Here is a 55733-nt window from a genome sequence, read left to right on the forward strand (position 1 = left end):
TACGGCCGAGCCGTACGTCCTCCGCGGCGAAGACCTCCGCCATGCCGCCCCGGCCCAGCCGGTGCGTCAGCCGGTAGCGGCCGTCACCGACGAGTCCGCCGACCCACGACTCGTGGTCCTGCGCATCGGGCATCCCGGCGCCGCTTCCCTCGGGTTCGGGTGCCATCAGTCCTCGCCGTCGTGTCTGGCCGCGTCAGCGGTGGTTCCTCAAGGTCTTACGGTTGTGCAGTAGTGCACGCTACAGCGTTCGTACAGGACGCCGGTTCGGGATGGACCGGCCAGCCAATCGGTTCCGCGTGTACCCATGCAAATTCCATGCGATTCCTGTAACGCTTACGAGACGCTTCTTGCGCGTACGGTCACGGAACGGGCACCCGGCTTGACGTGTCGTACCCCTCGGGCAGACTTGGCTCGAAAATTCGCAGGATCATTCTGGCCACCGCGGCCAAGGGGGATGCACAGTCATGAGCCAGGACGGCGCACAGGGCCGCTATGCGGGCGGCTCCATCGCGGGCGGGCGCTACCAGCTGCGCGACCTCCTCGGCGAAGGCGGCATGGCCTCGGTCTACCTGGCGTACGACGCCGCGCTGGACCGCCAGGTCGCGATCAAAACCCTGCACACCGAACTCGGCCGGGAAGCGTCGTTCCGCGAACGCTTCCGGCGCGAGGCGCAGGCCGTAGCCAAGCTCCAGCACACCAACATCGTGTCGGTCTTCGACACCGGTGAGGACGAGCTGGGCGGCGCGATGATGCCGTACATCGTCATGGAGTACGTGGAGGGCCAGCCGCTCGGCTCGGTGCTGCACACCGACATCCAGCAGTACGGCGCGATGCCCGCCGACAAGGCGCTGAAGATGACCGCCGACGTGCTCGCCGCCCTTGAGGTCAGCCACGAGATGGGGCTGGTCCACCGCGACATCAAGCCCGGCAACGTGATGGTGACCAAGCGCGGCGTGGTCAAGGTCATGGACTTCGGCATCGCGCGCGCCATGCAGTCCGGTGTCACCTCGATGACCCAGACCGGCATGGTCGTCGGCACCCCGCAGTACCTCTCGCCCGAGCAGGCCCTGGGCCGGGGCGTCGACGCCCGCTCCGACCTGTACTCGGTCGGCATCATGCTCTTCCAGCTGATCACCGGCCGGATCCCGTTCGACGCGGACTCCCCGCTGGCGATCGCGTACGCCCACGTCCAGGAGGAGCCGGTCGCGCCCTCCTCGGTCAACCGGTCCATCCCGCCGGCCGTGGACGCGCTGGTGGCCCGCGCGCTGAAGAAGAACCCGAACGAGCGCTTCCCGAACGCCGCCGCGATGCGCGACGAGATCGCCCGGATCTCCGCCAGCGGCCAGACGGGAGCCGCCCCGGTGATCACCGGCGGCGGCCCGGTCTCCAGCGGCCAGGGCGTTGGCGCGACGGTCTTCCCGCCGCTGGACGCCTCCGCGCAGCAGGGCTACCCGGGCAGCGTGCAGACGCCGTACCAGCCGAGCCCGTACGGCCCGCCGACGCCCGCCCCCACGCCGCAGCCCTCGTACGGCTACCCGCAGCAGGCGCCGATGCCGGCGCAGCACACCCCGCCGCCGTACACGATCTCCCCCAGCGCCCCGGCGGGCGGCCCGTCCTCGCCCTCCTCGAAGCGGAACACCCCGGTGATCGTGGGTGCGATCGCGGTGGCGCTCCTCGCGGTCGGCGGCCTGATCACGGCGCTGACGCTGAACACGGGCGACGACTCGAAGGACGGCGGCGACAAGCCCACGGGTGCGGCCGTCGCCGGCCACAAGGGCCCCGAGCGCAGCCGCACGCTGGACACCACCAAGTGCACCAGCCCGCAGAAGTCCGCGCTCGACCCCTCGAAGGTCCAGGCGCCGGACTTCACCTACAAGGACATCCTGTCGGTGAAGCTGTGCATCCAGGCGGCGGGCTGGAAGGTCGACACCAACACGGTGGACAACGGCCAGTGGGGCCAGGACACGGTCGTCACGCAGTTCCCGGCCTCCGGCACCGACGTCGACCCCAAGACGGCCCAGTTCACTCTGACGCTGTCCTCGGGCAACCCGCCGCAGCAGTAGTACGCGTACGGGCGCGGCAGTGCCTCCGTACCGCCCGGGGCACCCGGCTGACGCACCCGGGATGCCCGCCCCGGCGCCCCGTGTGACGCTGACCGCATGGCTTCAGGGCTCCGGACACGGCTCCGGGCGGCGGTCGGGACGCTCGGCGCGGGTGCGGCGCTGGCGGGCCTGCTGCTCGTGACCCCGCCCGCGTACGCCGAGGACCCGGCGCCGCCGTCCGCCCCGCTCGACGAGCGGTTCGCGGGCAACCGGGCCGGGGAGGGCCGGGCCCGGCCGGGCCGCCCGCCGGAAACCCTCCCGTACGTACCGGACGAGTCGGCGCAGCCGATCGCGGACGCGTTCCGGTCGCCCACCCCGCCACCACAGCCGAGCGCGCGTCCGGCGGTGGCGCGCAAGGGCCGGCCGTCGGACCTGTCCACCACGTCGGAGCTGCGGGTCCATGTCCTGTCGATGGGGGCGGGCCTGACTCTGACGGGCCTGGGTCTGGCGTTCCTGGCCCTGCGCCTGCGCCGCCCCTGACCGACGCGTGCTCCCGCTCCCACTCAGCCCCTCCCCGAGGGGTGGATCACACCTCCCCGGGGGCACAACGTGATGTGAGGCACGTGTGCGAGAGAATGGACGGCATGGAGATGCCGAGGAACGAAGAGTCGCCGGACAGCCCCCACATCCTGGTCGTCGGACAGGACGGTATGGCCATCGGCGGCGGTGACGACGAGTCGCGCGAGGTCCCGGTGACGGAGATGGTCGAACAGCCCGCGAAGGTCATGCGGATCGGCAGCATGATCAAGCAACTTCTGGAAGAAGTGCGCGCGGCGCCTCTGGACGAGGCGAGCCGTGTACGCCTGAAGGACATCCACGCCTCCTCGGTGAAGGAACTCGAGGACGGCCTGGCCCCCGAACTGGTCGAGGAGCTGGAACGCCTCTCGCTCCCCTTCACGGACGAGGCGATCCCCTCCGAATCGGAACTCCGGATCGCGCAGGCCCAGTTGGTGGGCTGGCTGGAGGGCCTCTTCCACGGAATCCAGACGGCCCTGTTCGCCCAGCAGATGGCGGCACGGGCCCAACTGGAACAGATGCGCCGAGCCCTCCCCCCGGGAACGTCCCACGACGACGAGGAGGGCCCGGGGGTGCGGACGGGGGGCCCGTACCTGTAGCGGCCGACGGGGAGGGGCCTTTGACCCCTCCCCGGGCCACCCCAGGGCCGGGGCGGGCCGCCTACGGGCCGGCGGCGCCGGGGTGCGGGGGGGTTGGACCCCGGCGAGGCCGAACGGGGCTCTGGAGCCGGTTTCCGGGTGCTGTGGCGGGGTTCAGGGGCGCGGGTCCGCGAGGGACGCAGGAACCGGGACGCCGCCAGGGGCGCAGGGGGCGAGGCCCCCGCCCAGGGGCCCGGGGACGCAGTCCCCGGGGAACCTCCTTGCCCCACCCCCACTCCCCCCCCAGGGCTCGACGGGGAGGCCGTCAGACCACCAGCAGCACCTTCCCCACATGCCCGCTGGCCTCCAGCACCCGGTGTCCCTCGGCCGCGTCGGCCATCCCCACCGTCCGGTCCACCACCGGCCGTACCCGCCCGGCGGGGATCAGCGGCCACACATGCTCCCGGACCGCCGCCACGATCGCCGCCTTCTCCTCCGCCGGCCGCCCCCGCAGCGTCGTCGCCGTCACCGCGGCCCGCTTCGCCATCAGCGCCCCGAGGTTGAGTTCGCCCTTCACCCCGCCCTGCATCCCGATGACGGCCAGCCGCCCGTTGACGGCCAACGCCCGTACGTTCCGGTCGAGATACTTCGCCCCGATGATGTCGAGGATGACGTCCGCCCCCGCCCCGTCCGTCGCCTTGCGGATCTCCTCCACGAAGTCCTGCTCGCGGTAGTCGATGAGGATGTCCGCCCCCAGCTCCGCGCACCGCGCCAGCTTCTCGAGGCCACCCGCCGTGACGGCGACCCGCGCCCCCACCGCCTTGGCGAGCTGGATCGCCATCGTGCCGATCCCGCTCGCCCCGCCGTGCACCAACAGCGTCTCGCCGGGCCGCAGATGGGCCACCATGAACACGTTGGACCACACCGTGGAGACGGCCTCGGGCAGCGACGCGGCCACCGTCAGCTCCACACCCTCCGGCACCGGCAGCAACTGCCCCACCGGCACCGCCACCTTCTCCGCGTACCCGCCACCGCTCAGCAGCGCGCACACCTCGTCGCCGACGGACCACCCGGACACCCCGGGCCCGAGCGCCGCGATCCGCCCGGAGCACTCCAGCCCCGGATACGGGGACGCGCCCGGCGGCGGCTCATAGTGCCCCTGCCGCTGCAACACATCCGCACGGTTGACGGCCGCCGCCGCCACCTCGACGAGGACCTCGCCCTCGCCCGCCACGGCGTCGGGCACCTCGGCCCACACCAGCGCTTCGGGACCACCCGGCTCAGGAATCGTGATCGCATGCATGCGGCCGACGCTACTCCGCCGCGCCCGCCGAGGCCGCCCCGCCCGCCCGTACGATCGTGATCAGCCGGTCCGTCAGCTGGAGCGGGCTGGCCCGGACGTCGTCGTACGCCAGCAGCCGGTGCCCCCGCAGCACGCTCACCGTGAGGTCCTCCGTCTCCCGGACCCCACGCCCCACCTCGCTCTTGCGCACCGGCCGCTCGACGATGTCGAGTCCGCTGCCCTGCTGGATCAGATCCTCCATCACCGCGCCCGCGCTCGGGCTGAGCACGGAGAGCCCGAGCAGCCGCCCCGCCGCGCTCGCGCTCGTGATCACCCCGTCCGCCCCGGACTGCCGCAGCAGCGGGGCGTTCTCCTCCTCCCGCACCGCCGCGACGATCTTCGCCCCCCGGTTGAGCTGGCGTGCCGTCAACGTCACCAGCACCGCCGTGTCGTCGCGCTGGGTGGCGATCACGACCTGCCGGGCCCTCGGCAACTCCGCGCGCACCAGCACATCACTGCGCGTCGCGTCCCCGATGACCCCGACGAACCCCTCGGCGTTGGCGGCCTCGATCACCTTCGCACTGGGGTCGACGACGACGACCTGCTCCTTCTTCAGCCCGGTCGCGCAGAGCGTCTGGATCGCCGAACGGCCCTTCGTCCCGAAGCCGACGACGACGGTGTGGTCTCGCAAGTTCGCCTTCCAGCGGTTGAGCCGCCACTCCTCCCGGGTCCGCTCCGTGAGGACCTCAAGAGTCGTACCGACCAGGATGATCAGAAACAGCACGCGCAGCGGCGTGATCAGCAGGATGTTGGTGAGCCTCGCACTGTCGCCGTACGGGACGATGTCGCCGTACCCCGTCGTGGAGAGCGTGACGGTGGCGTAGTACGCGGCGTCCATCAAATCCAGTGAGCCGTCGGCGTTGTCGTGGTAGCCAGCACGGTCGATCCAGACGATGAAGGTGGTCAGCACCAGCACGCCGAGCGCCATCAGCAGCCGCTTGCCGACCTGCCGCAACGGCCGGTCCACCACCCGGCGCGGCAGTTTCACCCGCCGAGTGACCAGATTCTCGCCCGCCTGCCGGGCCATGACGTCCTGGCCGGGCAGTTTCACGTGAAACACCGCTCGTTGACAGGGGAGTTGGGGTGCGGGCGTGTGAGGTTCGGGCGCGTGAGGTGCAGGCGCGGTGTTTCACGTGAAACACCCGTCCGCCGCAGGCGACTTGAGGCCGGACGCAGCGAACAATGCGTCGGCTGCGCCCTCTCCACGGCGCCCGCACCCCCATGTTTCACGTGAAACACCCTTCTCCCGCTCCCAGTTGTCCCCACGGAAGATCCAGGACCTCGACGTGCTGCCCCGCCTTCGCCCCGCCGGGCGGTACGACCGCCAGCCCGTCCGCCGCCGCGATCCCGCGCAGCATGGCCGGGCCGTTGTAGTGCAGCGGCACGGCCTCATCGCCCCGGTGCACCACGGGCACGAGCCGGGTGTCGTACGGATGCCCGTGCACCTCGTCGCGCAGCGCGGCGGTGTACGGACCGGTGGACGCGGCACCACCCGGGTATCCCGCGAGCTCCCGCAGCAGCGGTTCGGCGAGGGTGAGCAGGGCGGAGACGGCCGCGAGCGGATTGCCGGGCAGCCCCACCAGGTGCTTCCCGGCGGCGATCCGGGCCAGCAGCATGGGATGCCCGGGGCGGACGGCGACCCCGTCCACCAGCAGCTCGGCCCCCATCGTCCGCAGCACGGGATGCACATGGTCGACGGGTCCGGCCGCCGTACCGCCGGTCGTCACCACCAGGTCGGCCGCCGAGCCCTCCACGGCCGCACGGAGTACCTCGGCGTCGTCCTTGAGCCGCCGCGTGGCGACGACCTCGGCGCCGAGCATCCGCAGCCAGGGGCCCAGCATCGGCCCCAGGGCGTCCCGGATCAGCCCCTCGCGCGGCAGCCCCTCGGCCAGCAGTTCGTCACCGAGAACGAAGATCTCCACGCGGGGCCGTGGCACAGTGCTCAGCTCGTCGTACCCGGCCGCCGCCGCCAGCCCCAGCACGGCCGGGGTGACCAGCGCGGACGCCGGCAGCAGCCGGTCCCCGGAACGGCACTCCTGGCCGCGCGGGCGGATGTCCTGCCCGGTGACGACCTCCCGCTGGGCATGGAGTACCGCCTTGGCCTCGTCCGTACGCGCGTGCTCGCTGCGGATGACGGCGGTCGCCTCGGCGGGGATACGCGCACCGGTGGCGATCCGTACGGCTTCCCCGTCCGCCAGCGCGGCGGGCGCGGCGTGTCCGGCGAGGATGCCGTCGGCCGTGTCCCGGATCTGCCAGGGCCCGGGGCCCGCCACGACCCAACCGTCCATGGCGGAGGTGTCGAAGGACGGCAGATCGGTGAGAGCCGTGAGAGGGGCGGCCAGGGTTTCGCCCAGGGCGCGGTCGAGGGGCACCCGGTGGCTGCGGCGGGGCGCCGCCCGGCCGGCCGCGACGGCGGCGTCCCTGGCGTGGTGCCAGGGCGCGGCGCGGTGGCGGTCGCGGCGGCTGCGGCTGGAGTCCGGTGCGGGCACGGGAGCGGGAACGGGAGCACTCACGAGGGCCAGCGCCTCCTCCACCTCGTCGTCGACGGACGACACGGACGGCTCCGCGCCCGTCACGGGTTGAGCTCGTCCTTCTCGGCGGCCCACCGGGTGGCGAGGGCGGCGGCCTTGCGGGCCGCCTCGGCGACGTCGGCGCCCTCCCCGCCCGCCTTGGCCGCCGCGTAGCCGACCAGGAACGTCGTGAGCGGGGCGGCCGGCCGGGCCACTCCATGGGCGGCGTCCCTGGCCAGGTCGAGCAGCACGCCGGTGTCGACGTCCAGTTCGATGCCGAGTTCGTCCTTGACTGCGGTGATCCATTCGTCCAGCACGTTCCCATGCTCCCTGATCCGGGCCCGGGCCGTCGCGATGTCCTCCCAGGTGTCGCAGTCGAAGGAGGCCAGGGGCTGGGGGGCGGCGAGGTGGGCGAGGCCGAGCTTCCGGGTCAGCAGCCGCAGGGGGAGACCTGCCAGGCCTCCGTGCTCGGCCGCGACGAGGGCGAGCGCGCGGCGGAGCGGCTCGGCCCGGTAGGCGGCGACGAGCGGCTGTTCCCGCCCGCTCTCGTCGACGCACAGGACGCCTTCGTGTCCGCCCGTGACGAGCGCGTCGAGCAGGGCCGTGACGGTGGGCGCGCCCAGGAAGGGCAGGTCGGCGGAGAGCGCGAGCACCAGGGGGGCGGTGGTCTGCCGGATCCCCGCGTCGAGGGCGGCGAGGGGCCCGCCGCCGGCCGGCTCCTCCCGCGTCCACCGCACGGACCGCGCCGTGGTGCGGGGCTCCCCGACGACCACGGTGACCCCGGCCCCGGCACAGGCGGCGAGCACCCGGTCGAGCAGCGCCCTGCCGCCCACCCGCACCCCGGGCTTGTCCGCCCCACCGAGCCGCCGCGCGGCCCCTCCGGCGAGCACGATGGCGTCATAGGGCGTCGTCATCCCAGCAGTATGGGTGCACGACGTACGAGGGGCAGCCGGGAGCCGCACAGAGGCCGGGGCACCAGGGGGCGGCCCATGCGCGAAAGGGGAGCGGCGTCCGCACCCGCTTCCCGGCCGCCCCCTTCCCGGCCGTCTCCGTCCGGGTTACAGCGACCGCAGCAGTACCGCCGGCTGCTCCACGCAGTCCGCCACGTACCGCAGGAAGCCGCCCGCCGTGCCGCCGTCACACACCCGGTGGTCGAACGTCAGCGACAGCTGGACCACCTGGCGTACCGCCAGCTCACCCCGGTGCACCCACGGCTTGGGCATGATCCGGCCGACTCCGAGCATCGCCGCCTCGGGGTGGTTGATGATCGGGGTGGAGCCGTCCACCCCGAACACCCCGTAGTTGTTCAGCGTGAAGGTGCCCCCGGTCAGATCGCCGGGCGTCAGCGTGCCCGCCCGGGCCGCCTCGGTCAGCCGCGCGAACTCCTCACTCAGCGACGCCGCGCTGCGCGTCTGCGCGTCCCGGACCACCGGCACGACCAGACCCCGCTCGGTCTGGGCGGCGAAGCCCAGGTGCACGGCAGACAGCCGCACGATCTCCCGGGCCGCCGTGTCCACCGTCGAGTTGAGCTCGGGGTAGCGGTCGAGGGCCGCCGTGCAGATCCTGGCCAGCAGCGCCAGGACGGAGATCTTCGGACCGCCCACCGCGTTCATCGCGGCCCGCGCCGCCATGAGTTCGGTGGCGTCCGCGTCGACCCAGCACGTGGCGTCGGGGATCTCGGAACGGCTGCGGGTCAGCTTGTCGGCGACCGCGCCCCGTATCCCGCGCAGCGGTACCCGCGTCCCGGCTGCCGAGGCCGTGCCCGTGGCGGCCCGCTCCGGCGTCGGCACCGGCCGGTCCGCCTCCCGCAGCGCCGACTCCACGTCGCCGCGCAGGATCAGCCCGTCCGGCCCGGAGCCGGTCAGTGCGCGCAGATCTACGCCGTTCTCCCGCGCCAGCTTCCGTACGAGGGGCGAGATGACGGGTACGGGCCCGTCCCCCGGCGAGACCGGCGCGGCGGATACGGCGGCTACGGCGGGCGCAGGCCCCTTCGAAGGGGCGGAGGACGCCACCCGCGTACCGGAGGGCTCCGCACCCCCCGGCGTCGAGCCGACCGGCGCCGGGCGCACCCGGCGCCGCCGCCGTACGGCCTCACCGGTGCCGTAGCCGACCAGGACATTGCCCGAGTACTCGGAGGACTCCGCGTCGGCCGCGTCGGCCGCCTCGGGCGCTCCGACGGCGACGGTCAGCAGCGGCGCGCCGACCGGCAGCTCCGTGCCCTCCTCGCCGAAGCGGGCCGTCACCACGCCCCCGTAGGGGCACGGCACCTCCACCATCGCCTTGGCGGTCTCGACCTCGACCACCGGCTGATCGATGGCCACGACGTCGCCCACCGCCACCAGCCAGCGCACGATCTCCGCCTCGGTCAGGCCCTCGCCGAGGTCCGGCAGCTTGAATTCCAGGACCTTGGGCATCAGCTCTGCGCCTCCCACTGCAGCCGTGCCACCGCGTCAAGGACCCGGTCCACGCCCGGGAGGTGGTGCTTCTCCAGCATCGGCGGCGGGTACGGGATGTCGAACCCGGCGACGCGCAGCACCGGCGCCTCCAGGTGGTGGAAGCAGCGCTCGGTGACCCGGGCCGCGATCTCGCCGCCGGGGCCGCCGAAGCCGGTCGACTCGTGGACGACGACGGCCCGGCCCGTACGCCGCACCGAGGCGCACACCGTCTCGTCGTCGAAGGGCACCAGGGAGCGCAGGTCGACGACCTCCAGGTCCCAGCCCTCGGCGGTGGCGGCCTCGGCCGCCTCCAGGCAGACCGGGACGGAGGGGCCGTAGGTGATCAGGGTGGCGCTGCGGCCGGGGCGGCGCACGACCGCCTTGCCGATGGGCGCGACCTCGGTGGGCGCGTCCGGCGACCAGGTGGCCTTGGACCAGTAGAGCCGCTTGGGCTCCAGGAAGACGACGGGGTCGTCGGAGGCGATGGCCGCGCGCAGCAGCCCATACGCGTCCTCGACGGTGGCGGGCGTCACCACGTGCAGGCCGGGGGTCGCCATGTAGTAGGCCTCGGACGAGTCGCTGTGGTGCTCGACACCGCCGATCCCGCCCCCGTAGGGCACCCGCACCACCAGGGGCATGCCCATGGAGCCGCCGGTGCGGTTGCGCATCCGGGAGACATGGCTGATCAGCTGCTCGAACGCCGGATAGGCGAAGGCGTCGAACTGCATCTCCACCACGGGCCGCAGCCCGTACATCGCCATGCCGACCGCCGTGCCGAGGATGCCGGCCTCGGCGAGCGGGGTGTCGGTGCAGCGGTCCTCGCCGAACTCCTTGGCGAGCCCGTCGGTGATCCGGAAGACCCCGCCGAGCGTGCCCACGTCCTCTCCCAGGACATGGACCGTGGGGTCCTCGGCCATCGCGTCGCGCATGGCGCGCTGCAGCGCCTGCGCCATGGTGGCGGGCTTCGCCGCGACCGTGGTCATCGCTGCCCCTCTTCCTCGTCCTCGTGCGCCGCCAGCTCGGCCCGCAGCTGGGCCTCCTGTTCGCGCAGCTGGGCGGTCTTCTCCGCGTAGACGTGCGCGAACAGGTCCATGGGGTCGAGTTCCGCGTCCGCGTTCATCCGTTCGCGCAGGGATGCGGCCATGCGCTCCGCCCCCTCGGCCGCGGCCTTCTTCCCGCTCTCGTCGAGGAATCCGCGGCTGGTCAGCTCGGCCTCCAGGAGCTGGATCGGGTCGTGATCCCGCCACGCCGCCACCTCGGCGTCCACCCGGTAGCGGGTGGCGTCGTCGGCGTTGGTGTGCGCCTCGATCCGGTACGTCACGGCCTCGATGAGGGTGGGGCCGCCGCCCCGGCGGGCGCGCGCGACGGCGTCGGCCAGCACCTCGTGGACCGCCGCCGCGTCGTTGCCGTCGACCAGCCGGCCCGGCATCCCGTACCCCACGGCCTTGTGGGCGAGGGAGGGGGCCGCGGTCTGCTTGGCCAGCGGCACGGAGATGGCGAAGCCGTTGTTCTGTACGAGGAAGACGACCGGGGCCTGCCAGACGGCCGCGAAGTTCAGCGCCTCGTGGAAGTCGCCCTCGCTGGTGCCGCCGTCGCCGACCATGGCGAGCGCCACCACGTCGTCGCCCTTGAGGCGGGCCGCGTGCGCCAGGCCCACCGCGTGCGGGAGCTGGGTGGCGAGGGGGGTGCACAGGGGGGCGATGCGGTGCTCGTGCGGGTCGTATCCGGTGTGCCAGTCGCCGCGCAGCAGGGTAAGGGCCTGTACGGGGTCGAGTCCGCGGGCGACGGCGGCCAGGGTGTCCCGGTAGCTGGGGAAGAGCCAGTCCTGCTCCTGGAGCACCAGCGCCGCCGCGACCTCGCAGGCCTCCTGGCCGGTGGAGGACGGGTAGACCGCGAGGCGCCCCTGCTTGGTGAGGGCGGTGGCCTGCGCGTTGTACCGCCGGCCGCGGACCAGTTCCTCGTACAGCCGCAGCATCAGCGTGCGGTCGAGCGGGGCGTCCGTGCCGAGCACGCGGTACGGCTCGGGGTCCGGGAGCAGCGGGGCGGGGTCGGTGCGGGGCCTCCAGGCGGGGGGAGGGGTGGGCCGGTAGGCGGCGGCACCGGCACCGGGCAGCTCTTGGACCGTCATGACGAAGCACCTCCTCGTGAGAGCGGGAAGGAGGCACGGCAGTGTGATGCGCCTCACCTACCGATTGTTCGGTCGAGAGCGCATTTTGGCTACAGGCACCGCGAGCCTGTGGACAAACGGTTCTGCACAGCCTGGGATAGAGACAGGTCGTCCATGCTAGGGAGGCGGGGGGACATGGCAGCTGAACAAATGGCCGACGAGGGCCAGGGCCCGGCGGCACGGCCGCTGGACGCCGTGGACCGCGACATCCTGCGCATGCTCCAGACCGACGGGCGCGCGTCGATACGGTCCGTGGCCGAGCGCGTGCACGTGTCGCGCGCCAACGCCTACGCCCGGATCAACCGTCTGCTGGACGACGGGGTGATCCGCGGCTTCACCGCGCGCGTGGACCACGAGAGGGCGGGGCAGGGCGCTTCCGCCTACATCACGCTCAAGATCGTGCAGAACTCCTGGCGCACGGTCCGCGAGCAGCTCCAGGCCCTGCCGGGGGCCGCGCACATCGCCCTGGTCAGCGGCGACTTCGACGTCCTGCTGCTGGTGCACTCGCCGGACAACCGGGCGCTGCGCGAACTGGTCCTGACCAAGCTCCAGTCGATCCCCGAGGTGCTGTCCACCCGGACGCTGCTGGTCTTCGAGGAGACCGACCTGGACCCGGGCACCGGCACGCCGTAGGCGCCCGGACCCGCCTGCCGTCCGGTGTGCCGGTCAGGTGCGGTGCTTGTTTTCGCCTCGCCGCCGCCACCGTCCTCGCCGCAGCCGTGCAGCGTCGCTCCCGCGAGCAGCGTCACGGCACACAGGGACGGTGACGCGCCGACACACGTGCGCCGGGTGCTCGCGGCCGTACCGGACACGACGGCACCAGGGGAAACGGCGGTGCGCGCGGTTTTCATGACCGTGGATGGTGATCGGGGTCCCGGGCGCGCATCAACGCCACGCGCGCGTCAGGAGTGGGTGCGCAGCCCGTCGAAGGCGAGCTGGACGACGGTTTCGGTGACCTGGGCGCGCTCGGCCTCCGATTCGCGCTGCGGCCGGTACCACTCCACCAGCGAGTTCACCATGCCGAAGAGCAGCCGGGTCGCCAGGCGTATGTCCATGTCGGAACGGAGGTCACCGTCGGCGGCGGCGGCCTTGAGCAGGTCGGAGACCCGCTGGTCGAACTCCCTGCGGCGCTCCATCGCCCAGCGCTCGGTCTTGGTGTTGCCCCGTACGCGCAGCAGCAGCGTGACGTACGGAAGCTCCGCCATCAGCACCTCGACCGTACGCCGAGTGACGTGCTCGACCCGCTCGATCGGCCGGCCGCGGGTTGCGCCGGGCTCCTCCAGCACGGCGAAAAGGCCGTCGATGGCCCGGCTGACGGCCCGCCGCAGCAGCTCCTCCTTGCCTGCCACATGGTGGTAGATGGACGACTTGGAGATGCCGGCCGCCTTGGACAGGTGCTCCATGGAGGTGCCGTCGTAACCGCGCTCGTTGAAGACCCGCACGGCGACCGTGAGCAGGGTCTCCGGGGTGTACGTGTCCCGCTTGGCGGTGGTCATGAGGCGGCCTCCTCGCCGTTGCTGTACGACTGCCGGTAGAGGGCGAGCGAGGGCGCGTACCGTCCGGTGGGGCAGCGCTCGTGCATCGCCGACAGCAGGTCGTACGCCCAGTCCCGGCCGAGCCCGCGGCTCCACTCGACGGGCCCGAGCGGGTAGTTGACGCCCAGGCGCATCGCGGTGTCGACGTCCTCGGCTGTGGCGACGCCCCGGGCGACCGCGTCGGCGGCGAGGTCCGCGAGCATCGCGACGGTACGCGCCACGATCATGCCGGGCACGTCCCCGATGACGCTGACCTTCTTGCCGAGCTTCTGGAAGAGGCCGACGGCCTCGCTCACCGCGCGCGCGGAGGTGTCCTCGCTCGCCGAGAGCGCGACACGGGTCGCGCCGCGGTAGTCGAGGGCGAGGTCGAAGTAGACGACGTCCGCGTACTCCACGGAGGTGCGCCCGTCGGCGGGGACGAGCTGGCCGTCGCCCGGCAGCCCGATGTAGGGGCCGCCCGACTCGACGCTCTTCACCTCGATCCCGGCCTCGCGCATCATCGCGACGAGCTCGGCTGCGGGGCCGAGGTCACCGACGACCGTGACGGCCGCGGGCGCCTCGGCGGGCCCGGCGGTGTGCGGCTCGGGGCGCGCCGCGCCCTCCCCGTAGCCGTACCAGCCGCGTCCGCTCTTGCGGCCGTGCAGGCCCGCCTCGACCAGCCTGCGCTGGGCCAGCGAGGGGGTGAACTTGGGGCTGTGGAAGAAGGCCTCCCACACCGAGCGGGTCACGGCCTCGTTGACGTCCTGGCCGATGAGGTCGGTCAGCTCGAAGGGTCCCATGGCGAAGCCGCCGCTCTCGCGCAGCACGGCGTCGATGGTGGCGGGGTCGGCGCCGCGCTCCTCGTACACGGCGAAGGCCTCGGCGTAGAAGGGCCGGGCGATGCGGTTGACCAGGAAGCCCGGGGTGTCGGCGCACCGCACCGGGGTCTTGCCCCAGGCCCTGACCGTCTCGTACGCGCGCGTGGCGGCGGCCTCCTCGGTCGCGAAGCCGGAGACGACCTCGACGAGGGGGAGCAGCGGCGCCGGGTTGAAGAAGTGCAGTCCGACGAAGCGGCCCGGATGGCGCAGGCCGCCCGCGACGGCGGTGACGGACAGCGAGGAGGTGTTGGTGGCGAGCAGACAGTCCTCGGCGACGATGTCCTCGAGGTCCGCGAAGAGCCGCTGCTTGACGTCGAGTTGCTCCAGGACCGCCTCGATGACCAGCGCGGCGTCCGCGAGCTCGGCCGGCTCCTGGGCCGGGTGCAGCCGGGCAAGCGCGGCGTCGCGGTCGGCCGGCGCGATCCGGCCTTTCTCCACCAGCCGCTCCAGGCGGGCCGCGATGGCCCCGGCGGCCTGGCGCGCGCGGCCGGGGACGGCGTCGTAGAGCCGCACGGCGTGCCCGGCCACCAGGGCCACCTGGGCGATGCCCTGCCCCATGGTCCCGGTGCCGACGACGGCGACGGCCCGGTCCGGTCCGACGGCAGGGCTTGGTTCGATGGCGGTCATGACGCGATCCTCCCCGATGCGTTGTCCACAGGTTCGACGGACCCCCTTGTCCCGACCGATCGTTCGGTTACTCTAACTCTGTCCGCCCGTCCCTGCCCAGCTCGACGAGGAGTTGGTCCGTATGGCCGCCCAGCTCAGCCCCCAGCAGCTCACCGAGTCCCACCGGACCACGCTCGACCAGGCCCTGGAAGCGATCCGCACGCGTGCGTACTGGTCCCCCCACCCCGAGCATCCCAAGGCGTACGAGCACGACGGCAAGGCCGCCTTCGACGCCCTGCTCGGCTCCCGCTTCGACCTGGACCAGCCCGGCACCGACGACTGGACGGGCGCGGAAGTCTCCCCGTACGGGACGGAGTTGGGCATCACCTACCCGCACCCCGACCTGGAGGTGCTGCTGCCGGCGATGAAGGCCGGCATGGGCGCCTGGCGCGAGGCCGGGCCCGAGCTGCGCGCCCTGGTGTGCCTGGAGATCCTCTCCCGCGTCTCCGCCCGCACCCCGGAGCTGGCGCACGCCGTCATGCACACCAGCGGGCAGGCCTTCATGATGGCCTTCCAGGCGGGTGGCCCGCACGCCCAGGACCGCGGCCTGGAGGCGGTGGCGTACGCCTACCGGGAGCAGACCCGCACCCCCTCGGACGCGGCGCACTGGTCCAAGCCGCAGGGCAAGCGCGACCCGCTGGAGCTCAGCAAGACCTTCATTCCGGCCGCCCGCGGCATCGCGCTGATGATCGGCTGCAACACCTTCCCGACGTGGAACGGCTACCCGGGCCTGTTCGCCTCGCTGGCCACCGGCAACCCCGTCCTGGTCAAGCCGCACCCGCGCGCGGTGCTGCCGCTGGCTCTGACCGTCCGGATCGCCCGCGAGGTCCTGGCCGAGGCGGGTTTCGACCCGAACCTGGTGGCCCTGGCCGTCGAGCGGCCCGGCGAGGGCATCGCCAAGACGCTGGCCGTCCGCCCCGAAATCAAGATCATCGACTACACCGGTTCGACCTCGTTCGGTGACTGGCTGGAGGCCAACGCCCGCCAGGCGCAGGTCTACACCGAGAAGGCCGGCGTCAACACGGTCGTGGTGGACTCCACCGACGACTACAAGGGAATGCTCTCCAACCTGGCCTTCTCGCTGTCCCTCTACAGCGGCCAGATGTGCACCACCCCGCAGAACCTGCTGATCCCCCGCGACGGCATCAGCACCGACGCGGGCGAGAAGTCCTACGACGAGGTGGTGGCCGACCTCGCCGCCTCGGTCGGCGGCCTGCTCGGCGACGACGCGCGCGCCAACGCCATCCTGGGCGCCCTGGTCAACCCCGATGTGAAGGCACGACTGGAGGCCGCGTCCGGGCTCGGCGAGGTCGCCCTGCTCTCACGCGAGATCGCCAACCCGGAGTTCCCGGACGCGGTGGTGCGCACCCCCGTGATCGTCAAGCTGGACGGCGCCAAGCCGGACGCGGAGGCGGCCTACCTGTCGGAGTGCTTCGGCCCGGTCTCCTTCGCCGTGGCCGTCGACTCCACGGACGGCGCGCTGGAGCTGCTGCGGCGCACGGTCCGCGACAAGGGCGCCATGACCGTCGGCGCGTACACGACGTCGCAGGAGGTGGAGCGCGCGGTCGAGGCGGTCTGCCTGGAGGAGTCCGCCCAGCTGTCCCTGAACCTGACGGGCGGCGTCTACGTCAACCAGACGGCGGCGTTCTCCGACTTCCACGGCTCCGGCGGCAATCCGGCGGCGAACGCGGCGCTGTGCGACAGCGCGTTCGTGGCCAACCGCTTCCGGGTGGTGGAGGTCCGCCGCCAGGCCTGACGCGCGCGTGGCGGACGCCCGCACCGGACCCGGCCGCCTCGTCTCAGAGCGCCGGGTCCGGGATGGTGGCGTAGCGCTGCACCCAGGCGTGCATCGCGATCGCCGCCGCGGCGCCCGCGTTGATCGACCGGGTCGAGCCGAACTGGGCGATCGAGCACACCGCCGAGGCGTGCTCGCGCGCCTGCTCGGTCAGGCCCGGCCCCTCCTGCCCGAACAGCAGCACACACCGTCGCGGCAGCACCGTGCGCTCCAGCGGCACCGCGCCCGGCAGATTGTCGATCCCGATGATCTCCAGCCCCTCGGCCGCCGCCCACGCCGTCAGCGACTCGGTGTCGGGGTGGTGGCGTACGTGCTGGTAGCGGTCGGTGACCATCGCGCCGCGCCGGTTCCAGCGCCGCCGCCCCACGATGTGGATCTCCTTCGCGAGGAAGGCGTTGGCGGTCCGTACGACAGAACCGATGTTGAAGTCGTGGCCCCAGTTCTCCACCGCCACATGGAAGTCGTGGCGGCGGGTGTCCAGGTCAGCGACGATCGCCTCCCGCGTCCAGTAGCGGTAGGCGTCGACGACGTTGCGCCGGTCGCCGTGCGCGAGCAGCTCCGGGTCGTACCGCTCCCCCTGCGGCCAGGGCAGCGGGTGCGGCCCCACCCCGACCTCGGGCGCGAAGCCGTCGTCGTACTGAAGCGGCTCCGGCGCCGGGATCTCGGCGCCGGAGGAAGGGCTGGGGCTGGTCTCGCTGCTCACGCCACGAGCGTACGGGGCCGCTGCTCCTCGTCCGCACGCCCCCGCGGGGCCACCCGGTGCGCCAGCCGCTCGCGCAACCGCCCGGCACGCCCGCCCAGCCACCGCAGGAACCCGGTCGGCAGGAACACCGCGTCCGCCGCGATCATCGCGAGCGAGAAGAACGGCAGCCCGAGCAGCAGAGCGATACCGGCGTGCTCCATCATCATCGCCACCAGCAGGACGTTCTTGACCCGCCGATTGAAGAGCGTGAACGGGAACGCGACCTGGACGGCGACCGTTCCATAGGTGAGCAGCATGACGATCAGGCCGCTGCCGCCGAGGATGTCCGACAGGGCGGGCCAGGGCGAGAAGTAGTCCAGGTGCAGCGGGTAGTAGAGCGCGGTGCCGTCCTGCCAGCGCGAACCCTGGATCTTGTACCAGCCGGCGGTCGCGTAGATCAGACAGACCTCGGCCATGATCACGACCATGGTGGCGTTGTGCGCGAGGTTGGCGACGACGTCGAGCAGGGCGCGCGGATCGCCCTGCCCGTACCGCCCGGCGGCCCACCACAGCGCCTGCACCGCCCACAGACCCCAGAAGATCAGCAGCCAGCCGCCGCTCGCGTCGCCGAGCAGCGTCACGGTGAGGAGGCAGACACCGACGACGGCCCACAGCACCGGCCCCACCCGGTCCACCACCGGCTCACCGGTCCGAGCGACCCGCGCCGCGGCCCGCTCGCGCCGCCGTGCGTCCAGCGACCAGACCTGGCCGCAGCGGGTCAGCACCAGATAGATCGCCATCAGATGGATGACGTTGTCGCCGCCGTCCCCCATGAAGACGGACCGATTCTGCAGCGACAGGACACCCACCATGAACAGCACGGACATGGTCCGGGTGCGCCAGCCGAGCAGCAGAAGGGCGCTGGAGAGCACGGCGACGGCGTAGACGGTCTCGAACCAGAGCGTGCTGTTGGTCCACAGCAGCGCCGTGAAGGCGTGGTTGCCGTCCACGAGCCGCTGGGCCATGTCCCAGCTCCACGGGCCGTCCGGGCCGTACAGCTCACGGCGGTGCGGCAGCTCGCGCAGCAGGAAGAGCAGCCAGGTCGCGGAGAAGCCGATACGGACGATTGCGCTCTGGTACGGGCCGAGCGCCGCGCCCGTGATCCGGCGCAGGGCCTGGGCGGGCTTGGATTCGCGCTCGGGCTCGGGCTCGCGCTCGGAGGCGGGGGCGGGGGCGTGGACGTGGGAGAGCGGGGCTGCGGGGCCGGGGTGGGTGCCAGGGGTTGTGGAGGGGGCCTGGGGTACTTGGGGTACCTGGGGCGGCAGGGGCGCCTGGGGTGTCTGGTGGGTGGGCGAGGCGTGCCAGTGCCATCCCTGGGACTGAGGGGACGAATGCGGCGTCTGGGGCTGCTCGTCGGCATTCCCGCCCGCCGTATCGTGCACAGGGCCGCGCGCCGGCCCGCTCACCGCTTCACTCATGGTCTCGCCCCGGGGCTCGCTCGTGAAGTCGCTGGTGGACCCACTCGTGGACTCGTTCATCGGCCGGCCTCCGTGCGCGCCTCGGCGGAACCGGCGCCGCCCGGGAGGTCGGCGGGGGTCACGGTCCACCAGGGGACGACCCGGTAGTACGGCCGGGTGTCGATCTTCTCGTCGCTCCACACCGGAGCCTTCACGGACCTCGTCACGGACCTGACCTGTACACGCTCGACGGTTCCGCCGTCATGGTGCGCGCCGAGGCGGAGCATCACGATCCGGTGGATATAGCGGTCGGAGAGCTCGCCGCGCAGCCCGTTGGGCTTGTTGTCGTCGGTGTGGGAGTTGACGAAGAACTCCCAGCCCCGGCGCAGCTCGTTCTGCTGGGCGTGGCTGGGGAGCGGGTTGCCGCGGATGCCGGAGCCGTCCTCGGCCGTCAGGTCGATCCAGTCGGTCGTCTTCCGGTTCCCGTCCGGCATACGGATCTCGGCACGGGCCTGGACCGCGATGTTCTGCTGGAGCGGATTGGGCGCGAAGAGCTTCCAGTTCTGTTCGAACTCGGGGTAGATCCAGTCATCGACGATTTTGCCGTGCTGCTTGGTGACCGTGTTGGACGGCGCGACGTGCAGAAACACCATGGCGATGTGGACGATCCCCACCACCGCGACGACGGCCAGCGCCAGCGCCGCCGCCACCTGGTAGGGCAGCGAGAGCCCGGCGATCCCGCGCCCGGGGACACCGGGGGCGGGGGAGCCGAGGGCTTCGGGAGCCGAGGCGGCGTACGTGGGCGCGCCGGGCGCGGGGGTCGGCGCGCCGGGCGCGTGGGCGGGTCCGGCCGGGGCGGCGGGTACGGGGGCGCCGGGCGCGTGGGCGGGTGCGTCCGAGGCGCTGCCGGGCCGGGCCACGGCGTCACCGCTCGGGGTCTCGGGTTCGCTGCGCGCCGTCACGTCGTCGCCGGTCGGAGCGGGTGCGGCAGCGCCGGCGGCGGTCTGCGGGCCGTCGGCGGCGGCACCGGGCCCGGGCCGCAGGGGCCGGTCCTCCCCGCCCGGTACGTCCTTCTCGTCGTACGAATCCATCCCGCCCCGATCCCGCTCGGCTCCACTGGGTTATCCACAGGGTTGACACCCTACGGGCCGTCGACTCACCATTGAAGTCAATGGACCGAACGATCGGTCGGGCGCGAGTGGCCCGGCGGACGGCCCGGAATCGACAGCTCGGCAGGGGGCTCGGATGACGGCAGTGACCGCGGAGACCGGCACCAACAAGCACGGCTCACCCACGGCGGACGAGAAGGACACGTCGGCTTACCTGGCCGCGTTCGACGCCGCCGTGGCCGCCGACGAGCGCATCGAGCCGCGCGACTGGATGCCCGAGGCCTACCGAGCCTCACTCGTCCGCCAGATAGCGCAACACGCCCACTCCGAAATCATCGGCATGCAGCCCGAGTCCAACTGGATCACCCGCGCGCCCTCGCTGCGCCGCAAGGCGATCCTCATGGCGAAGGTGCAGGACGAGGCGGGCCACGGGCTGTACCTGTACAGCGCCGCCGAAACCCTCGGCGTCAGCCGCGACGAGCTGCTCGACAAGCTCCACTCCGGCCGCCAGAAGTACTCATCGATCTTCAACTACCCCACCCTGACCTGGGCCGACGTCGGCGCCATCGGCTGGCTCGTGGACGGCGCCGCCATCACCAACCAGGTCCCCCTCTGCCGCTGCTCCTACGGGCCGTACGCACGGGCGATGGTCCGTGTCTGCAAGGAGGAGTCCTTCCACCAGCGCCAGGGCTACGAACTGCTCCTCGCCCTCTCCCAGGGCACCCCGCAGCAGCACGCGATGGCACAGGACGCGGTGGACCGCTGGTGGTGGCCCTCGCTGATGATGTTCGGCCCGCCCGACGACGAGTCGTCCCACTCGGCACAGTCCATGGCCTGGAAGATCAAGCGGCACTCGAACGACGAACTGCGCCAGCGCTTCGTCGACATCTGCGTCCCCCAGGCCGAAGCACTCGGCCTGACCCTCCCCGACCCCGACCTCCGGTGGAACGAGGAGCGCGGACACCACGACTTCGGGACGATCGACTGGACCGAGTTCTGGGACGTCCTCAAGGGCAACGGCCCGTGCAACGAACAACGGCTCACCCAACGGCGCCGCGCCCACGAGGAAGGCGCCTGGGTCCGGGACGCGGCAGCCGCGTACGCGACCAAGCACCACAGGAACGGGGAGGCAACGGCATGACCACACACGACTGGCCGCTGTGGGAGGTGTTCGTGCGCTCGCGCCGCGGACTGTCCCACACCCACGCCGGAAGCCTGCACGCCCCGGACGCCCAGATGGCCCTGCGCAACGCGCGCGACCTCTACACCCGGCGCTCCGAAGGCGTCTCCATCTGGGTGGTCCCCTCCAACGCCGTCACCGCCTCCTCCCCCGACGAGAAGGACTCCTTCTTCGAACCGGCCGGCGACAAGCCCTACCGCCACCCGACCTTCTACGAGATCCCGGAAGGCGTGAAGCACCTGTGACGGCCCCGACCCCCGCGCCCACGACGGACACGACCACACCCACGCCCGCGATCACGGCCGCGCTCGCCCTCGGCGACGACGCACTGGTGCTCTCGCACCGGCTGGGGGAGTGGGCCGGACACGCCCCCGTCCTCGAAGAGGAAGTGGCCCTCGCCAACATCGCGCTCGACCTCCTCGGCCAGGCCCGCGTCCTGCTCTCCCTCGCGGGCGACGAGGACCAGCTCGCCTACCTGCGCGAAGAGCGGGCCTTCCGCAACCTCCAGCTCGTCGAGCAGCCCAACGGCGACTTCGCCCACACCATCGCCCGCCAGCTCTACTTCTCGACCTACCAGAAACTGCTCTACGGACAGCTCGCGGTAGGCGAGAGCGACCTCGCCGGACTCGCCGCCAAGGCGGTCAAGGAAGTCGCCTACCACCAGGACCACGCCGAACAGTGGACCCTGCGCCTGGGCGACGGCACCGAAGAGAGTCACCACCGCATGCAGCGCGCCTGCGAAGCACTGTGGCGGTTCACCGGAGAGATGTTCCAGCCCGTCGCAGGCGTCGACATCGACTGGCAGCAGACCGAGCAGACATGGCTGGCCTCCGTCACCTCGGTCCTGGAACAGGCCACCCTCACCGTCCCCGAAGGCCCCAGGACCGGTGCCTGGGCCGCCGGAGCCGGCCGCGAGGGCCTGCACACCGAACCCTTCGGCCGGATGCTCGCCGAGATGCAGCACCTGCACCGCAGCCACCCGGGGGCGACATGGTGACCGGCACGACCACGGCCCCAGCCGCCATGACCCCCCTCGAACAGGACCTCGCCCGGCTCGCCGGCTCGGTCCCCGACCCCGAGCTGCCCGTGATCACCCTGGAGGAGCTCGGCGTACTGCGTGGAGTCCACCTGGAGAGCCCCGGCAAGGTCACCGTCCGCCTCACCCCCACCTACACCGGCTGCCCCGCCATAGAAGCGATGACCGCCGACATCGAACAGGTACTGCACGACCACGGAATCCCCGATGTCACAGTCGTCCGCGTCCTCTCCCCCGCCTGGTCGACCGACGACATCAGCGACGAGGGCCGCCGCAAACTGGCCGAGTTCGGCATAGCGCCCCCACGGCCGCAGCACACCCAGGGCCCCATCGCCCTCACCCTGTCCGTGCGCTGCCCGCACTGCGGCTCCACCGACACCGAACTGCTGAGCAGGTTCTCCTCCACGGCGTGCAAGGCACTGCGCCGCTGCGTCGCCTGCCGAGAACCGTTCGACCACTTCAAGGAGTTGTAGATGTTCCATCCACTCCGGGTGAGCGAGGTCGAACGGCTCACGGACGACTCGGTGACCGTCACCTTCGACGTGCCGCCGGAGCTGCGCGAGGCCTACCGGCACCGCCCCGGCCAGCATCTCGCCCTGCGCCGCACCGTCCAGGGCCAGGAGATCCGCCGCACGTACTCGATCTGCGCGCCCGCCGTCGAACAGCCCGGCACGCCCGTCCTGCGCGTCGGCATCCGCCTCGTCGAAGGCGGCGAGTTCTCCACGTACGCCTTCAAGGAACTCACCGTCGGTGACGTGGTCGACGTCATGGAGCCGATGGGGCGCTTCATCCTGGAACCCCGCGCCGGATACTTCGTGGCCGTCGTCGGCGGCAGCGGCATCACCCCCGTACTGTCCATCGCCACCACCCTGCTGGAACGGGAACCCGAAGCCCGCTTCTGCCTCATACGCAGCGACCGCACAGTGTCGTCCACCATGTTCCTGGAAGAGACAGCCGACCTGAAGGACCGCTTCCCGGACCGGTTCCAGCTGGTCACCGCGCTCTCCCGGGAAGAGCAGCAGTCCGGACTGCCCTCCGGCCGGCTCGACCAGGAACGGCTGACGGCCCTGCTGCCCGCACTGCTCCCGGTGGAGGAGGTCGACGGCTGGTACCTGTGCGGACCGTTCGGCCTGGTCCAGGGCGCCGAACGGGCCCTACGCGAACTCGGCGTCGCCCGCGGCCGAATCCACGAGGAGATCTTCCACGTCGACGAGGCACCGGCGCAGAGCACCGCGGCGGCCTCGGCCCCGACGCACGCCACGCTTACCGCGACACTCCACGGCCGCTCCGGCACCTGGCCGGTCCAGGACGGCGAAAAGCTCCTGGACACCGTGCTGCGGGCACGCTCGGACGCCCCGTACGCCTGCAAGGGCGGAGTCTGCGGCACCTGCCGGGCGTTCCTGGTCAAGGGCGAGGTCCGGATGGACCGCAACTTCGCCCTGGAGGAGGACGAGACGGAGGCGGGCTATGTCCTGGCCTGCCAGTCCCGCCCGGCTACGAAGGAAGTGGAGCTGGACTTCGATCGATGAGGGGGATGGGGAGGCGGGGGGGGAGGGGGCGGGGGGGGGAGGCCCCCTAGGTCCCTCTCATCCGTCCGGCCCTTGTCGTCCTTCCGGCCCCTTCTCGTCCTTCTCGCCCCTCTTTTTGTCTTCTCACTCTTCTCGTCCAGCGGGCTCCGTCCATTCCAATCCAATAGAACCTGTTCTATCTTGACGGCCCATCAGATCCGCTGTGCGGGAGGACAGGGCTGTGGACTTCACCTTCACCGAGGAGCAGCAGGCGGCCGTCGAGGCGGCGAAGGCGGTCTTCTCCGGGGTCGCGCCCGACGCCGTACCGAGCCCCGCGCTGACTCAGGGCGCGGTGGCCGAGGAGTTCGACCGCCCGCTGTGGGCCAAGCTCGCCGACTCGGACCTGCTCAGCCTGGTCATCGACCCCCAGTACGGCGGGGCGGGCCTCGACCCGATCGCCCTCTGCCTGGTGCTGCGCGAGTCCGCGAAGGTGCTGGCCCGGGTGCCGCTGCTGGAGAGCAGCGCGGTGGCGATGGCCCTACAGCGTTACGGGGACACCGGACTGGCCCGTGAACTGCTTCCCGCCGCAGGCCGGGGCGAGTTGGTGTTCACCGTCGGGGCCAACGGCCGCACAGGCCATGACCCTGCCGAACTCGCCGTCACGGCACGGCAGGAGACCGCCGGGGACGGCGGCTGGGTGCTCGACGGGGTGCAGACCGGGGTGCCCTGGGCGCAGAACGCGGACCGTATCGCCGTGCCCGCCCACACCGGCGAAGGCCGCACCGTACTGGCGCTGGTCCCCCGCCTCCACGACGGAATCACGCTCGCCGACCAGGTCTCCACCAGCGGAGAGCGGTTCGCCGAGGTCCGTCTCGACGCCGTACGGATCGAAGCCCGCGCGGTCGTCACGGCCGGGGGTGCCTGGGAGTGGCTGCGCGGGCTGCTGGCCACCGGCACCTGCGCGCTCGCGCTGGGCCTCGGCGAGGCGGTACTGGCGATGACCAGCGCGTACACCGGGAAACGCGAGCAGTTCGGGTTCCCCATCGCGACCTTCCAGGCGGTCGCCGTCCAGACGGCGGACCGCTACATCGACCTGCGCGCCATGGAGGCCACACTGTGGCAGGCGGCATGGCGCATCAGCACCGGCACAGCGGCGGGGGCCGGGGCAGAGGCGGGGGCGGGCGTCAGCACCGGGGGGCCACTGCCCGTCTCCGGGGATGTGGCGGTGGCGAAGATCTGGGCCTCCGAAGGCGTACGCAGAGTCGTACAGACCGCCCAGCATCTGCACGGCGGCTTCGGCGCCGACACCGACTACCCCCTGCACCGCTACCACGCCTGGGCCAAGCAACTGGAACTGTCCCTGGGCCCGGCCGCGGCCCATGAGGAAGCCCTCGGCGACCTGCTAGCCGCGCACCCGCTCGGGTGACGGGACAGCACGGCCACTCGGCCAACAGGACAGCACGGCCGCTCGCGCACGGTGTTTCGCGTACGAGTGACTCGGCCCGCGGCGGGCGTCGGACCGCCGGCGGGCGTCGAACGGCCGACCGTCAAACGTCGGTCAGAGGACGAAAGCCGGGCTGTCGTTGTCGCTGACCATCGGGCGCCCGGCGGCGTCCCACGCCTGCATGCCGCCGTCGATGTTCACGGCGTCGATGCCCTGCTGCACCAAGTACTGGGTGACCTGCGCGGACCGGCCACCTACCCGGCACATCACATACGCCCGGCGGCCGTCCTCGACGGCCTGCGTCACGTCGCCGAAGCGCGCCACGAAGTCGCTCATCGGCACATGCAGCGCGCCCTCGACGTGCCCGGCCGCCCACTCGTCGTCCTCACGGACGTCCAGCACCAGGGCGTCGGCCGGCACGGCAGCGACCTCGACGGACGGCAGCTGGGCGAAATTCATGGGTCATGCCTTCTCTCGTACGCGTCGACTGTCCCGGGCCCGGCGCCGAAACAGCCGCGACGGTCGTATCGGCCGGTCACCGGTACCGGCCGGTCCGGGGGTCAGCCGTGTGGCCAGGTCACCGGGAACGCTACTGCACCAGCTCGGCAAGGACCGCCTCACGCCCGGCGACCTCGGCCAGCAACTGCTCGGCGATCTCCTCCAGGAGCCGGTCCGGGTCGTCGGGCGCCATCCGCAGCATCGAGCCGATCGCACTCTCCTCCAGGTCACGCGCCAGTACGGCCAGCAGCTCCTTGCGCTGGGCCAGCCATTCCAGCCGGGCGTAGAGCTCCTCGCTCTCGCTGGGACGCGCCTCCTCCGGCACCGGGCCTGCCGCCCACTCCTCGGCGAGCTCCCGCAGCAGTTCCTCGTCGCCCCGGCCGTACGCGGCGTTGACCCGGGTGATGAACTCCTCGCGCCGGGCCCGTTCCTGCTCCTCCTGCGCGAGGTCGGGGTGCGCCTTGCGCGCCAGCTCCCGGTAGAGCCTGCGCGCCTCCTCGCTGGGGCGGACCCGCTTCGGCGGCCGTACGGGCTGGTCGGTGAGCATGGAGGCGGCCTCGGGGGAGAGCCCGTCGGAGTCCATCCAGTCGTGGAAGAGTTCGTCGACGCCAGGCATGGGCATGACGGCGGCTCGCGCCTCGCGCGCCTTGCGCTGGTCTTCCAGGTCGCCGGTGAGGGAGGCCTTGGCCTCGGCGATCTGGGCGTCGAGCTCGTCGAGCCGGGCGTACATCGGGCCGAGCTTCTGGTGGTGCAGGCGGGAGAAGTTCTCCACCTCCACGCGGAAGGTCTCCACGGCGATCTCGAACTCGATCAGCGCCTGCTCAGCCGCCCGCACAGCGCGGTCCAGCCGGGCTTCGGGCCGCTCGGCGTTCTCGTCCGTGTGCGCTGGGGCCTCGGGCCGGGCGGTGGGCCGGGGGGTCGTGTCTTCGGCAGGTTCGTCCGTCACCGGTCCAGCGTACGGGCGCGGGGGGTGGGGGGCCCTCCCTCCCCCTCCCCCTCCCACCCCGCCCCCTGCCCCACACCCCGCCCGCACCCCGTGCCCCGCCTCAAACCCCCAGCTCTGCCGCCACCCGCCCATCCCTGATGGCGGCCAGGAGTGTCGCGTAATCCGACTCCGTGCGGTCGGCGTAGAGGACCGCGAAGCCGGCCACGGCCTCGTCGAGCTCTTCGTTCTTGCCGCAGTACCCGGCTATCAGGCGCGGGTCGGCGCTGTGAGCGTGCGCGCGCGCCAGCAGTGCGCCGGTCATACGGCCGTAGTCGTCCAGTTGGTCGGCGGCCAGGGCCGCCGGGTCGACGCTGCCCTTGCGGTTGCGGAACTGGCGCACCTGATAGGGGTGCCCGTCTACGGTGGTCCAGCCGAGCAGGATGTCGCTGACGACCTGCATCCGCTTCTGCCCGAGGACCACACGGCGGCCTTCGTGACCCGCGTCCGGGGCAGTGAAGCCGGCCTTGGCCAGGTGCGGCAGCAGGGCCGAGGCGCGGGCCTCCTTGACCTGGAGCACCAGCGGCTCGCCGCGATGGTCGACGAGCAGCACCACGTACGACCGTGTGCCGACGCTGCCGGTGCCGACGACCCGGAAGGCCACGTCGTGTATCGCGTACCGCGCGAGCAGCGGCAGGCGGTCTTCCGAGAGGGTTTCCAGGTAGGGACCGAGCGAGGCGGCGACGGCGGCGGCCTCGGCGTCGGGCACCCGGCGCAGGACGGGTGCCGCGTCGACGAAGTGGTGGTGTCCGTCTGCTCTCTGTTCGGTGGCCTTGGCGGCGAAGCGGGCGCTGGTGTTGTTGCGGGCCTTGGCCGACACCCGCTCCAGGGTGCCGAGCAGGTCCCGTGCGTCGGTGTGGGAGACCAGTTCCTCGTCGGCTATCGCGTTCCACGCGTCCAGCACCGGCAGTTTCGCCAGGAGTCTCATGGTGCGCCGGTAGGCGCCGACGGCGTCGAAGGCCGCGGCCCGGCAGATGTCCTCGTCGGCGCCCGCTTCCCGGCCGGCCAGGACCAGGGAGGCGGCTAGGCGCTTGAGGTCCCATTCCCAGGGGCCGGTGACGGTCTCGTCGAAGTCGTTGAGGTCGATGACGAGGCCGCCGCGGGCGTCGCCGTAGAGACCGAAGTTCGCCGCGTGGGCGTCGCCGCAGATCTGGGCGCCTATGCCGGTGACGGGGGTGCCGACGAGGTCGTGGGCCATCAGCCCGGCGGAGCCGCGCAGGAAGGCGAACGGGGAAGCCGCCATGCGGCCCACGCGGATCGGCGTGAGCTCGGGCACGCGGCCCCGGTTCGATTCCTCGACGGCCCGGACGGCGTCGGGGCGATCGGCGGAGAGGAGCAGCGAGTCGTGCGAGGAGCGGGGCACCCGGTCGCGCAGTGCCTTGCCGTCGCTCTTGGGCGAGCCCGCTTTGTGGCCGGGTCCCCGTCCTTTGTGGTGTCGGAATCCCGGCACCTCGGGAATCCGGGTCTGCCTGTCGTCGGGCACCGCTCGCTGGGCCGGAATCACCGCCTCGACATCGCTCATCGCGTGCCGCCTCCCCCGTACTCGTTCACCATCAGCAGCTCGAATGCCATGACGGTACCGTCGGGGGCCGACAGCCGTCTCCCCCTGTGGATAACTCCCGGCGGGGGCCATCGAGCAGGCCACCGCCGGGAGTTATCCACAGCCAGGCGCCGAGGTTCAGACGCCGACCGCTTCCTCGAGCTCCTCCTCGATCTCCTCTTCTCCCTCGCGGATCCCGCGGCCGTCGCCGCCGACGCGGCCGTCGTCCAGACCACCGGCACCACTACCGGCCTCGGCCTGACCGACCCCCGCGCCATCGGCGGCAGCCACACCGGAACCAGCAGCACCAGCAGCAGCACCAGCGCCGACAGCCGCACCCGCTCCGGCTCCCGCCGCCGCCACAGCCCCCCGCTTCCGCTCGGCCAGCCCCGCGATGCCCATCAGCGCGACCCCCGCCAGCAGCCAGAACGCCAGGACCAGCACATGGCCGCCGAGGCCGTAGCCCGCGAAGTACACGTGGCTTCGGGCGCCCTCGACGAATCCGGCACCGTTCCAGAACGCGTGCAGGGCGCCGAAGAAGCCGGGCTGGAGCTCGGGCCGGAAGATGCCGCCGGAGCTGGTGAAGTTGAGCATCACGAACAGCACCATCACGCCGAGGGTCGTCCACCTCTTCAGGAAGGTGTGCAGCCCGACGCCGATCAGCAGGATCCCGGCCGAGTACAGCCACGCCATGCCCCACACGCCGCCGAGGCCAGTGTCGACGAGGTGGAACAGGGGGCCCGCGAAGACCGCGCCGACAGCGCTGACCAGCAGCGACATCCCGAGCGCCAGCAGTGCCCTGATCCGCAGGGCGAGCACCGCGCCGGCTCCGCCGATCACGGCGACGGACGCGTAGGAGCCGATGCTCAGCGCGACCAGCAGGAAGAAGATGCCCTGTCCGGTCGGGTCGCCCTCGGCGAGGTCGGTCACGTCGGTCACCTTGAGGGGCGCGTCCTGCGCCGCCGCGACCTTGGTGAAGACCTTCTCGACGGCGGTGGCGCTGGTGTCGGAGGAGGCGGAGGCGACGAGCAGTTCGGGTTTGGCGCCGGGGATGTAGGCGCCGTACACGTGCTGCTGCTCAAGGCTGTGGACGGCGGTCGTGCGGTCGGGCACGGTTCGGACGTCGAGGGCGCCCGCGCCCTTGTCCTGAAGGGTCTGTGCGAGCACCTGCGCACTGGGGCCTGAGCCGACGATGTCGACCCGCAGGTTGTGCGGCTGCGGGTTGTGGAAGGCGCCCAGGTACGCCAGGCCCATCCCGATGCACATCAGGAGCGGGGTGAGGAGGTGGCTGAGCACATGGCGCAGAGGGCTGGGAGCGGTACCGGGGGACACCAGAACTCCAATGGTTGGCTTATACAACTCACTCGATACGTTGTACTCTACAACCACTTTCGGGGATTGGCGAACATCCAGCTCAGACCTCCTGGAGCCCGCCCACCCCGTGTTTCACGTGAAACAAGCCCCACGAGGCGGCCCCGCCCCCGCCCGCCTACAACCCCGCATCCCGGGCCAGCAGCGCCGCCTGCACCCTGTTCTCGCACTCCAGCTTCGCCAGGATGCGGCTCACATACGTCTTCACCGTGGCCTCGCTCATATGGAGCCGCCTCCCCGCGTCCGCGTTGGACAGGCCCTCCCCGAGCAGCGCCAGCACGTCCCGCTCCCGCACCGACAGCACCGCCACCCGGCGCCGCGCCTCCTCGCCCCGGGCCGCCGCGCGCCCCATGGCCAGCTGGTCCACGACGTGCCGGGTCGCGCCGGGCGACAGATAGGCGTCCCCCGCCGCCGCCGCCCGTACCGCTGCGATCAGCTCGGCCGGGGCGGTGTCCTTCAGGAGGAACCCGGCGCCCCCGTACTCCAGGGCGCGCAGCACGTTCTCGCGTTCGCCGAACGTCGTGAGGATGATCACTCGGGTCGCCGGGGTGCTCCTGCGCAGCTCGGCCAGGGCGGTCAGGCCGTCCATCACCGGCATCTGGATGTCGAGCAGCACCACGTCGGCGTCGTGCGCCCGTGCGGCCTCGACGGCGTCCCGGCCGTTGGCCGCCTCGGCCGCCACCTCGATGGCCGGGTCAGAGGTGAGGATCATCCTGATCCCCGCCCTGATCAGCGGCTCGTCGTCCGCGATCACCACCTTGATCCTCGGTCCGTACGTGCCCTCCGCCACCACCACTCCGTCTCTACCGTGGGCGCCGCGGCGATCCCGCACCCCGTCCGCCGCGCCCTCCGCGCCCGCCACGCCCGGCCCGAGCGGCCCACCCGGCCCCGGCGAACTCCCCGGACCACCCGGACCCCCCTGACCACCAGTACCGAACGCGTCCCCCCGACCGAAGGCATCCCCTCGACCGAGCGCACCCCCTGGGTCGAGTGGACCCCCTCGACCGTTCGGACCCCTCACACCTGCTCCCGTCCTCGCGCAGCGCCGACCCGTTCCCGCCCTGCCACCACGCCGTCACTTCCGGCGGCCCTGCCGTCGCGCCGCTCCTGCTCCCGGCCCCACTCCCGGCCTCTCTGCCCCTGCCCCTGCCTCTACCTCTGCCGCTACCGCTCGACCTCGTACGCCCGCTTCTCGATGAGCTTGCCGTCCTTGAAGCAGAACCGGAAAACGGGATGACGGTCCACGCTGTCGCCGAAGTCGGACGACATCAGTACCAGGCAGCTCGCACCGGCGGGCTCGGCGGGCCCCTTGCCGGGCAGGTCCTTCGCCAGAAACGTGTCGCCGGCGGGGAGCCGCTCGCGTACTTCCTGTTCGGAGCTGCCGACTTCGATGTCCCGGTACTCGGCGGGGTCGGTCATCGCCTTGTCCGCGGACCCGGCGAGGAAGAACAGCCCGACGCCCGCGGCCACCGCGAGCAGCACCACCACCGCGAAGGCGATCCCGCACCCCAGGGCGACGCCCCCGGCCCTGCTCCTGCTGCTCATGGCCAACTCCCTCTCCGCGACGCTCAGGTCGACGTTCCAGTCGCCGTGCCGGCCGGCCTGGTGCCGGCCGGTCCCCGTCTCACCGGCCGCACCACCGTCGCCGAGCGCGAGGGCCTGGGGCTGCTGTCGGAAGTCGTCCACGGGATCGACGAAGGTCGCGGCCTCCACCGCTCCGTAGGGCAGCACACCGGCCACCCGGAAGCCCCCGTCCGCGGTCCGTCCCGTGTGGACCATGCCGCCGACGAGCCGGGCCCGTTCGTGCAGGCCGGTCAGGCCCTGGCCGCCGCTGACCACTTCGTCCGGCAGGGGGCCGGGCACCGGCCCGTTGACGACCTCGACGACGAGCGAGTCGGGCTCGTAGCGCAGTTCCACACCGATGGGGGCGCCCGGCGCGTGCTTGTAGGCGTTGGTCAGCGCCTCCTGGACGATGCGGTACGCCGCGTGGTCGGACGCGGCGGCCAGTTGCCGGGGCTCGCCGGTCTCGCGCAGTTCCACGGTGGTGCCCGCCGTTCGTGCCGCCGCCACCAGGGCTTCGACGCCCGCCGTGCCGCGTGCGGCGCGCTGTGCCTCGTCCGTGTGGTGGTCGGGGGCTTCGACGCCGTCGCGCAGGATGCCGACCACCGCGCGCAGTTCGTGCATGGCCGCGACGGAGGCCTCCCTCAGGACGCCGACGGCTTCACGCTGGCGGCCCGTCAGCGCCGGGTCGACCTCCAGCGCCCCGGTGTGCACGGAGATCAGCGCCAGTTGGTGGCCGAGGCTGTCGTGCATGTCCTGGGCGATGCGCTGGCGCTCGCGCAGCCGGGCCTGTCCGGCGACCATCGCGCGCTCGCGCAGCAGCTGGGCGTTGCGTTCCTGCATGGTCTGCAGGAGGGTGCGCCGTTGGTACCAGTAGCGGCTGGCGAGGCCCGGCACCACGGCGATCACCATGAAGAAGAGCGCCCCGAACAGGGCGATGACGAACAGCGTGCCCTCGCCGGACTCGGTGAGCGCGAGGCCGGCCAGATAGCCGGCGAACGCGGCGCAGAAGGCGGCCAGTGCCCGCCCCGCCCCGGCGATGCGCCGCCCCGCCGAGCAGGCCACCACGAGCAGCAGCAGGGTGGCGCCCGCGCTGGCGCCGCTGAGGGCGGCCGTGGCGACGAGCACGCTCGCGGGGAACCTGCGGCGCAGCGGCGACAGGACGAGGACGGCGACGGTCACCAGGGCGGGCACCAGCAGGCCGCCGTGGGCCAGCCGTCCGGTGCCTGCCGCGGCCAGGGCCAGCAGGAGGGCGAGGGCCGACTCGCCGGTGATCCGGCGCCGGGACCAGGGTTCGGGTCCCGCCAGCCGCAGGCGCAGGTCCTGGATCTTCGATGACACATCCACGGCCGCACCCTAGGCAGAGGGCCGGGCGCGGTTCGGCTCTCTTTCGTCGCGGCCGGCCGAGACGAAAGTCTCCGCGGCGTCCTTTGCCGGGCCGCACTTCGGAGCGGGAGGGGTTCTTCCTGGTCTCGGGAAGGTTCTTCCTGGTCTCGGAAGGTTCTTCCGGCGCCGGAAAGTTCTTTCGGGCTTCCGGGAACGCGAAAGCCCCGCCGGTCGTTTGACCTGCGGGGCTTTCGTTCTGTGGGCGAGGGGGGATTTGAACCCCCACGTCCCGAAGGACACTGGCACCTGAAGCCAGCGCGTCTGCCGTTCCGCCACTCGCCCGAGTGGTGTCCGAGGCCTTCGCACCTTTTCGGTGCGCTTGCCTGGCGACGTCGAGAAGATTAGCACGCTGCGCAGGGTGGATTCACATCCGTTGTTTCCACCGCCCCTGGCGGGCAGGAGAGGGGAAGGAACGACGACGTACGGCGACGGTTCGGGGACCCACAGAAACCTCACAGGGGCCCGGGGGGAACGAGGAGGGGCCGCACCCACTCCTCCACGGTGCACCCCGGGTGCGGGACACTGTGAGGAGGCCACCTCTACGATCCGTGTGAGAGGTGACACTCGTCCACCGGTCACAGAAGGGGAACCAGCCGATTTCCCGACGCGTGGATACGATCAGTAAGCAGTACCAGGACGACAACGACGGAGGAGGTGCCCCATGGGAGTCCTGAAGCGTTTCGAGCAGCGTCTCGAAGGCCTGGTCAACGGCACCTTCGCGAAGGTCTTCAAGTCCGAGGTCCAGCCCGTCGAGATCGCCGGCGCCCTCCAGCGCGAGTGCGACAACAACGCGACGATCTGGAACCGTGAGCGGACCGTCGTCCCCAACGACTTCATCGTCGAGCTCAGCGCGCCCGACTTCGAGCGCCTGAGCCCGTACTCGGGCCAGCTGGGCGACGAACTGTCCGGCCTGGTCCGCGACTACGCCAAGCAGCAGCGCTACACGTTCATGGGGCCGATCAAGGTCCATCTGGAGAAGGCCGACGATCTCGACACCGGTCTGTACCGGGTGCGCAGTCGTACGCTCGCCTCCAGCACCGACCAGCAGGACCTGCACAGCCAGCAGGAGCAGCACGCCAGGCCTCCGGGTCCGGCCCGTCCCGCTCCCGTCGCACCGCCGCAGTCCGCCCAGGGCCGCGGCGGCTACGGCTATCCGCCCACCGCCGCGCCGCCGATGCCGGCCGCCCCGCCCCCCGGCGGGAACGGCGGCCCCGGCCGCCCCGGCGCGGACCGCCGCCCGACGGCTCCCGGCCCCATGCCGGGCTCCCAGGTGCGGCGCTGGATCGAGATCAACGGCACCCGCCACCAGATCTCCCGCCCGACGCTGGTGCTGGGTCGCAGCACCGACGCCGATGTGCGGATCGACGACCCCGGCGTCTCGCGCCGGCACTGTGAGATCCGGACCGGAACGCCCTCGACGATCCAGGATCTCGGGTCCACCAACGGCATCGTGGTGGACGGGCAGCACACCACCCGCGCTACGCTCCGCGACGGCTCGCGGATCGTCGTGGGCAGCACCACCATCGTTTACCGGCAAGCCGAAGGGTGAAGCGGGGGCAATGTCAGAGCTGACCCTCACGGTCATGCGGTTGGGTTTCCTCGCCGTACTGTGGCTGTTCGTCATCGTGGCCGTTCAGGTCATTCGCAGTGATCTGTTCGGGACACGGGTCACCCAGCGCGGTTCACGCCGCGGCGGGGACACGGGCCGCCAGCAGACCGGCCGGCAGGCCGCCGCTGCCGCGCCGCCGCAGCAGCGCGGCCAGCAGGCCGCGCCGTCGGGCGGTCGCCAGCGCCGTGGCGCGCCCACCAAGCTGGTGGTGTCCGAGGGCACGCTCACCGGCACCACGGTGGCGCTGCAGGGCCAGACCATCACGCTGGGCCGGGCGCACGACTCGACGATCGTCCTCGACGACGACTACGCGTCGAGCCGGCATGCCAGGATCTACCCGGACCGTGACGGCAACTGGATCGTCGAGGACCTGGGTTCCACCAACGGCACCTACCTGGACCGGACGCGGCTCACCACCCCGACCCCGATTCCGCTGGGCGCGCCGATCCGCATCGGCAAGACCGTCATCGAGCTGCGGAAGTAGTACGACAATGAGCGAGCGGAGCGAGCGAGCCGCGGCGGTCCGGACGACGGACCGGGACGGGCTCCCGACCGGAGGGTGGGCAGTGTGGCTCGACATGACCGGCTGTACCCCGAGCCGACGGGCGAGGTGGGCATGAGTCTCTCCCTGCGCTTCGCCGCCGGATCCCACAAGGGCATGATCCGCGAGGGCAACGAGGACTCCGGTTACGCGGGTCCGCGCCTCCTCGCCATCGCCGACGGCATGGGCGGCCAGGCGGCCGGCGAGGTCGCCTCCTCCGAGGTGATCTCCACCCTGGTCACGCTCGACGACGACGTGCCCGGCTCCGACATCCTCACGTCGCTGGGTACGGCGGTGCAGCGCGCCAACGACCAGCTGCGCATGATGGTCGAGGAGGACCCCCAGCTGGAGGGGATGGGCACCACGCTCACCGCTCTGCTGTGGACGGGCCAGCGCCTCGGCCTGGTGCACGTGGGCGACTCGCGCGCGTATCTGCTGCGCGACGGAGTGCTCACCCAGATCACGCAGGACCACACCTGGGTGCAGCGGCTCGTGGACGAGGGCCGTATCACCGAGGAGGAGGCGACGACGCATCCGCAGCGCTCGCTGCTGATGCGCGCGCTGGGCAGCGGCGACCATGTCGAGCCGGACCTGTCGATCCGCGAGGTGCGCGCGGGCGACCGCTATCTGATCTGCTCCGACGGCCTGTCGGGGGTGGTGTCCCACCAGACGATGGAGGACACCCTCGCCAGCTACCAGGGCCCGCAGGAGACCGTGCAGGAGCTGATCCAGCTCGCGCTGCGCGGCGGCGGCCCGGACAACATCACGGTGATCGTGGCGGACGTCCTGGACGTGGACTCCGGTGACACGCTGGCCGGGCAGCTCAGCGACATCCCGGTGATCGTGGGCGCGGTCGCGGAGAACCAGCTGCAGCTCAACGACGACGGGGCGATGCAGACCCCGGCGGGCCGCGCTTCGGGCCTGGGCCGTCCCGCCTCGCCGCAGGGGGGCTTCGGCCCGCCCGGCAGCGGTGAGGACAGCGGCTACGGCGCCCCGCCCGAGGGCACCTTCGGTTCCTACTCGGACGAGGACTTCGTCAAGCCGCGGCGCGGCAAGTGGCTGAAGAGATCCGTCTACATCGTGCTCGCCCTGGCCGTGATCGGCGGCGGTCTGTACGGCGGCTACCGCTGGACGCAGACGCAGTACTACGTAGGTACCAAGGACGAGCACGTCGCGCTCTACCAGGGCATCAGCCAGGACCTGGCCTGGGTGAAGCTGTCGAAGGTGGAGACCGACCACCCCGAGGTCGAACTCAAGTACCTGCCGCCGTACCAGCGCAAGCAGGTCGAGGCGACGATCGCCGAGAGCAGTCTCTCCAAGGCCCAGGCCAAGATCACCGAACTGTCCACGCAGGCGTCGGCGTGCAAGAAGGACGAGCAGCGGCGCGCCGCCGAGAGCCAGAACCCGCCGAAGACCGGAACGACGGCCTCTCCGTCGCCCGGCAAGACCGGGTCCACCAAGACCACCGCCACTCCCACGCCCGGCCCCAGCCTCTCGGAGGAAGAGCAGAAGCTGGTCCCGCAGTGCGGTAAGCAGTAGGCAGCCGTAGGGGGCCTTTCCACACCATGAGCGTTGTCACCAACACGACCACCATCGGCGCGATCGACGCACCGAGCCGCCGCAACACCGAGCTCGCGCTGCTCGTCTTCGCCGTCGCCATCCCGGTGTTCGCGTACGCCAACGTGGGCCTGGCCATGACCGGCAAGCTGCCATCCGGCATGCTCGGTTACGGCCTCGGCCTCGGGCTGCTCGCGGCCGTCGGGCACCTCGTGGTGCGCAAGTTCGCCCCGTACGCGGACCCGCTGCTGCTGCCGCTGGCGACACTGTTGAACGGGCTGGGGCTGGTGATGATCTGGCGCCTGGACCAGTCACCGCGCCTGATCCAGCGAGCCAAGAACGCATTCGGTGTCTTCCACCCGGACGCGCCCAAGCAGATGCTGTACACGGCGATCGGCGTGGCGCTGTTCATCGGCGTACTCATGCTGCTGAAGGACCACCGGATCCTCCAGCGCTACACGTACATCTCGATGGCCTTCGCGCTGTTCCTGCTGATCCTGCCGATGTTCTTCCCGGCGGTGAACGGCGCCAAGATCTGGATCTCCATCCCCGGTCTGGGCACCATCCAGCCCGGCGAGTTCGCGAAGATCATCATCGCGGTGTTCTTCTCCGGCTATCTGATGGTCAAGCGGGACGCGCTGGCCCTGGCCAGCCGCCGCTTCATGGGTCTGTACCTGCCGCGCGGCCGTGACCTCGGTCCGATCCTCGTGGTGTGGGGCGTCTCGATCCTCATCCTGGTCTTCGAGACCGACCTGGGCACCTCGCTGCTCTTCTTCGGCCTCTTCGTGATCATGCTGTACGTGGCCACCGAGCGCACCAGCTGGATCGTCTTCGGTCTGCTGATGTCGGCGGCCGGCGCGGTCGCGGTGGCCTCCTTCGAGCCCCACGTGAAGCTGCGTGTGGACGCCTGGCTGGACCCCTTCGGCTGCTACAAGACGACCGGCGCCTGTGAGCAGATCGGCCAGGCGATCATGTCGTTCGGCTCCGGCGGCACGCTCGGCACGGGGCTCGGCCAGGGCAACTCCGACCTGATCGGCTTCGCCGCCAACGCCGACTTCATCCTCTCCACCGTCGGCGAGGAGCTGGGCCTGGCCGGGATGATGGCGATCTTCCTCATCTACGGCCTGATCGTGGAGCGCGGTGTGCGCACCGCGCTCGCCGCGCGCGACCCGTTCGGCAAGCTGCTGGCCATCGGCCTCTCCGGCGCGTTCGCGCTCCAGGTGTTCGTGGTCGCCGGCGGTGTCATGGGCCTCATCCCGCTGACCGGTATGACCATGCCGTTCCTCGCGCAGGGCGGATCCTCCGTCATCGCCAACTGGGCGCTGATCGGCATCCTCATCCGCATCAGCGACACCGCCCGCCGCCCGGCGCCCGCCCCTGCCCCGTCCCCCGACGCCGAGATGACCCAGGTGGTCCGACCGTGAACAAGCCCCTGCGCCGGATCGCGATCTTCTGCGGGCTGCTGATCATGGCCCTGATGATCCGTGACAACTGGCTCCAGTACGTGCGCGCCGACGAGCTGAACACGCACAAGTACAACCGGCGCGTCCAGATCGAGCGGTTCGCCCATGAGCGCGGCAACATCATCACGGCCGACGGCCAGCCGATGACCGCGTCCAAGGAGACCCAGGGCAGCGACTTCAAGTACAAGCGGACCTGGAACAACGGCGCCCTGTGGTCGCCGGTGACCGGGTACAACTCGCAGGCCTTCGACTCCTCGCAGCTGGAGAACATCGAGGACAAGATCCTCTCGGGCAACGACGACCGGCTCTTCTTCGACCGGACGCTCTCGATGTTCACCGGCGAGAAGAAGCAGGGCGGCAACGTCGTCACCACCCTCAACAGCGCCGCCCAGAAGGCCGCCTTCGACGGGCTGGGCGACAAGAAGGGCGCGGTCGCCGCGATCGACCCGCGCACCGGCGCGATCCTGGCACTGGCCTCGACGCCGTCGTACGACCCGTCGGTCTTCGCGGGCAACTCCAAGGCGGACGGGGAGGCCCGCCAGAAGCTGCTCCAGGACAAGGACAAGCCCATGCTGAACCGGGCGCTGCGCGAGACCTACCCGCCCGGCTCCACCTTCAAGGTGGTCACCGCCTCCGCCGCGCTGGAGAACGGGCTGTACTCCAGCATCGACGAGCCGACCCGCTCGCCGGTGCCGTACCAGCTGCCGCAGTCGACGATGCCGCTGAAGAACGAGGGGACCATCCCCTGTGAGAACGCCACGCTCAAGGTGGCGCTCCAGTGGTCCTGCAACACCGTCTTCGGCAAGATCAGTGACGACCTCGGCAACGACAAGATGATCGCGGAGGCCAATAAGTTCGGCTTCAACGACGAGATCTTCACCCCCGTCCGCGCCGACGCCAGCGTCTACCCCAAGGACAACCGCCCGCAGAACGCGATGGCCGGCATCGGCCAGGCCTCCAACCGCGCCACCCCGCTCCAGATGGCCATGGTCGCCGCCGCCGTCGCCAATGACGGCAAGCTGATGAAGCCCTACATGGTCGACCAGCTCCAGTCGCCCAGCCTGGACGTCCTCACCAAGACCCAGCCGGAGAAGCTGAGCCAGCCGCTGTCGGCGGCCAACGCCCAGAAGGTCCAGGCGCTGATGGAGAACGTCGTCGCCGAGGGCACCGGCAAGAAGGGCGCCATCGACGGCGTCACCGTCGGCGGCAAGACCGGCACCGCCCAGCACGGCCTCAACAACAGCGAGAAGCCGTACGCCTGGTTCATCTCGTACGCCAAGACCAGCGAGGGCTCCCCGGTCGCGGTCGCGGTGGTCGTCGAGGACGGCGAGGCCCACCGTGACGACATCTCCGGCGGCGGGCTCGCCGCCCCCATCGCCAAGGCCGTGATGCGGGCGGTGCTCAAGAAGTGATCCAAAGACGTTTCACGTGAAACGTCTCTCGCGCCCTGTACCGGTCCGGTATCAGCTGACGGTCACGGACGGATCAGCCACCGGTGCCCGGTAGCGTATGCGCGAACAGCACACCGCCGGACCACACACGGGTGCGGTCGGGACTGACGGAGAGGGCTGGAACGTTATGGAAGAGCCGCGTCGCCTCGGCGGCCGGTACGAGCTGGGCCAGGTGCTCGGCCGTGGTGGCATGGCGGAGGTCTACCTCGCGCACGACACCCGGCTCGGCCGCACCGTCGCCGTGAAGACGCTGCGGGCCGACCTCGCCCGCGACCCGTCCTTCCAGGCCCGGTTCCGCCGGGAGGCCCAGTCCGCCGCCTCGCTCAACCACCCGGCGATCGTCGCGGTCTACGACACCGGCGAGGACTACGTCGACCAGGTCTCCATTCCGTACATCGTGATGGAGTACGTCGACGGGTCCACCCTGCGTGAACTGCTGCACTCCGGGCGCAAGCTGCTGCCCGAGCGCACGCTGGAGATGACGGTCGGCATCCTCCAGGCCCTGGAGTACTCCCACCGCGCCGGCATCGTCCACCGCGACATCAAGCCGGCCAACGTCATGCTGACGCGCACCGGCCAGGTCAAGGTCATGGACTTCGGCATCGCGCGGGCCATGGGCGACTCCGGTATGACCATGACGCAGACCGCCGCCGTCATCGGCACCGCCCAGTACCTCTCCCCGGAGCAGGCCAAGGGCGAGCAGGTCGACGCCCGCTCCGACCTGTACTCCACCGGCTGCCTCCTCTACGAGCTGCTGACCGTACGGCCGCCGTTCGTCGGCGACTCGCCGGTCGCGGTCGCCTACCAGCACGTACGGGAAGAGCCGCAGCCGCCGAGCAACTTCGATCCCGAGATCACGCCGGAGATGGACGCCATCGTCCTGAAGGCGCTGGTCAAGGACCCGGACTACCGCTACCAGTCGGCGGACGAGATGCGCGCCGACATCGAGGCCTGCCTCGACGGCCAGCCGGTCGCCGCGACCTCCGCCATGGGCGCGGTCGGCTACGGCGGCTACGACGCCTACACCTCGGGCCCCCAGGACCAGCCCACCGCCGCCCTGCGCCCCGCGGACGCCGCGGGCCAGACGTCCATGCTGCCCCCGGTCAGCCCGGACGACGGCTACGACGACCGCCCCGCCCGCCGCCGCCAGAAGAAGTCGAACACCTCGACGATCCTGCTGGTGCTTGCCGGTGTACTGGTGCTCGTCGGCGCGATCCTGATCGGCAAGTCGGTCTTCGGCGGAAACAGCGACAGCGGCCAGGTGCCGGTGCCGCAGCTCGTCGGCGAGACCCGCAAGTCGGCCGAGACCCTGACGGCGAACGTCGGCCTCAAGCTGACCGTGGCCAAGACTGAGACCTGCGCCGACCAGCCCAAGGACAGCATCTGCAGCCAGAACCCGACCAGCGGCAAGCTGAACAAGGGCGAAGCGGTCTCAGTCGTCGTCTCCGCCGGCGCGCCCAAGGTCGAGGTCCCGGACGTCACGGAGAAGAAGAAGGACAACGCGACCCAACTCCTCAAGGAGAAGGGCTTCACCGTACAGACGACCACGGTCGAGTCCGAAGCCGAAGAGGGCACCGTCGTCAGCCAGGACCCCAAGGGCGGACAGCAGGCCGAGAAGGGCACCGAGGTCACGCTCTCGATCGCCAAGAAGAAGACGTCCAAGATCCCGGATGTCACGAACACCGACTACACCGCGGCGGTGAACCAGCTCAGCACGCTCGGCTTCACCAACGTCTCGCGCCAGGACGTCGACTCGGACAAGCCCGCCAACCAGGTCGTCGACCAGACGCCGAAGGGCAACACCAACCAGACCAAGGACGTCCAGATCGTCCTGAAGGTCTCCAAGGGCCCCCAGACGCCCGTGCCGGTCTCCGTGCCGGGCGTGGTCGGCAAGACGGTGAAGCAGGCCACCGAGATGCTCAACGCGGCCGGATTCAGCAACATCCAGTTCGCGCCGGGCAGCTCCACCGACGCCAAGGCGCGGGTCATCTCGCAGACCCCGCCGGCCACCACCCCGTCCGACCCGGCCACCACCGCCATCGTCCTGACGACGTTCGGCGGGGGCGGCGGAAACCAGGGCCAGGACGGCGGGAACTTCCCGTTCGGCGGCCCCTCCGGCCGCTGACCCCGGTACGCAGAAGCCCCGGTCCCCCTCACAGGGGGCCGGGGCTTTCCCGTACGTACGGACGGACGGACGGCGGGCGGGCGGCGGGCGGAAAGCCTCAGCGCAGCTCCGCCGGCTTCGTGCGCTTCTCGTCGACCTTCTGGGTGCGTACCAGCTCACCCCACACGATGTAGCGGTAGTCGGAGGTGTAGACCGGCGTGCACGTCGTCAGGGTGATGTAGTGGCCCGGCTTCTTCGCGCCGGACTCCTTGGGCACCGGCTGCAGGACGTCGACGTTGTACTTCGACGTCTCCTTGAGCTCAGCGAACGTCTTGTAGACGTACCAGGTGTCCTTCGTCTCGAAGACGATCGGATCGCCGGTCCTTATCTTGTCGATGTTGTGGAACTTGGCGCCGTGGCCGTCGCGGTGCGCGGCCAGCGTGAAGTTGCCCTTGTCGCCGCTCCCGGGCAGGACCGCCTTCAGGGGGTCCGTGTAGTAGCCCGCGACGCCGCCGTTGAGCACCTTGGTGTCGGTGCCCCGCTCCACCAGGACCTCGCCGTTCCTCATGGCGGGTACGTGCAGGAAGCCGATCCCGCCCTTGGTGTCGAGCGCTCCGGGGCCGCTGTTCGCCCAGTCGCGGCGCACGTCCTTGCTCTGCTTGGCGGCCTCACGGTCGGCTATGACGTTGGTCCACCACAGCGAGTAGACGACGAAGAGGCCGAGCACCAGCCCGGCCGTGATCAGCAGCTCGCCGAGGACGCTGACGGCCGCCGCGACAGCGCCGCGGCGGCGCGGGCGCGGCGGGGCGGGGGCCTCGGTCTGCTGCTCGTCGTGCTCGGTCCTCAACTCCACGGCACCTGTCTGTCGTTCCGTCAGCCGGCGAGCGCGTCGGGCACGCCCTTGCTGCGCGGTCGTTCGTCGACCATCTTGCCCCACACGATCATTCGGTACGTACTCGTGAACTCGGGCGTACAGGTCGTCAGTGTCAGGTAGCGGCCCGGCCGGGTGAACCCCGAGCCGACCGGGACCGGCTTGAGCACCGAGACGTTCTTGGGGCTGGTCGACGGGAGCATGCCGGTGATCGCGTACGTGTAGTACGCCTGCTGGGTCTCCACGATCACCAGATCGCCCGGCTTGAGCCGGTTGATGTAACGGAAGGGCTCGCCGTGCGTGTTGCGGTGCCCGGCGACGGCGAAGTTGCCCGTCCTGTCGCCCGGCATGGCGGTCTTCAGGCTGCCCTGGCCGTAGTGGCCGACCATGCCCTTGTCGAGGACCTTGTGCTTGCTGGTGCCCTCTGCGACGGGGACGACGACGTCCAGCTTCGGAATGTGCATGATCGCGAAGCCCTCGCCGGGCTCGAAGGCGCCGGGGACCTGCTTGCCGCTGTCCCAGCCGTGCGTGATCTTCTTCGCCTCGCTGCCCGCCTGCTGATGGGCGCGGATGTTGGTCCACCACAGCTGGTAGGTGACGAACAGGAGCATCACCACGCCGAGCGTGATGAACAGTTCGCCGATGATCCGGCTGGCCACCACGGCAGGGCTGTCCTTGCGCGCCTTGGCGGCGCGGCGCGCCTCCGCGCGGGTCGGCGGACGGCCGCTCGCCGCGGGACCGGCGGGTGCGGACGCGACCGGGGCGGAGGCCCGGTGTCCGCGCGCCTTGGCGGCCCGGCGCCGCTCCGCGCGCCCGCCGGTGGGGGGCGCGGGCGCGTCGGCTATCCGCTTGAGCGCCATGGTGGAGTCGTCGAAGGGGACGTCCTCGGGCAGGGGGCGGGCGGCGGGCTCCGCGTACCACTCCTGGGCCGGGGCGGCCGGGGTGGCCGCCGGCTCCTCCGCGCGTACGCGCGCGTAGGCGTCGTGCGGCGCCTGCGCCCGGGCGGGGGGCTGCGCCTGGTGCGGGGCCTGAGCCAGCCCCTCCGCCACGGCCTCCCCCTGCGCCTGAGCCTGCCCCTGGCCGGGGCCCTGTCCCTGCCCCTGTCCCTGTCCCTGTCCCAGTCCCTGCGGGGTGTTGTCCGCCCGGAACCAGGGCGACCCGTGACCACCCGCCGGAAGGGGGTCCGTCAGCGGGTCGTACTCGTGCTCGGGCCGGACGGCCGTCACGCCGCGGCCTTGCCCACCACCGGTGCCAGGCCTGCCGACCGCTCGACGGCTCCCGCGTCCCCGCACCGCACCAGCCAGTTGGCGAGCATGAGATGGCCGTGTTCGGTCAGGACCGACTCGGGGTGGAACTGGACGCCCTCCACCGGAAGTTCCCGGTGGCGCAGCCCCATGATGATCCCGTCGGCCGTCCGTGCGGTGACCTCCAGCTCAGCGGGGAGCGTCGAGGGCTCGGCGGCCAGCGAGTGGTACCGGGTCGCGGTGAACGGCGACGGCAGCCCCTGGAAGACGCCGAGGCCCTCGTGCAGGACCGGCGAGGTCTTGCCGTGCAGCAGCTCGGGCGCCCGGTCGACCACACCGCCGTACGCGACCATCATCGACTGCATACCGAGGCAGACGCCGAAGACCGGCACCCCGGTCCGCGCGCAGTGGCGCACCATGTCGACGCAGACACCGGCCTGCTCGGGCGCTCCGGGGCCGGGCGAGAGCAGTACGCCGTCGAAGCCGTCCTGGGCGTGCTCCAGGGTCACCTCGTCGTTGCGTACCACCTCGCACTCGGCGCCCAGCTGGTACAGGTACTGGACCAGGTTGAAGACAAAGCTGTCGTAGTTGTCCACGACGAGAACGCGTGCGCTCATCGGGTCGCTCCCCTGCCCTGGTCGACGGTCACATCGTTGAACGGCAGCAGCGGCTCCGCCCACGGGAAGACGTACTGGAAGAGCACATAGACAATCGCCAGTACCAGTACGAGCGAAGTGAACGCCCGTACCCACGCGTTGCCCGGCAGATGCCGCCAGATCCAGCCGTACATGCGGTCCGCTGTCCCTTCCGACGATCGTTACCGCACCAGACTAAGGGGCGGCGCCGTGGACAGGGGCTCAGCCGGTCAAAGCTTGGGGCTTGCCCTGGGCAGCCGGGCGGGTGGAGTCGAGGTGGGCCCAGGCGATCAGCCGGTGGCTGCTGCCCCATTCCGGGTCGCAGGTGGTGAGGGTCAGATAGCGGCCCGGGGAGCGGAACGGCGACTTGGCGGGGACCGGGTCGATGACCCCGACATCGCTCGGCACGGTCCGGTAGGGCCTGGTGTCGACGCGGTAGGTGAACCAGGTCGTCCCGTCGGTGAGGACCACCGCGTCGCCGGGCCGCAGCTCGGGGAAGTCCTTGAACGGGTCGCCGTAGGTGCGCCGGTGCCCGGCCACCGAGAAGTTGCCCGGCTGCCCGAGCCGGGTGGTGGTGGCGTAGTGCCCGAGGCCCTTCTGGAGGTCCTTGACGCCGGTCCCCTCCAGCACGGGCTTGTGCCAGTCCTTCCCCAGCCTGGGGATGTACATGACCGCGAAGGACTTTCCCTCGGTGTAGGGGGCGGGAGCGGGCGGCCCGGTGCGCCGGGGTGCGCTCGTGGCCGGGGCGCGTGCCCACTGGTGGCGCAGGTCGGAGATCTGGTGGTCGGCGGCGCTGTCCGCCTTCACCCCGGTCCAGTACAGGAGGTAGGCGACGAAGAGGACGATCAGGGTGCCGACGGTGAGGCACAGTTCGCTGAGGGTCCTGACGACCAGCCGCACCGAGACCACAGCCACCGGGCCGCCCCCTCCCGCGCTATCCCACCGGCTTCGCGTAGTGGAGATCCACTGTGCCCGAGTAGCCGGGCAGAGTCATCGCCTTGTGCTCGTCGACTTTCCAGCCGAGCCCGTAGGCCTTCACATACAGCTGGTAGTTCTGGATCGCCGGGGAGTCGGTGAGCGCCTGGCGCAGCTTCCCCAGGTCGCCGACGGCGGTGACCTTGTACGGGGGCGAGTAGACGCGGCCCTGGAGGATCAGGGTGTTGCCGACGCAGCGCACGGCGCTGGTGGAGATGAGCCGCTGGTCCATGACCTGGATGCCCCGGGCGCCGCCCTGCCACAGCGCGTTGACCACGGCCTGGAGGTCCTGCTGGTGGATGACCAGGTCGTTGGGCTGGGGGGCGGGGTAGCCGGGGGCGGCCGTGGCGTTGGGCGGGGCGTCGTTGAGGGTGACGGTGAGCGCCTTGCCGGCCACCTTCTCGGTGCCCGCCGCGTCCTTGAGGGCGGCGAACTGCTCGTCCTGTGCCTTGGTGGAGCCGTTGTCGCGCTGGGCGAGGGCGTCGACGTCGTTGCGGACGGTGGCGGTGGACTGGTCGAGCTCGGCGTTCTTGCGGCTGCGCTGCTGGATCAGGTCGGAGAGCTTCAGCAGCGAGGCGTCCGTACGGATATTGGTGCCCTTGGCGGTGTTGAAGCTGGTGACGAAGATGAGTCCGGCCAGGGCGAAGACGGCGGCGGAGAGCAGCCGGACGGGGCGGGCGCGGAAGCGGCGGCCCCGGTCTGCGGGCTCGTCGGGGAGCCCTTCGGGGGAGTCGGCGGAATTGCTCAACGTACCCTTATCTCCTTCGGCGGCACGGAAGCACTACGCTAACGGACGCCTGGGGGCAGCAGTGATCCCCGGTTGTCCCTCCGCCGCCGCCCAGCCACAGTTCCCTGCGCGGTAACGCAGCGCATCGACAGGAGTGTTCCTCGTGCCGAAGTCACGTATCCGCAAGAAGGCCGACTTCACGCCGCCGCCGGCGGCGAAGCAGGCCACCGCCATCAAGCTGGGCAGCCGGGGCTGGGTGGCCCCGGTGATGCTGGCGTTCTTCCTGATCGGGCTTGCCTGGATCGTCCTCTTCTATGTGACCGAGGGCGATCTGCCGCTGAAGTCCCTCGGGAACTGGAACATCGTGGTCGGCTTCGGCTTCATCGCCGGCGGCTTCGGTGTCTCCACGCAGTGGAAGTAGCGCGGCTGAAGTAGCGGGTCCACAGCCTCCTCGTCAAGCCTTGCCCACGGGTTATCCACAACGCTATCCACACTGGGGAAAAGGTCAGACGATCTGTGGATAACCTCCGCCGTGTTGACGCCGGTGTGACTGCACTCTTCCACACCGGCCCACGGCCCGCCCCTTGTCCTTGCTGGGAAAACCCAGGTCAGCGACAAGGGGCACAGCTGTTCCCCACGGGGTGCACAAGATCCGGCACACACTGTGGACAACCTTGGGGGAAAGCTCGACTCCGTGTGCCCGGCCTGGCGGTCGGCCCGCGGCTCAGGTGAGCGCGGCCGTGCGGGCCGCGACGATCACCACGACGGCCAGCAGGACCGCCGCGCAGGTCCCCCACTGGATGACCGCCCGGCGCTCGCGGGGCGCGTGGACCATGGCGTACGCGATCACCGTGCCGCCGACCAGGCCGCCGATATGGGCCTGCCAGGCGATCCCGCCCCAGGGGTTGAAGGTGATCACCAGGTTGATCACCAGGAGCGCGATCAGCGGGCGCATGTCGTAGTTCAGCTTGCGCATCAGCACGGCGGTGGCGCCGAACAGCCCGAAGATCGCCCCGGAGGCGCCGAGCGAGGGCGTGTTGGGGGCGGCGAGCCAGTACGTCAGCGCGCTTCCGGCGAGACCGGAGACGAAGTAGAGCGCCAGATAGCGCACCCGGCCGAGCGCCGCCTCCAGCGGCCCGCCGATCCACCACAGGCTGAGCATGTTGAAGGCGATGTGCGTGATGCCGCCGTGCAGGAACATCGAGGTCGCCAGGCGGTACCACTGGCCCTCGGCGACGCCCTGCAGCGAGTCGAAGCCGGGCACGAAGGCCCGCCCCAGCATCTCGTACGCGTACTCGAACTTGTCCCCGATCGCCCGCTGGAGCAGATAACCGACCAGATTCAGCCCGATAAGGATCTTGGTGAGCAGATGCGGGTCGCCGGGCGCGATCGCGGCGCCCGCCATCGTGCGCGGCTGGTTGGCCGTCCGCGTGTGCCCGGTGCCCGAGCCGCCCCGGACGCACTCCGGGCACTGGAATCCGACCGAGGCGCTGACCATGCACTCCGGGCAGATCGGGCGCTCGCAGCGGGTGCAGGTGATCCCCGTCTGCACGCCCGGGTGCCGGTAGCAGCTCGGCAGGCTCGCCTGGTCCATCGGGCTCCTTGTACTCGGTGTACTAGGTGTATGCGGTGTACGCGGCTCGCTGTACGGGCTCGCGCCGGGCGGCAACCGCGCCGCCCCGCTCGTCACGTCATACGGACGAGCGGGGCGGTTGGTTCCCCTCGAAAGGGTGCCGTCGGTGCGGTGAGCGGGGCTCAGCCCTCGCGGGACTCGATGACGACCGACTCGATCACCACGTCCTGGACGGGGCGGTCGGTGCGCGGGTTGGTCTGGGTGCCCGCGATGGCGTCGACGACCTTGCGGCCGGCGTCCGAGGAGACCTCGCCGAAGATCGTGTGCTTACGGGTCAGCCACGCCGTGGGGGACACCGTGATGAAGAACTGGGAGCCGTTGGTGCCCGGCCCCGCGTTCGCCATGGCCAGCAGGTAGGGCTTGTCGAAGGCCAGCTCCGGGTGGAACTCGTCGGCGAACTCGTACCCCGGGCCGCCGGTGCCGTTGCCCAGCGGGTCACCGCCCTGGATCATGAAGCCGCTGATCACGCGGTGGAAGACCGTGCCGTCGTAGAGCGGGTCCGTGGTCTGCTTGCCGGTCGCCGGGTGCGTCCACTCGCGCTCGCCCTTGGCCAGCTCGACGAAGTTCCTGACCGTCTTGGGGGCGTGGTTCGGCAGGAGCCGGATCTCGATGTCCCCCTGGTTGGTCCTGAGGGTGGCGTAAAGCTGCTCGGCCACGGTCTGCCTTCCTTTGGTCTGCGCTGACGTCCCACGATCCTCGCACGGAGGGCACCGCGGCAAGGAAACGCCGCCGTGTGCCGCCGATCGGGCCGAACACACGCCGTCCGGGACGCGGCCGTGGCATCGTCGGACCCGAGCTCTTCCCGCCCCGCCCTCGCGCCGTCGTGCCGTACTTCTTTCGAAGTCGCCCGCATGACCCGGATGCCTTTCCGCGCATGCCGGGTACCCGTCCGACAGGCATGATTTCGAGATGGGTGGAAAGGCGACACTGTGCTCATTCCGGCGACAACCCACCGGACCGCCCTGAACCCCGCCACCAAGGAGGAGGATCACGTGACCCGCATGGAGAGCGTGCGCGCCGCGACCGGCTCGGCGAAGGAGAGCGTGCTGCACGCCGCGGAAGTGGTGGCGCCCTACGCCGACTCGGCCAAGAACCAGGCCGCGCACTACGCGCACGAGACGCGCGTACGGCTCGCGCCCAAGGTGGCCAAGGCCGCCCAGCAGGCCCGCAGCCAGGCCCAGCAGCAGTACGGCTCATATGTCGCGCCGCATGTGCCGCCGAAGGTCGACGAGGTGGCCCGGGAAGCCGCCGCGCGCTCCCGCCGCGCCGCGCGCCAGGCGGCCCAGTACACGGCGCCCCGCGTCAGCCAGGCGGTCGCCGCCGCCCAGCCGGTCCGGGAAGAGGCCATGGCCCGCTCCACGGCCGCCCTCGCGGCGCTGCGCGGGCAGGTCTCCCCGCGCCAGATCGAGAAGCTGGTGAAGAAGCAGCGGCGCCGGGCCCGGGCCGGACGCGTCGCCAAGTACCTCGCGGTCGCCGGCCTTGTGGCGGGCGGCGCCGTGGCCGCCTGGAAGTGGTGGGACAAGCAGGCCAACCCGGACTGGCTGGTCGAGCCCCCGGCCCCGACCGAGGTCGCCGAACCGAATCCGCTGAGCGCCGTAGACGGCAGCAGCGGGGCCCTCGACCCGGAGGTCGAGGCCAAGGAGGCGGAGGAGGCCGAGTTCGGCGAGGAGCGCGGCGGGGGCCACTGACCCGGGCGCCCCGGCGGTACACAGCGAAACGGCGGGTGCCGTGGACCGGACGGTCCACGGCACCCGCCGTTGTCGTGCTGTGGAGCCTAGGGGAGTCGAACCCCTGACATCTGCCATGCAAAGACAGCGCTCTACCAACTGAGCTAAGGCCCCGGAAGGGTGGTGCGCAGACCAGAGTACCGGGTGGAGACGGGTATCCCGCAAAAGGATTGGGTCTCCCGGTGAGCGACCACTCTCCGTAAGATGCTCGTCGGGGTTCGCGACAGCGAAGCGCCCCGATGGGGAAGCGATGGGGAGACGCGCAATGGACGCAACGCAGCAAGAGGCGACCGCAAGAGCGAGGGAGCTTCAGCGGAGCTGGTACGGGGAGCCACTGGGGGCGCTCTTCCGCCGACTGATAGACGATCTGGGCCTGAATCAGGCCAGGCTCGCCGGCGTCCTCGGCCTCTCGGCCCCCATGCTGTCCCAGCTGATGAGCGGTCAGCGCGCCAAGATCGGCAACCCGGCCGTCGTCCAGCGCGTCCAGGCCCTCCAGGACCTGGCCGGCCAGGTCGCCGACGGCAGCGTCAGCGCCGCCGAGGCCACCGACCGGATGGACGAGATCAAGAAGTCCCAGGGCGGCTCCGTCCTCACCAACACCGGGCAGACCACGACGAGTTCCGGCGCTCCCACCGTGCGCCGCGTGGTGCGCGAGATCCAGTCGCTGCTGCGCTCGGTCGCCGCCGCCGGGGACATCATCGACGCCGCCGACACCCTCGCCCCGGCCCACCCCGAGCTGGCAGAGTTCCTCCGGGTGTACGGCGCCGGACGCACCGCCGAGGCGGTCGCCCACTACGAGGCGCACCAGAGCTGACGGCCATGGGGGCGGGGGTGCCAGGTGGGTGAGGTCTTCGCCGGTCGGTACGAACTCATCGACCCGATCGGCCGGGGTGGTGTCGGCGCCGTCTGGCGCGCCTGGGACCACCGCCGCCGCCGCTGTGTGGCGGCGAAGGTCCTCCAGCAGAGCGACGCGCACACCCTGCTGCGGTTCGTCCGCGAGCAGGCGCTGAGGATCGACCACCCTCATGTGCTGGCCCCGGCGAGCTGGGCCGCCGACGACGACAAGGTCCTGTTCACCATGGACCTGGTGACCGGCGGCTCGCTGGCCCATCTGATCGGGGACTACGGGCCGCTGCCGCCCCGGTTCGTCTGCGTCCTGCTGGACCAGTTGCTCGCCGGTCTCGCGGCGGTCCACGCCGAGGGCGTCGTCCACCGCGACATCAAACCGGCCAACATCCTTCTGGAGGCGACCGGCACCGGACGGCCGCATCTGCGGGTGTCCGACTTCGGCATCGCGATGCGCAAGGGCGAGCCGCGGCTGACCGAGACGAACTACGTGATGGGGACGCCGGGGTACTTCGCGCCCGAGCAGATCATGGGCGCGGACCCGGACTTCCCGTCCGATCTGTTCGCGGTCGGCCTGGTCGCCCTGTACCTGCTGGAGGGTCAGAAACCGGACGCCCGGGCGCTGGTGGAGTACTTCACCGCCCACGGCACCCCAGGAGCCCCCCAGGGCGTCCCTGAGCCGCTGTGGCAGGTCCTGGCGGGTCTGCTCCAGCCGGACCCGCACGTACGCTTCCGGACGGCCACGGGGGCGCGCAAGGCGCTCGCCTCGGCCGTGGAGCTGCTGCCGGACGCCTCGCCCGACGAGGAGCCGGTCGAGGTCTTCGATCAGGTCGGACCGCTTCCGGAAGGATTCGTGCCGCGCGAGCTCCCGCCGGTCCTGCGGCACCCGCGGGCGCCCGGAACGCCACAGCACTCCACAGGGGCCCCGGCCCGGCCTCCGGGCCCCTCACACGAGCAGCCGCACGGTCAGGAACGGCAGGAACACCAACCCCCGCACCCGGACCGTCCGTTGTCCGCGCCCACACCGCCCACAGCGGACGGATTCCGCCCCGTCCCGCCCCCCTATCCGCCCTCGTACACCCCGACCCCTGCCACCAAGCGGTACACCGGCCAGAGCGTCCGGGTCCCGCCTCCCGCGCCGCCGGTGTCCGGGCCCGTGACGCCCTCGTCGCCGGGGGCCGTCGTCCCGCCCCCCGCGGCCCGGCACAAACGCTCGGGGCCGCCCCCCGGAGCGACGGTCCCGAAGGCAACGGTTCCGAGGTCGACGGTCCCGAAATCGACCGTTCCGGTCCTGTTGCTCGCGCTGCTCTGCTTCGCCGTCGGCTTCTGGGCGCTCAGCCAGATCTGACGGCACCGACCACCTCCTACGGAGGCGCCACAGCAGCCAGAGGCGCAGACACTCGGGCGCCCAGAGGCGCAGGCCCCTCGGACGCTCAAGCGCTCACACGCTCGGCCCGTCCCCGCCGCCCCCGCTCCCAGCCGCCCCCGCCCGCCGCCGCGCGACGGCCGTCCGCACCCCGGCCCACAGCACCAGCAGCGTCCCCGTCCCGATCCCGGCCGCCGCGAGCAGCCGCATCTTCGTCGAGTCGCCGCCGTGCCCGGCGGTGGTCGCGGCCGGGTCCGAAGCCCGGCCGCCGGCCGCGAAGTCGGGCGCGGCCCCCTCGTACGCCGGTCCCCGCCCCGCCTCTCCCCGTACCCCCACCCGGAGCGTCACGGGATAGGCCCCCGCGCCGAGCGTCCGGGCGGCCTGGGGGCTGAGGCTGACCGCCAGGTAGTGGTCGCCGCCCAGGCGCAGCGCTCCGACCTGGTCCGAGGTGGAGTAACGGTTTCTGTACGCCACCGCCGGGAGCGGCGGGAAGGAGACGGAGGCGGGCTTCCCGTCGTACCCCGTCTCCGCGTCCGCCACCGGGCCCAGCGCCGGGTTGTAGAGCTGGAAGTCGAGGGCGTGGGGCACGTATCCGCTGCCGGGGGCGCGGCCCAGTTCGGCGGTGGCGAAGAGCTGCTGCCCCCAGCCGACCGGGACGCGGTAGAAGAGGGTGGCGCCCGGCCTCAGCGTGTCGCGCCAGGCGCCGGCGGCCAGCCGGGGCGCGTCGGCGAAGCCCGTACCGCCGTGGGCCGTGTGCGCGGCCGAGGAGGGCGCGGGCGGCGAGGCGGTCGGCCATTTCGTGGGCGCGGCCGTGGGCTCCTGGGCCGTGAGCCCCGGTTCCCTGACGTGCCGCAGTTCCAGCCCCCATTCGCCGGGCGCCGAGGCCGCGTCCCCGATCCGCTGGACCAACACGTAGTAGCGGCCCGCAGTCTGACAGGACGTCCGGTTTCCGGTCTTGCCCCGTGAGACGTACGCGGCGACCGGCCTCGGGTACTCGGGCGGGCCGAAGGTCGCGCGGCCGGTGGCGCAGGTGTTGCCGTCGCCGTCCTGGAGCGTGAGCTCGATGCCGTCACCGAAGACGACCTCGGCGTCCGGCCTCGGCACGGCCACGGCCGACACATAGGCGTCTCCGGTGGCGCCCAGGTCGACCTGGTAGTACGCCTTGGCGCCGGGTCCGAGAGCCGAGCGGTACACCGCTCCGGCCGCCAGCCGGGGCGCGCCCGGGCCGGTCGCGGCTGCGGTGACGGGCTGGGCGCGGGGGTCGTAGCGGTAGGGGCTCTCGGCGCGGGCCGGGCGGTGCGGCCGGGGGCCTTCGGCGGCCTGGGCCCCTGGCCCGTAGAGAGCCGTCGGCGTGATGAGCGACGCGGCCAGGGCCGCCACGGCCCGGCCCTTCCCACGCTGGTTCCTCATGCCGCCGCGCCCCCTTCAATTTTGCTTCTGCAAGCCATTGATTTGCGCAGGTGAACCCGTGGGGTGCTCATCCCGGGGCACATGACAGCACAGAGCCCCGGCCGCATCGGCGGCCGGGGCTCTGCAACGGGACTCTGTGGGGCTCACACACCCGAACCTGCGGGCACGGAGTCGGTCGCCTCCGTCCACAGGTCCTGCTCGGCGCGATCCGCCTGGATCTGGCGGTACACGAGGAGCCCGCCGATGGCGGCCAGTGCGACCAGGAGGAGCTTCTTCACCGCGCGACCTCGTCTTTCCTTGACGTAAGGGACCTCTGCCGCCCGACTATACACACCGATCGATATCAATCGGTGATGGTCCATCCGAGTGCAGTTCATCGGAACATCGGCCCATACGGTGCGTCGCTCCTTCGCTCTCCGCCGGTCTTGCACATCATGAGATACAACGCAAATCGGGCAACCCGGAACGACACAGAAGCGAGGAAGTCATGGCAACCAGCAAGCTCACGACCTGGTGGACCGCACTCATCGGCGCGCTCGTCGCCCTCCTCGCCTTCTTCGGACTGACCGGTCAGGCAGCCGCAGCCGCGTCCGTACCCCAGCAGGGCGCCCCGCGCCACCTGAGCGAAGCCGCGGCTCCCGAGAGGCCGAACGTGCGATGGGCCCTGCCCAGTGCGTCGGCCCTGCCGCCCACCATGAAGCAGCGCATCCGCGCCGAGGCCCACGGGTCCTCGCCGTCGAGCAGGCACCTGCCCGGAGCCCACGACGAGAACGAGGGCGGCGACGGAGCGCAGGCAACAGCCCCCGACGACACGACGGAAGAGCCCGCCGGGGACGGCGTGGCCCCGCCCCCCTCCTCCTGACCCCTCCCGGCTCCTGCCCGAGCCCGCGACCCACGAGCCCGGCGACTCCCCCGAGTCGCCGGGCTTCTTCGTGCGCGTACGTACGTAGTACGTACGCGAAGGACACGCAACGGGACCCGGCCGTCCCCACCGGACCCCGGCGCCGCGGCGCCGGCCCAGGTCCGGCGAAGCCGTGGCAGCGCGACAAGACCCGTCCGCACAACGAAAAGGTCCCCGGACGAATCGTCCGGGGACCTTCTGCACTGTGGGGCTAACAGGATTTGAACCTGTGGCCTCATCCTTATCAGGGATGCGCTCTAACCAACTGAGCTATAGCCCCGCCGCGCTCTGCGGGGTGTCCCCCCGCGCGCTGACCTCTGAAGATTAGCGCACGTGGGGGCCAGTCCCAAAATCGATGGCCGCCCCCGGTCCGACCTGGGGCGACCCGCCCTACTCGTCCTCGGCGAGCGTGAGCTCGATGCCGCCCACGAAACCGGCCGAGAGGTTGTAGATGAACGCGCCGAGCGTCGCCAGCGCGGTGGCGAGCACCACGTCGATGACGGCGATCACCGAGGTGAACATCAGCACGCGCGGCAGCGACAGGAAGGACTGCAGATCGAAGCCGTTCGACTCGTTGGAGCCGGTGGCCTCGCTGATGGTCCCGCCCACCGACGAGAAGACGCCCATCGCGTCCATGACCATCCACAGCACCGCCGACGCCACCACCGTGCACACGCCCAGCGCGATGGAGAGCAGGAAGCTGACCTTCATCACCGACCACGGGTCGGCCTTGGCCACCCGCAGCCGTGCCTTGCGCGTACGCGGCGTCGTACGCGCCCCCGTGCGGGGGCGGCGGACGGCGGGGCCGCCGCCACGCTGCTGGCCGCCCTGCGTCCCGTTCTGGGACGGGTAGGCCTGCGGCGGGTGGTACGGCTGCGCGGTGCCCGAGGAGGGCTTCTCGCGCTCGCCGGGCAGCGCCCCGTAGTCGGACCGGGCCTCAGGCCCGCGGGTGTCGGTCACCGTTACCCCCTGGGAGTCCGCGGCAGGGCCACGGGCACCGTTCGCTCCGGAAGCGGCCGATCCGGCGCCCGTGGATCCACTCACGCTCTACTCCTCGTGCTCCCCGGCCGAGGGCTCGATGCCCTCGACTGCGGCCTCGGCAGACTCGCCCTCAGCCATGTCGATCTCGGTCCCCTCGGGACCGTCGACCTCTTCAGCCTCGCGACCGGCCTCGGCGTTACGAGCGATACCGACGACGGCATCGCGCTTGCCCAGGTTGATCAGTTGGACGCCCATGGTGTCACGGCCCGTCTCCCTGACCTCGTTGACTCGCGTACGAATCACACCACCGCCGAGCGTGATGGCGAGGATTTCGTCCGTCTCCTCGACCACCAGCGCGCCGACCAGCGAGCCCCGGTCCTCGACGATCTTGGCGGCCTTGATACCGAGGCCACCGCGACCCTGGACGCGGTACTCGTCGACGGGGGTCCGCTTCGCGTACCCGCCGTCGGTGGCGGTGAACACGAAAGTACCGGGCCGGACGACATTCATCGAGAGCAGCTCGTCGCCTTCGCGGAAACTCATCCCCTTGACGCCGGAGGTGGCGCGGCCCATCGGGCGCAGCGCGTCGTCCGTCGCGGTGAAGCGGATGGACTGCGCCTTCTTGCTGATGAGCAGCAGATCGTCCTCGGCGGAGACCAGTTCGGCGCCGATCAGCTCGTCCTCGCCGCCGGCCTCCGTCTCCCGGAGGTTGATGGCGATGACACCACCCGATCGGGGCGAGTCGTAGTCCTTGAGCGACGTCTTCTTCACCAGACCGGACTTGGTGGCGAGGACCAGGTAGGGCGCCGCCTCGTAGTCGCGGATGGCGAGGATCTGGGCGATCTTCTCGTCCGGCTGGAAGGCCAGCAGGTTCGCCACGTGCTGGCCGCGCGCGTCCCGGCCGGCGTCCGGCAGTTCGTACGCCTTGGCCCGGTAGACCCGGCCCTTGTTGGTGAAGAACAGCAGCCAGTGGTGCGTGGTGGAGACGAAGAAGTGGTCGACGATGTCGTCCTGCTTCAGCTTGGTGCCCCGGACGCCCTTGCCGCCGCGCTTCTGCGACCGGTAGTCCTCGGTCTTGGTGCGCTTGACGTAGCCGCCGTTGGTGATGGTGACGACGATGTCCTCTTCGGCGATCAGGTCCTCGATGGACATGTCACCGTCGAAGGGCACCAGCTTGGAGCGCCGGTCGTCGCCGAACTTCTCGACGATCGCGGCCAGCTCCTCGCTGATGATCTGGCGCTGCCGCTCGGGCGAGGCGAGGATCGCGTTGTACTCGTTGATCTTCGCCTGGAGCTCGTCGTGCTCGGCGACGATCTTCTGGCGCTCCAGGGCGGCGAGCCGGCGGAGCTGCATCTCCAGGATCGCGTTGGCCTGGATCTCGTCGATGGAGAGCAGGCCCATCAGGCCCTCGCGCGCGACGTCGACGGTGTCGCTGC

53 protein-coding genes and 3 tRNA genes (2 of these 56 only partly in view) are annotated in these 55733 nt (G+C 71.4%); 22 read left to right on the forward strand and 34 right to left on the reverse strand.

The features are described from left to right. Nucleotides 1–166: the beginning of a protein kinase domain-containing protein gene (locus ACZ5ID_RS05805; protein WP_468893785.1), read on the reverse strand. Its footprint begins 1577 nt before the window's first position; 166 of the gene's 1743 nt are visible here — the first part of the coding sequence; the start codon lies at nucleotides 164–166; the stop codon falls past the left edge of the window. A gap of 298 nt (nucleotides 167–464) precedes the next feature. Between ACZ5ID_RS05805 and ACZ5ID_RS05810 the strand changes: the two genes are divergently transcribed. The 3 genes from ACZ5ID_RS05810 to ACZ5ID_RS05820 all read left to right on the forward strand — a co-directional run bounded on the left by ACZ5ID_RS05810 (nucleotide 465) and on the right by ACZ5ID_RS05820 (nucleotide 3217). Then, nucleotides 465–2063, forward strand: coding sequence for a protein kinase domain-containing protein (locus ACZ5ID_RS05810; RefSeq protein ID WP_468893787.1), 1599 nt, complete (start codon nucleotides 465–467; stop codon nucleotides 2061–2063). A 96-nt stretch (nucleotides 2064–2159) separates the two neighbouring features. After that, a complete protein-coding gene (locus ACZ5ID_RS05815; RefSeq protein WP_468893789.1) occupies nucleotides 2160–2582 on the forward strand; it encodes a hypothetical protein in 423 nt (140 codons plus the stop codon). A gap of 104 nt (nucleotides 2583–2686) precedes the next feature. After that, entirely contained in the window at nucleotides 2687–3217 is a 531-nt protein-coding gene (locus ACZ5ID_RS05820; protein WP_468893791.1) for a bacterial proteasome activator family protein, read from the forward strand. 304 nt (nucleotides 3218–3521) lie between these two features. Here the strand turns inward: ACZ5ID_RS05820 and ACZ5ID_RS05825 are convergent, their stop codons facing one another. The 7 genes from ACZ5ID_RS05825 to pdhA form a co-directional block, all read right to left on the reverse strand. After that, nucleotides 3522–4499: an NAD(P)H-quinone oxidoreductase gene (locus tag ACZ5ID_RS05825; protein ID WP_468893793.1), complete on the reverse strand. Its 978-nt coding sequence runs from the start codon at nucleotides 4497–4499 to the stop codon at nucleotides 3522–3524. A 10-nt stretch (nucleotides 4500–4509) separates the two neighbouring features. Continuing rightward, complete coding sequence (locus ACZ5ID_RS05830; RefSeq protein ID WP_468893795.1) at nucleotides 4510–5589, reverse strand: potassium channel family protein; 1080 nt, start codon at nucleotides 5587–5589, stop codon at nucleotides 4510–4512. Nucleotides 5590–5764: 175 nt separating this feature from the next. Then, the gene (locus tag ACZ5ID_RS05835) at nucleotides 5765–7144 is read right to left on the reverse strand and encodes a molybdopterin molybdotransferase MoeA (protein WP_468893797.1); all 1380 of its coding nucleotides are present in this window, start codon (nucleotides 7142–7144) and stop codon (nucleotides 5765–5767) included. Then, nucleotides 7111–7962, reverse strand: coding sequence for a DUF6457 domain-containing protein (locus tag ACZ5ID_RS05840; RefSeq protein ID WP_468893799.1), 852 nt, complete (start codon nucleotides 7960–7962; stop codon nucleotides 7111–7113). Before ACZ5ID_RS05840 ends, ACZ5ID_RS05835 begins: the two co-directional genes overlap by 34 nt. Before the next feature lie 144 nt (nucleotides 7963–8106). After that, nucleotides 8107–9462 carry a dihydrolipoamide acetyltransferase family protein gene (locus ACZ5ID_RS05845; protein WP_468893801.1) on the reverse strand — a complete coding sequence of 452 codons (1356 nt, stop codon included), beginning with the start codon at nucleotides 9460–9462 and terminating at the stop codon, nucleotides 8107–8109. After that, nucleotides 9462–10466, reverse strand: coding sequence for an alpha-ketoacid dehydrogenase subunit beta (locus tag ACZ5ID_RS05850; protein ID WP_406556767.1), 1005 nt, complete (start codon nucleotides 10464–10466; stop codon nucleotides 9462–9464). The genes ACZ5ID_RS05845 and ACZ5ID_RS05850 overlap by 1 nt, the downstream gene beginning before the upstream one ends. Next, the gene (pdhA, locus tag ACZ5ID_RS05855; protein WP_468893803.1) at nucleotides 10463–11611 is read right to left on the reverse strand and encodes a pyruvate dehydrogenase (acetyl-transferring) E1 component subunit alpha; all 1149 of its coding nucleotides are present in this window, start codon (nucleotides 11609–11611) and stop codon (nucleotides 10463–10465) included. Before pdhA ends, ACZ5ID_RS05850 begins: the two co-directional genes overlap by 4 nt. 174 nt (nucleotides 11612–11785) lie before the next feature. Between pdhA and ACZ5ID_RS05860 the strand changes: the two genes are divergently transcribed. Continuing rightward, nucleotides 11786–12283 carry an Lrp/AsnC family transcriptional regulator gene (locus ACZ5ID_RS05860; RefSeq protein WP_468893805.1) on the forward strand — a complete coding sequence of 166 codons (498 nt, stop codon included), beginning with the start codon at nucleotides 11786–11788 and terminating at the stop codon, nucleotides 12281–12283. 269 nt (nucleotides 12284–12552) lie between these two features. Here ACZ5ID_RS05860 and ACZ5ID_RS05865 read toward each other — a convergent pair whose 3' ends face one another. Together ACZ5ID_RS05865 and ACZ5ID_RS05870 are read right to left on the reverse strand one after the other, a co-directional pair. Next, nucleotides 12553–13146 carry a TetR/AcrR family transcriptional regulator gene (locus ACZ5ID_RS05865; RefSeq protein WP_468893807.1) on the reverse strand — a complete coding sequence of 198 codons (594 nt, stop codon included), beginning with the start codon at nucleotides 13144–13146 and terminating at the stop codon, nucleotides 12553–12555. Then, a complete protein-coding gene (locus ACZ5ID_RS05870) occupies nucleotides 13143–14669 on the reverse strand; it encodes a 3-hydroxyacyl-CoA dehydrogenase (RefSeq protein WP_468893810.1) in 1527 nt (508 codons plus the stop codon). The genes ACZ5ID_RS05865 and ACZ5ID_RS05870 overlap by 4 nt, the downstream gene beginning before the upstream one ends. Nucleotides 14670–14790: 121 nt before the next feature. Here ACZ5ID_RS05870 and paaN point away from each other — a divergent pair, with 121 nt between their 5' ends. After that, entirely contained in the window at nucleotides 14791–16464 is a 1674-nt protein-coding gene (gene paaN, locus ACZ5ID_RS05875; protein ID WP_468893812.1) for a phenylacetic acid degradation protein PaaN, read from the forward strand. A 43-nt stretch (nucleotides 16465–16507) separates the two neighbouring features. On the opposite strand, the gene ACZ5ID_RS05880 is transcribed toward paaN, so the two are convergent. From ACZ5ID_RS05880 to ACZ5ID_RS05890, 3 genes are all read right to left on the reverse strand, one after another. Then, entirely contained in the window at nucleotides 16508–17206 is a 699-nt protein-coding gene (locus ACZ5ID_RS05880; RefSeq protein WP_468893814.1) for a TrmH family RNA methyltransferase, read from the reverse strand. Beyond that, entirely contained in the window at nucleotides 17203–18357 is a 1155-nt protein-coding gene (locus ACZ5ID_RS05885) for an HTTM domain-containing protein (RefSeq protein ID WP_468894208.1), read from the reverse strand. The genes ACZ5ID_RS05880 and ACZ5ID_RS05885 overlap by 4 nt, the downstream gene beginning before the upstream one ends. A gap of 362 nt (nucleotides 18358–18719) precedes the next feature. Continuing rightward, on the reverse strand, nucleotides 18720–19733 hold the full coding sequence (locus ACZ5ID_RS05890) for a DUF5819 family protein (protein ID WP_468893816.1): 1014 nt from the start codon (nucleotides 19731–19733) through the stop codon (nucleotides 18720–18722). 154 nt (nucleotides 19734–19887) lie between these two features. Between ACZ5ID_RS05890 and paaA the strand changes: the two genes are divergently transcribed. The 6 genes from paaA (at nucleotide 19888) to ACZ5ID_RS05920 (ending at nucleotide 24901) form a co-directional block, all read left to right on the forward strand. Then, complete coding sequence (gene paaA / locus ACZ5ID_RS05895; RefSeq protein ID WP_406557329.1) at nucleotides 19888–20892, forward strand: 1,2-phenylacetyl-CoA epoxidase subunit PaaA; 1005 nt, start codon at nucleotides 19888–19890, stop codon at nucleotides 20890–20892. Then, nucleotides 20889–21176, forward strand: coding sequence for a 1,2-phenylacetyl-CoA epoxidase subunit PaaB (gene paaB / locus ACZ5ID_RS05900; protein WP_406557328.1), 288 nt, complete (start codon nucleotides 20889–20891; stop codon nucleotides 21174–21176). Before paaA ends, paaB begins: the two co-directional genes overlap by 4 nt. Then, the gene (gene paaC, locus ACZ5ID_RS05905; protein ID WP_468893819.1) at nucleotides 21173–21928 is read left to right on the forward strand and encodes a 1,2-phenylacetyl-CoA epoxidase subunit PaaC; all 756 of its coding nucleotides are present in this window, start codon (nucleotides 21173–21175) and stop codon (nucleotides 21926–21928) included. The genes paaB and paaC overlap by 4 nt, the downstream gene beginning before the upstream one ends. After that, a complete protein-coding gene (gene paaD, locus ACZ5ID_RS05910) occupies nucleotides 21922–22440 on the forward strand; it encodes a 1,2-phenylacetyl-CoA epoxidase subunit PaaD (RefSeq protein WP_468893821.1) in 519 nt (172 codons plus the stop codon). The genes paaC and paaD overlap by 7 nt, the downstream gene beginning before the upstream one ends. Continuing rightward, nucleotides 22441–23496, forward strand: a complete 1056-nt coding sequence (locus ACZ5ID_RS05915) for a 2Fe-2S iron-sulfur cluster-binding protein (protein ID WP_468893823.1) — start codon at nucleotides 22441–22443, stop codon at nucleotides 23494–23496. It begins immediately after the preceding gene. Nucleotides 23497–23716: 220 nt separating this feature from the next. Next, nucleotides 23717–24901: an acyl-CoA dehydrogenase family protein gene (locus ACZ5ID_RS05920; RefSeq protein WP_468893825.1), complete on the forward strand. Its 1185-nt coding sequence runs from the start codon at nucleotides 23717–23719 to the stop codon at nucleotides 24899–24901. Nucleotides 24902–25033: 132 nt separating this feature from the next. Here the strand turns inward: ACZ5ID_RS05920 and ACZ5ID_RS05925 are convergent, their stop codons facing one another. The 7 genes from ACZ5ID_RS05925 to ACZ5ID_RS05955 all read right to left on the reverse strand — a co-directional run bounded on the left by ACZ5ID_RS05925 (nucleotide 25034) and on the right by ACZ5ID_RS05955 (nucleotide 32538). Further along, nucleotides 25034–25378, reverse strand: coding sequence for a rhodanese-like domain-containing protein (locus ACZ5ID_RS05925; RefSeq protein WP_468893827.1), 345 nt, complete (start codon nucleotides 25376–25378; stop codon nucleotides 25034–25036). A 130-nt stretch (nucleotides 25379–25508) separates the two neighbouring features. After that, complete coding sequence (locus ACZ5ID_RS05930) at nucleotides 25509–26363, reverse strand: hypothetical protein (RefSeq protein WP_468893829.1); 855 nt, start codon at nucleotides 26361–26363, stop codon at nucleotides 25509–25511. Between the two features lie 100 nt (nucleotides 26364–26463). Further along, a complete protein-coding gene (locus tag ACZ5ID_RS05935) occupies nucleotides 26464–27921 on the reverse strand; it encodes a DUF2252 domain-containing protein (protein ID WP_468893831.1) in 1458 nt (485 codons plus the stop codon). Between the two features lie 156 nt (nucleotides 27922–28077). Continuing rightward, the gene (locus ACZ5ID_RS05940) at nucleotides 28078–29205 is read right to left on the reverse strand and encodes an ABC-2 transporter permease (protein ID WP_468894210.1); all 1128 of its coding nucleotides are present in this window, start codon (nucleotides 29203–29205) and stop codon (nucleotides 28078–28080) included. Nucleotides 29206–29428: 223 nt separating this feature from the next. Continuing rightward, nucleotides 29429–30100 carry a response regulator gene (locus ACZ5ID_RS05945; RefSeq protein WP_468893833.1) on the reverse strand — a complete coding sequence of 224 codons (672 nt, stop codon included), beginning with the start codon at nucleotides 30098–30100 and terminating at the stop codon, nucleotides 29429–29431. A gap of 374 nt (nucleotides 30101–30474) precedes the next feature. Further along, entirely contained in the window at nucleotides 30475–32217 is a 1743-nt protein-coding gene (locus ACZ5ID_RS05950) for a sensor histidine kinase (protein ID WP_468893835.1), read from the reverse strand. A 238-nt stretch (nucleotides 32218–32455) separates the two neighbouring features. Continuing rightward, nucleotides 32456–32538: transfer RNA gene (locus ACZ5ID_RS05955), tRNA-Leu, on the reverse strand. A gap of 379 nt (nucleotides 32539–32917) precedes the next feature. Between ACZ5ID_RS05955 and ACZ5ID_RS05960 the strand changes: the two genes are divergently transcribed. The 6 genes from ACZ5ID_RS05960 (at nucleotide 32918) to pknB (ending at nucleotide 41002) form a co-directional block, all read left to right on the forward strand. After that, on the forward strand, nucleotides 32918–33805 hold the full coding sequence (locus tag ACZ5ID_RS05960; RefSeq protein WP_468893837.1) for an FhaA domain-containing protein: 888 nt from the start codon (nucleotides 32918–32920) through the stop codon (nucleotides 33803–33805). Between the two features lie 10 nt (nucleotides 33806–33815). Then, complete coding sequence (locus ACZ5ID_RS05965; RefSeq protein ID WP_468893838.1) at nucleotides 33816–34349, forward strand: FHA domain-containing protein FhaB/FipA; 534 nt, start codon at nucleotides 33816–33818, stop codon at nucleotides 34347–34349. A 132-nt stretch (nucleotides 34350–34481) separates the two neighbouring features. Further along, nucleotides 34482–35945 carry a Stp1/IreP family PP2C-type Ser/Thr phosphatase gene (locus tag ACZ5ID_RS05970; RefSeq protein ID WP_406554039.1) on the forward strand — a complete coding sequence of 488 codons (1464 nt, stop codon included), beginning with the start codon at nucleotides 34482–34484 and terminating at the stop codon, nucleotides 35943–35945. 26 nt (nucleotides 35946–35971) lie between these two features. Next, nucleotides 35972–37387 (forward strand): FtsW/RodA/SpoVE family cell cycle protein, encoded by a 1416-nt coding sequence (locus ACZ5ID_RS05975; RefSeq protein ID WP_468893841.1) that lies wholly within the window; start codon nucleotides 35972–35974, stop codon nucleotides 37385–37387. Continuing rightward, nucleotides 37384–38838 carry a penicillin-binding transpeptidase domain-containing protein gene (locus tag ACZ5ID_RS05980; RefSeq protein ID WP_468893843.1) on the forward strand — a complete coding sequence of 485 codons (1455 nt, stop codon included), beginning with the start codon at nucleotides 37384–37386 and terminating at the stop codon, nucleotides 38836–38838. The genes ACZ5ID_RS05975 and ACZ5ID_RS05980 overlap by 4 nt, the downstream gene beginning before the upstream one ends. 166 nt (nucleotides 38839–39004) lie before the next feature. Then, complete coding sequence (gene pknB / locus ACZ5ID_RS05985; protein ID WP_468893845.1) at nucleotides 39005–41002, forward strand: Stk1 family PASTA domain-containing Ser/Thr kinase; 1998 nt, start codon at nucleotides 39005–39007, stop codon at nucleotides 41000–41002. Between the two features lie 97 nt (nucleotides 41003–41099). On the opposite strand, the gene ACZ5ID_RS05990 is transcribed toward pknB, so the two are convergent. The 6 genes from ACZ5ID_RS05990 to ACZ5ID_RS06015 form a co-directional block, all read right to left on the reverse strand. Continuing rightward, nucleotides 41100–41834, reverse strand: coding sequence for a class E sortase (locus ACZ5ID_RS05990; RefSeq protein WP_468893847.1), 735 nt, complete (start codon nucleotides 41832–41834; stop codon nucleotides 41100–41102). A gap of 20 nt (nucleotides 41835–41854) precedes the next feature. After that, nucleotides 41855–43078, reverse strand: coding sequence for a class E sortase (locus ACZ5ID_RS05995; protein ID WP_468893848.1), 1224 nt, complete (start codon nucleotides 43076–43078; stop codon nucleotides 41855–41857). Further along, nucleotides 43075–43713 carry an aminodeoxychorismate/anthranilate synthase component II gene (locus ACZ5ID_RS06000; protein WP_468893849.1) on the reverse strand — a complete coding sequence of 213 codons (639 nt, stop codon included), beginning with the start codon at nucleotides 43711–43713 and terminating at the stop codon, nucleotides 43075–43077. Before ACZ5ID_RS06000 ends, ACZ5ID_RS05995 begins: the two co-directional genes overlap by 4 nt. Continuing rightward, nucleotides 43710–43886 (reverse strand): hypothetical protein, encoded by a 177-nt coding sequence (locus ACZ5ID_RS06005; RefSeq protein WP_406554037.1) that lies wholly within the window; start codon nucleotides 43884–43886, stop codon nucleotides 43710–43712. Before ACZ5ID_RS06005 ends, ACZ5ID_RS06000 begins: the two co-directional genes overlap by 4 nt. A 67-nt stretch (nucleotides 43887–43953) precedes the next feature. Next, nucleotides 43954–44646, reverse strand: a complete 693-nt coding sequence (locus ACZ5ID_RS06010; RefSeq protein ID WP_468893852.1) for a class E sortase — start codon at nucleotides 44644–44646, stop codon at nucleotides 43954–43956. A gap of 19 nt (nucleotides 44647–44665) precedes the next feature. Continuing rightward, nucleotides 44666–45454 carry a DUF881 domain-containing protein gene (locus ACZ5ID_RS06015; protein ID WP_468893854.1) on the reverse strand — a complete coding sequence of 263 codons (789 nt, stop codon included), beginning with the start codon at nucleotides 45452–45454 and terminating at the stop codon, nucleotides 44666–44668. 142 nt (nucleotides 45455–45596) lie between these two features. Here ACZ5ID_RS06015 and crgA point away from each other — a divergent pair, with 142 nt between their 5' ends. Further along, nucleotides 45597–45854 carry a cell division protein CrgA gene (crgA, locus tag ACZ5ID_RS06020; RefSeq protein WP_406555909.1) on the forward strand — a complete coding sequence of 86 codons (258 nt, stop codon included), beginning with the start codon at nucleotides 45597–45599 and terminating at the stop codon, nucleotides 45852–45854. Between the two features lie 303 nt (nucleotides 45855–46157). On the opposite strand, the gene ACZ5ID_RS06025 is transcribed toward crgA, so the two are convergent. Both ACZ5ID_RS06025 and ACZ5ID_RS06030 read right to left on the reverse strand, forming a co-directional pair. After that, complete coding sequence (locus tag ACZ5ID_RS06025) at nucleotides 46158–47027, reverse strand: rhomboid family intramembrane serine protease (RefSeq protein WP_468893856.1); 870 nt, start codon at nucleotides 47025–47027, stop codon at nucleotides 46158–46160. 161 nt (nucleotides 47028–47188) lie between these two features. Beyond that, entirely contained in the window at nucleotides 47189–47722 is a 534-nt protein-coding gene (locus ACZ5ID_RS06030; RefSeq protein ID WP_468893859.1) for a peptidylprolyl isomerase, read from the reverse strand. Between the two features lie 336 nt (nucleotides 47723–48058). Between ACZ5ID_RS06030 and ACZ5ID_RS06035 the strand changes: the two genes are divergently transcribed. Further along, on the forward strand, nucleotides 48059–48754 hold the full coding sequence (locus tag ACZ5ID_RS06035; RefSeq protein WP_468893861.1) for a DUF5324 family protein: 696 nt from the start codon (nucleotides 48059–48061) through the stop codon (nucleotides 48752–48754). Between the two features lie 80 nt (nucleotides 48755–48834). On the opposite strand, the gene ACZ5ID_RS06040 is transcribed toward ACZ5ID_RS06035, so the two are convergent. Next, nucleotides 48835–48907, reverse strand: a tRNA-Ala gene (locus ACZ5ID_RS06040). A 151-nt stretch (nucleotides 48908–49058) separates the two neighbouring features. Between ACZ5ID_RS06040 and ACZ5ID_RS06045 the strand changes: the two genes are divergently transcribed. Next, complete coding sequence (locus tag ACZ5ID_RS06045; protein WP_358837570.1) at nucleotides 49059–49607, forward strand: helix-turn-helix domain-containing protein; 549 nt, start codon at nucleotides 49059–49061, stop codon at nucleotides 49605–49607. A 24-nt stretch (nucleotides 49608–49631) separates the two neighbouring features. After that, nucleotides 49632–50987 (forward strand): serine/threonine-protein kinase, encoded by a 1356-nt coding sequence (locus ACZ5ID_RS06050; protein ID WP_468893863.1) that lies wholly within the window; start codon nucleotides 49632–49634, stop codon nucleotides 50985–50987. Nucleotides 50988–51080: 93 nt separating this feature from the next. On the opposite strand, the gene ACZ5ID_RS06055 is transcribed toward ACZ5ID_RS06050, so the two are convergent. Both ACZ5ID_RS06055 and ACZ5ID_RS06060 read right to left on the reverse strand, forming a co-directional pair. Beyond that, a complete protein-coding gene (locus tag ACZ5ID_RS06055) occupies nucleotides 51081–52415 on the reverse strand; it encodes a hypothetical protein (RefSeq protein WP_468893865.1) in 1335 nt (444 codons plus the stop codon). 143 nt (nucleotides 52416–52558) lie between these two features. After that, on the reverse strand, nucleotides 52559–52693 hold the full coding sequence (locus tag ACZ5ID_RS06060) for a DLW-39 family protein (protein WP_003958712.1): 135 nt from the start codon (nucleotides 52691–52693) through the stop codon (nucleotides 52559–52561). 209 nt (nucleotides 52694–52902) lie between these two features. Here ACZ5ID_RS06060 and ACZ5ID_RS06065 point away from each other — a divergent pair, with 209 nt between their 5' ends. After that, on the forward strand, nucleotides 52903–53277 hold the full coding sequence (locus tag ACZ5ID_RS06065; RefSeq protein WP_468893867.1) for a DUF6344 domain-containing protein: 375 nt from the start codon (nucleotides 52903–52905) through the stop codon (nucleotides 53275–53277). A gap of 245 nt (nucleotides 53278–53522) precedes the next feature. Here ACZ5ID_RS06065 and ACZ5ID_RS06070 read toward each other — a convergent pair. From ACZ5ID_RS06070 to gyrA, 3 genes are all read right to left on the reverse strand, one after another. After that, nucleotides 53523–53596: transfer RNA gene (locus tag ACZ5ID_RS06070), tRNA-Ile, on the reverse strand. Nucleotides 53597–53706: 110 nt separating this feature from the next. Further along, complete coding sequence (locus tag ACZ5ID_RS06075; RefSeq protein WP_406551084.1) at nucleotides 53707–54276, reverse strand: DUF3566 domain-containing protein; 570 nt, start codon at nucleotides 54274–54276, stop codon at nucleotides 53707–53709. Between the two features lie 87 nt (nucleotides 54277–54363). Beyond that, nucleotides 54364–55733, reverse strand: the 3' portion of a protein-coding gene (gene gyrA, locus ACZ5ID_RS06080; protein ID WP_468893869.1) for a DNA gyrase subunit A. The gene runs 1243 nt beyond the window's last position; the window shows 1370 of its 2613 coding nt (coding positions 1244–2613); its start codon lies beyond the right edge, outside the window; its stop codon occupies nucleotides 54364–54366.

Source organism: Streptomyces sp. NPDC031670 (assembly GCF_055580545.1).

What these genes read in the sequence shown, in the direction of transcription:
- ACZ5ID_RS05915 (WP_468893823.1), top strand. Translation starts at nt 22,441, where the DNA reads ATGTTCCATCCACTCCGGGTGAGCGAGGTCGAACGGCTCACGGACGAC.
- ACZ5ID_RS05965 (WP_468893838.1), top strand. Translation starts at nt 33,816, where the DNA reads ATGTCAGAGCTGACCCTCACGGTCATGCGGTTGGGTTTCCTCGCCGTA.
- ACZ5ID_RS05845 (WP_468893801.1), bottom strand. Translation starts at nt 9,462, where the DNA reads ATGCCCAAGGTCCTGGAATTCAAGCTGCCGGACCTCGGCGAGGGCCTG.
- ACZ5ID_RS05825 (WP_468893793.1), bottom strand. Translation starts at nt 4,499, where the DNA reads ATGCATGCGATCACGATTCCTGAGCCGGGTGGTCCCGAAGCGCTGGTG.
- ACZ5ID_RS05810 (WP_468893787.1), top strand. Translation starts at nt 465, where the DNA reads ATGAGCCAGGACGGCGCACAGGGCCGCTATGCGGGCGGCTCCATCGCG.
- ACZ5ID_RS06065 (WP_468893867.1), top strand. Translation starts at nt 52,903, where the DNA reads ATGGCAACCAGCAAGCTCACGACCTGGTGGACCGCACTCATCGGCGCG.
- ACZ5ID_RS05975 (WP_468893841.1), top strand. Translation starts at nt 35,972, where the DNA reads ATGAGCGTTGTCACCAACACGACCACCATCGGCGCGATCGACGCACCG.
- ACZ5ID_RS06045 (WP_358837570.1), top strand. Translation starts at nt 49,059, where the DNA reads ATGGACGCAACGCAGCAAGAGGCGACCGCAAGAGCGAGGGAGCTTCAG.
- paaA (WP_406557329.1), top strand. Translation starts at nt 19,888, where the DNA reads ATGACGGCAGTGACCGCGGAGACCGGCACCAACAAGCACGGCTCACCC.
- pdhA (WP_468893803.1), bottom strand. Translation starts at nt 11,611, where the DNA reads ATGACGGTCCAAGAGCTGCCCGGTGCCGGTGCCGCCGCCTACCGGCCC.
- ACZ5ID_RS05870 (WP_468893810.1), bottom strand. Translation starts at nt 14,669, where the DNA reads ATGACCGCCATCGAACCAAGCCCTGCCGTCGGACCGGACCGGGCCGTC.
- ACZ5ID_RS05860 (WP_468893805.1), top strand. Translation starts at nt 11,786, where the DNA reads ATGGCAGCTGAACAAATGGCCGACGAGGGCCAGGGCCCGGCGGCACGG.
- ACZ5ID_RS05890 (WP_468893816.1), bottom strand. Translation starts at nt 19,733, where the DNA reads ATGGATTCGTACGACGAGAAGGACGTACCGGGCGGGGAGGACCGGCCC.
- ACZ5ID_RS05940 (WP_468894210.1), bottom strand. Translation starts at nt 29,205, where the DNA reads ATGTGCATCGGGATGGGCCTGGCGTACCTGGGCGCCTTCCACAACCCG.
- paaB (WP_406557328.1), top strand. Translation starts at nt 20,889, where the DNA reads ATGACCACACACGACTGGCCGCTGTGGGAGGTGTTCGTGCGCTCGCGC.
- ACZ5ID_RS05935 (WP_468893831.1), bottom strand. Translation starts at nt 27,921, where the DNA reads ATGAGCGATGTCGAGGCGGTGATTCCGGCCCAGCGAGCGGTGCCCGAC.
- ACZ5ID_RS06025 (WP_468893856.1), bottom strand. Translation starts at nt 47,027, where the DNA reads ATGGACCAGGCGAGCCTGCCGAGCTGCTACCGGCACCCGGGCGTGCAG.
- ACZ5ID_RS05865 (WP_468893807.1), bottom strand. Translation starts at nt 13,146, where the DNA reads ATGACCACCGCCAAGCGGGACACGTACACCCCGGAGACCCTGCTCACG.
- paaD (WP_468893821.1), top strand. Translation starts at nt 21,922, where the DNA reads ATGGTGACCGGCACGACCACGGCCCCAGCCGCCATGACCCCCCTCGAA.
- ACZ5ID_RS05815 (WP_468893789.1), top strand. Translation starts at nt 2,160, where the DNA reads ATGGCTTCAGGGCTCCGGACACGGCTCCGGGCGGCGGTCGGGACGCTC.
- ACZ5ID_RS05850 (WP_406556767.1), bottom strand. Translation starts at nt 10,466, where the DNA reads ATGACCACGGTCGCGGCGAAGCCCGCCACCATGGCGCAGGCGCTGCAG.
- ACZ5ID_RS05960 (WP_468893837.1), top strand. Translation starts at nt 32,918, where the DNA reads ATGGGAGTCCTGAAGCGTTTCGAGCAGCGTCTCGAAGGCCTGGTCAAC.
- pknB (WP_468893845.1), top strand. Translation starts at nt 39,005, where the DNA reads ATGGAAGAGCCGCGTCGCCTCGGCGGCCGGTACGAGCTGGGCCAGGTG.
- ACZ5ID_RS05840 (WP_468893799.1), bottom strand. Translation starts at nt 7,962, where the DNA reads ATGACGACGCCCTATGACGCCATCGTGCTCGCCGGAGGGGCCGCGCGG.
- ACZ5ID_RS06000 (WP_468893849.1), bottom strand. Translation starts at nt 43,713, where the DNA reads ATGAGCGCACGCGTTCTCGTCGTGGACAACTACGACAGCTTTGTCTTC.
- ACZ5ID_RS05970 (WP_406554039.1), top strand. Translation starts at nt 34,482, where the DNA reads ATGAGTCTCTCCCTGCGCTTCGCCGCCGGATCCCACAAGGGCATGATC.
- ACZ5ID_RS06005 (WP_406554037.1), bottom strand. Translation starts at nt 43,886, where the DNA reads ATGTACGGCTGGATCTGGCGGCATCTGCCGGGCAACGCGTGGGTACGG.
- ACZ5ID_RS06055 (WP_468893865.1), bottom strand. Translation starts at nt 52,415, where the DNA reads ATGAGGAACCAGCGTGGGAAGGGCCGGGCCGTGGCGGCCCTGGCCGCG.
- ACZ5ID_RS05925 (WP_468893827.1), bottom strand. Translation starts at nt 25,378, where the DNA reads ATGAATTTCGCCCAGCTGCCGTCCGTCGAGGTCGCTGCCGTGCCGGCC.
- paaN (WP_468893812.1), top strand. Translation starts at nt 14,791, where the DNA reads ATGGCCGCCCAGCTCAGCCCCCAGCAGCTCACCGAGTCCCACCGGACC.
- ACZ5ID_RS05820 (WP_468893791.1), top strand. Translation starts at nt 2,687, where the DNA reads ATGGAGATGCCGAGGAACGAAGAGTCGCCGGACAGCCCCCACATCCTG.